Raw genomic sequence first — 56,508 nt, forward strand, 5'->3', positions numbered from 1 at the left:
GACGTGCTCGGCGATCGCGGATCCGTGGTGGCCCGTGTTGCAGACCGCGGCGTCCGCGGGAATCGCGTCCGGGGCGATCCGGTCGATGCCGGCGCCGGTCGCGTGAATGAGCCGCGCCGACGGCGCATCGGGCATGTCCTCCGCGGTGAGCCGCGAGCACACGACGACATCCGCGCCGTCGAGCACCTCTCGCGGGGAGGAGTCGGCCGCGAAGCGCCACTCGTGCTCGCGCGCCGTCAACCGCAGGTGACCTGCGAACCCCGTGATGATGGGATCCGTCACGGCGATGCGCAGCGGGCTCACCATCGCGGCGACGTGTTCGTGAAGGCGGGATCGAACCGCTGCATGTACCCGGTGTCGTCGCGCTCGCGGATGCGGCAGTCGATGTACTGCCGGTGCAGCTTCTGGAGCAGATCCTCGTCGAGCTCGACGCCGAGGCCGGGAGCGGTGGGCACCGCGAGCGATCCGCTCTCGAACTCCAGCGCGCCGGGCGCGATCACGTCTTCGTCCGCGCGCTTCCACGGCCAGTGCGTGTCACAGGCGTAGTCGAGCACGGGCGTCGCGCCGGCGAGGTGGGTCATGGCGGCGAGGCTGATGCCGAGGTGCGAGTTCGAGTGCATCGACAGGCCCCAGCCGAGCGTCTCGGAGATGCCGCCGAGCAGCTTCGACCGCTCGAAGCCGCCCCAGAAGTGGTGGTCGCTCAGCACGATGTCGATCGCGCCGAGGCGGACGGCTTCCTTGATGTGGTCGAACGCGACGACCCACATGTTCGTCGCGAGCGGCAGATCGGTGTGCCGGCGCACCTCGGCCATCTTCTCGAGGCTGTTCGTCGGGTCCTCGAGGTACTCGAGCACGTCCTTCAAAGAGTCGGCGACGCGGATCGACGTCGCGACCGTCCATGCGCCGTTCGGATCGATGCGCAGGGGCATGTCGGGAAACGCCTCGCGCAGCGCGAGGACGGCGGCGATCTCCTGGTCGGGCTCGAACACGCCTCCCTTGAGCTTCAAGGCGCCGAAGCCGTACTCGTCGACGATGCGGCGGGCCTGCTCGACGATGCCCTCGGGGGTGAGCGCCTCGCCCCAGCTGTCGGGCTCATCGCCCGGATGGCCCGCCCACTTATAGAAGAGGTAGCCGCTGAACGGCACCGCATCGCGCACGCGACCGCCGAGCAGCTCGCTCACGGGAACGCCGAGGATCTTGCCGCGGGCGTCGAAGGAGGCCACGTCGAACGGGCTGAGCGCGCGATCGGCGGTGCTCGTCCCCGTCACCATGCCGGACATGCCGTGGCCGCCCGCGGTCGTATCGGCGGTGACGGCCGCCGTCACTCGGGTGCGGAGGTCGTTGGTCGCGAACACGTCGCACCCGAGCACGCGATCGGCCGCCTTCGCGAGGCGGGTGAGGTGCGCCTCGTCGCCGTACGTCTCGCCGAGGCCGGTCACACCGGATGCGGTGTGGATCTGCACGATCGCGCGCAGAGCGAACGGCTCGTGCACGCCAACGGTGTTCAGCAGCGGCGTATCGTGAAACGCGACGGGCGTGATCCGGATCTCGCGGATCGCGTGCTCGGAGACCGCCGTCGCGCTCGGCAGAGACACCAGAATTTCGTCGGACATCGAGCCTCCACATCGTCGTGCACCTCTTTTCCGAACCTATGGTTGTGTTTAATGCCGTGTCAAACCAAAATGAGCACAGATCAATGTCGGGAGTGAATCGATGATTTCGTTGGTACAGCTCGAGTGCTTCATCGCCGTCGCGGAAGAGCTGCACTTCGGCGCAGCCGCCTCGCGGCTCAAGATGACGCAGCCGCCGCTCAGTCGACAGATCCAGCAGCTCGAGCGCGAGCTCGAGACGCAATTGTTCTCGCGCACGAGCCGCCGCGTCGAGCTCACCCAGGCGGGTCGGGCGCTGCTGCCCAGCGCCCGGCGCCTCATCGACCTGGCCGCAAAGGCCGTCGCCGACGTGAAGTCGGTCGGCAAGGGCGCCGCGGGCACCCTGACGATCGCATACACGGCCATGGCGGGGCAGGCCGTGATACCTCGGCTCATGCGGCGCGCGTCGACGGCGCTGCCCGACGTCTCCCTGCTGCTCAGGGAGATGGTCACGCTCGAACAGGTCGACGCGATCGAGAAGGGAACGGTCGATGTCGGGCTAGTGCGCCCCCTGTTGTCGCGCCCGCAGCTCGAGAGCCGCCCCGTCTACCGGGAGAAGCTCGTCGTCGCGGTGCCGTCGGATTCGGTGCTGGCCGAACGGGGAGATCCCGCGCGCCTCATCGATCTCCTGGACGAGCCGCTGCTCATGTACTCCCCGGGCGTCGCGCGCTACTTCCACGACCTCCTACTGTCGATGTTCGTCGCGAGCGGCGTGCATCCGCGCATCTCGCAGTACGCCGGGCAGATCCCGACGCTGCTCGCCCTCGTGAGCGCCGGGCTCGGCGTCGCGCTCGTGCCCGAGTCGGCTTCGCGCATCTGCCCCGACACCGTCGCGCTGCTGCCCGTGAGCGAGAAGGATCCGTCGGATCGGGTCAACCGCGTCGAGCTCGACATCGCGTGGAGCCGCGAGACGCAGAACCCGCTCGTGCCCGCGATCCTGGCGCTGATCGATGAAGAGGGCGGCGACGTCGCCATCGATGCATTGGGTGCATAGTGTCATGCCCAACTAGCTGTTGATCGGAAGGATCGCGCGGCATAGCGTGAGCATCATCGCCCGTGCGCTCAACGAGGAGGACGCCTCATGGTCGAACAGCTCTCCGACGCGATTCTGCGCGTCGAAGGCCTCCGTGTCAGCTACCGCATCGGCGACCGCGAGGTGGAGGCCGTCCGCGGCGTCGATCTCACGGTGCGCCGCGGCGAGGTCGTCGCGATCGTCGGCGAATCGGGATCCGGAAAGAGCACCGTCGCGCAGGCGATCATGAACCTGCTCGCCCCCAATGCCGAGGTCACGGGCGGCGAGACCTCTTTCGATGGACAGAGCCTGCGCGGCCTCAGCGAGGCTCGGTGGCGCGCGATCCGCGGCCGCGTCATGGGTCTCGTGCCGCAGGATCCGTCGCTCAGTCTCAACCCCGTTCGGCGCGTGGGCGCGCAGGTCGCCGAGCCCCTCCTGGTGCACGGGCTCGCGAGCAAGCGACAGGCCGAGGTCAAGGCCGTCGAGCTGCTCGAGATGGCGGGCATCACGTACCCGTCCGAGCGGGCGAAGCAGTACCCTCATCAGTTCTCCGGCGGCATGAAGCAGCGCGCGCTCATCGCCGGGGCGCTTGCGGCCGACCCCGATCTGCTCATCGCCGACGAGCCGACGAGCGCGCTCGATGTGACGGTGCAGAAGCAGATCCTCGATCACCTCGAGAAGCTGTCGGCGGACCTCGGCACGGCGATCCTGCTCATCACGCACGACCTCGGTATGGCCGCCGAGCGGGCGGACACCGTCGTTGTGATGCGCAAGGGCGAGGTCGTCGACTCTGGGCCGGCGGGCGAGGTCATGACGAACCCGAGCCACGAGTACACGCGGGCCCTCATCGCCGCTGCGCCGCGGCTGTCGGCGCACGAGCGGCGCGCGGCGGCGACGAGCGAGCGCATCGTGTTCGGAGGCGAGCCGATCGTCGAGATCCAGAACCTCACGAAGGTCTTCCCCCTGCCGAAGGGGGAGGGCGGCAAGAAATCGCTCACGGCGGTCGACGACGTCACGCTCGAGATCCGCCGCGGCGAGACGCTCGCGGTGGTCGGCGAGTCCGGATCCGGGAAGAGCACGCTTGCGCGCCTGGTGTTGCGGCTCGACGACCCGACCTCCGGATCCATCCGCTTCGAGGGGCAGGACATCACCGACCTCAAGGGCGAGAAGCTGCGCCAGCTGCGCCGCCGATTCCAGATGGTTTACCAGAGCCCGTTCGACTCGCTGAATCCGCGCATGACGATCGAGCAGCTGATCACCGAGCCGCTCCTGTCGTTCGGCGAGGGCGACCGGGCGTCGCGCTCCGCGCGGGCGCGGGACCTCGCCGACCAGACCGCGCTGCCGGGCGGCATGCTCGACCGCTATCCGGACGAGCTGTCGGGCGGACAGCGCCAGCGCGTCGCGATCGCGCGGGCGCTCGCGCTGGATCCGGAGTTCATCGTGCTCGACGAGGCCGTGTCGGCGCTCGACGTCTCGGTGCAGGCCCAGGTGCTGGCCCTGCTCGACGAGCTGCAGCGCGAACGCGAGCTGACCTATATGTTCATCACCCACGACCTCGGCGTGGTCGCCGAGAGCGCCGACCGCGTCGCCGTGCTCAAGAACGGTGTGCTCGTCGAGTGCGATGAGACCGGCAAGCTGTTCACGAACCCGCAGGAGGACTACACGCGCATGCTGATCGACGCGGTGCCCGCTTTCACCGCGTGAGAACGGCCCGTTGGGGCGCTATCACCGCGATCCCGTAACTTGAGTCGGCTCGTATCAAGTCGGACTTGACGCAGCTCGACTCAGGTTCTATGCTTGAGCCATCGCGACTCAAGTCTCGCGAGTGAACTTGTCTCAACGAAACGGAGCTGAACATGGCACGTGCTGTAGGTATCGACCTCGGAACGACGAACTCGGTTGTCTCTGTCCTGGAAGGCGGCGAGCCGAAGGTCATCGCCAACGCCGAGGGCATGCGCACGACCCCGTCGGTCGTCGCATTCGCAAAGGACGGCGAGGTGCTGGTCGGCGAGACCGCGAAGCGCCAGGCGGTCACCAACGTCGACAACACGATCGCGTCGGTCAAGCGCCACATGGGCACCGACTGGTCGTTCGAGGCCGAGGGCAAGAAGTACACGCCGCAGGAGATCTCGGCGCGCATCCTTCAGAAGCTGAAGCGCGACGCCGAGCAGTACCTGGGCGACACCGTGACCGACGCGGTCGTCACGGTTCCCGCGTACTTCAACGACGCCGAGCGCCAGGCCACGAAGGAGGCCGGCGAGATCGCGGGCCTCAACGTGCTGCGCATCATCAACGAGCCGACCGCTGCCGCCCTCGCCTACGGCCTCGACCGCGGCAAGGAGGACGAGCTCATCCTCGTCTTCGACCTCGGTGGCGGAACGTTCGACGTGTCGCTGCTCGAGGTGGGCAAGGACGATGACTTCTCGACCATCCAGGTGCGCTCCACCGCCGGTGATAACCGCCTCGGCGGTGACGACTGGGACCAGCGCCTCGTCGACCACCTGATCAAGCAGTTCAAGGAGACCAGCGGCGTCGACGTCTCGAGTGACAAGATCGCTCTGCAGCGTCTGAAGGAGGCTGCAGAGCAGGCGAAGAAGGAGCTCTCCTCTTCGACCAGCACTTCGATCAACCTGCCGTACCTGTCGCTGACCGAGTCGGGCCCCGTTTCGCTCTCCGAGACGATCACCCGTGCGAAGTTCGAGGACCTCACCAAGGACCTCCTCGACCGCACCAAGAAGCCGTTCGAAGACGTCATTCGCGAGGCGAACGTCAAGGTCGCCGACATCGACCACGTCGTGCTCGTCGGTGGATCGACCCGTATGCCCGCCGTCGCCGAGCTCGTCAAGCGCGAGACCGGCAAGGAAGCGAACAAGGGCGTCAACCCTGACGAGGTCGTCGCCGTCGGTGCTGCCCTGCAGGCTGGTGTCCTCAAGGGTGAGCGCAAGGATGTTCTCCTCATCGACGTCACCCCGCTGAGCCTCGGCATCGAGACCAAGGGTGGCCGGATGACGAAGCTCATCGAGCGCAACACCGCCATCCCGACCAAGCGCAGCGAGACCTTCACCACGGCAGACGACAACCAGCCGTCCGTCGCGATCCAGGTCTTCCAGGGCGAGCGCGAGTTCACCCGCGACAACAAGCCGCTGGGCACCTTCGAGCTCACCGGGATCGCCCCGGCTCCCCGCGGCATGCCGCAGGTCGAGGTCACCTTCGACATCGACGCGAACGGCATCGTGCACGTGTCCGCTAAGGACAAGGGCACGGGCACCGAGCAGTCGATGACCATCACCGGCGGCTCGTCGCTGTCGAAGGAAGACATCGAGCGCATGGTCCGCGAGGCCGAGGAGAACGCCGCTGAAGACAAGAAGCGTGCCGACGCCCTCGAGCAGCGCAACCAGGCCGAGACCCTGTCGTACTCGATCGAGAAGCTGATCAAGGAGAACGAGGACAAGCTCCCCGCCGAGGTCAAGGACGAGGTCCAGGCCGACGTCGACGCTCTGAAGGCGGCCCTGGCCGGCGAGGACGACGACGCCGTCAAGACGGCGCTCGACAAGCTGAACGAGTCGCAGGGCAAGCTCGGCGAAGCGATCTACGCGCAGTCGCAGGCAGATGCCGCATCCGATGCCGGCCCGGCCGAGGGCGAGGCCCCCGCGGGTGACGCTTCCGACGAGGAGGACGTCGTCGACGCCGAGGTCATCGATGACGAGGATGAGAAGAAGTAACCATGACGGACAAGAACTTCGACGCGAACGGCGAAGTTCCTGAGGACGAGGGGTCGGATGCTGCGGCATCCGGCCCCGCGTCGCAGGACACGCCTGACGCGACCCAGAACCCCGATTCCGCTGAGGCGGCCGCGGCCGAAGGGTCGGACGACGACTTGACGATCGACGACATCCTCGGCGCGGAGCAGACCGGCGAGGCAGCGGCAGAGGATGCCGTGCTCGCCGACCTCGAGTCGACGCTGCTCAACGATCTCAAGCGCCTGCAGGCCGAGTACGCCAACTACCGTCGGCGTACAGAGGACCAGCGACAGGTCGAGATCGAGCGCGCGAAGGGCGAGGCGGCCAAGGGTCTGCTGCCCGTGCTCGACGACCTTGACCGTGCCGCCGCGCACGGCGACCTCGTTGAGGGCACGCCGTTCTTCGTGATCGGCGAGAAGGTCCGCGCTGTCGTCGAGCGTCTCGGCGTGGTCGCCTACGGCGCCTCGGGCGAGGATTTCGACCCGCAGCATCACGAGGCGATCTTCCAGCAGCCGACGCCCGGCGCAGAGACGTCCACGATCCTCGAGGTCGTCGAGGTCGGCTATCGCCTGGGCGAGGTCGAACTGCGGCCTGCCAAGGTCGTGGTCGCCGTTCCTGCAGAGTAGGCCGGTAATACATGGCAAGTCAGGATTGGTTCGACAAGGACTTCTACAAGATGCTCGGCGTCGCCAAGGATGTCAGTGACGCGGATCTGAAGAAGACGTACCGCAAGCTGGCGCGCAAATACCACCCGGATTCCAATCAGGGAGATGCCGCGGCTGAGGCGAAGTTCAAGGAGATCAGCGAGGCGTATTCGGTTCTCGCCGATCCGGAGCAGCGCAAGGAGTATGACGAGATCCGAGCCATGGGTTCGGGGGCGCGCTTCACCGCGGGCGGATCCAGCGCGGGCGGTTTCGAGGACGTCTTCAGCCGGTTCGGCCAGGGCGGACGTGGTCAGAGCGCCGACTTCGAGGACATCTTCGCGATGTTCAACCAGGGTGGCCAGGGCGGCACGTTCGGCTCGGGTCGCTTCGGCCAGCCGACCGGCGGGTACCGCGGATTCGGCGGTCCGCAGAAGGGCGCCGATGTCACGGCCCGCACCACGCTCGACTTCGTCACCGCCGTGCAGGGCGAGACCATCACGCTGCAGGGCGAGGATGGCAAGCCCTTCAAGGTGAAGATTCCCGCCGGGGTCGCGAACGGGCAGAAGATTCGCCTGCGCGGCCGTGGTCGCCCGTCGCCCGACGGCGGCGAGAGCGGCGACATCGTGGTGTCGATCACGGTGCGGTCGCACCCGGTCTTCACGCGCGACGGGCTGAACCTGCGCCTCACGGTGCCGGTGACGTTCACGGAGGCGACGCTCGGGGCGACGATCGAGGTGCCGACCCTTGCCGGCGACGTGGTCAAGCTCCGCGTCGCGCCGGGAACGCCCTCCGGGCGCGTGCTGCGCGTCAAGGGGCGCGGCGTGAAGAGCTCGAAGGGCACTGGTGACCTGCTCGCTGAGCTGCAAGTCGCCGTGCCTGCACATCTGGATGACGCCGCGCGTGAAGCGCTGCTCGCCTTCCAGGCGACAGAGCCGAAGGAGAACCCGCGCGCGGAGATGATGGCGAAAGCCCGCGCCTGATCGCGCGGCGGCGTGATTGAGAACTGAGGCGGGTCGTTGAGCGGAGGCGGCTTGATTGAGGACCGATGCGGGTCGTTGAGCGGAGGTGGCCTGATTGGGAGCTGAGGCGGGTCGTTGAGCGGAGGCGGCACAGCCGCCGAAGACGAAACGCGTTGAGCGAGCGCAGCGAGTCGAAGCGATCAGAAACGTAGAGTGAGCAGAAGGAAGGTGATCACGATGGTCGAGGACGAGGATGCCCCGGTCTTCGCGATCACCGTCGCGGCCGAACTCTCGGGTATGCACCCGCAGACGCTGCGTCAATACGACCGAATCGGGCTCGTCGTCCCCGGCCGCACCCGCGGAGGCTCTCGCCGTTACTCCGCGCGGAACATCGAGCAACTGCGTGAGGTGGCCCGCCTCTCGGCAGACGGGATGAGCCTGCCCGCCATCGCCCGGCTGCTCGATCTCGAAGATGAAGTGCGGATGCTGCGCCGCCGCGTCCTCGACCTCGAAGGCGCGCTGCGCGCCGAGCGGGAGAACCGCCCGGGCGTCCGTGTCTTCGCCGCCGGTTCGACGGGGGTTATCCCCGTCACCGGCGGCCGCCGCATCCGCCGTTCGACCGAGGTCGTGCTGTGGCGGCCGGGGAACCGCGGCGACGAGAAGTAGCAGGCGCTGGATGCGACGCGGTAATACGGCTCAGGCGAAGCGGACCCAATTCGCGCCGCGACCGGTCTCGATGCGCTGCAGAAGGTCGAGCTCGTCACCCTTCACCGCATACAGTGAGACGCTCGTCGACCGCTCGCCTGCCGCGATGAGGTAGTGCCCGCCGGGGCTGACGGCGAATCCGCGTGGCTGTGTCTCGGTGACGGTGAAGCGTTCAGGTGCTCGGACCGATCCGTCGGCTGCAACCGACACCGCTCCCAGCGTGCTCTCGGTGCGCTCCGTCACCCAAAGCCGTGCGCCATCGTCGCCGAAGTGGAGGTCGGCGCCCCAGATGTAGTGATTCTCGAGGGGGTCTGCCCCGAACACGCTGTGACCGAGATTCTTCGTGGTGTCGAAGGCCGTCGCAGTGTCCCGCAGCGCGAGCGCACCAGTGGTGGTGTCGCGTTGGTAATGAAGCACCTCACCGGAGAACTCGGTGAGCACATACACGGCAGTCTGCGCCTCGTTCAGCACGAGGTGCCGCGGGCCGCTCCCCGTCGGTGCGGCAACAGTTTCGGGCTGCAGCGGAGCGAGTCGTAGATCGTTGCTGAGTGCATACTGCGCGACGAGGTCGGCACCCAGAGATACGAAGTAGGCGAAGCGCCCGTCTGCGCTCGGCAAGACGGAGTGCAGGTTCGGGAAATGAACCTTCGCCACCGGTTCACCGATGACGCCGTCGGTGATCGGGCAGCTGATGCCGTAGCCGCCGCCGTAGGAAGCCCCCAGCAATCCGGTACCACCGTGGGTGAGGGCGAGGTAGCTCATGCCGCCACCGGGGAGGTCGAGGCGCGACTGGGGTGTAAGTCGTCCCGTCGCGCGATCGAGGGAGAGCGTGAGGATGCCGGCCGGTTCCACCTTCACCGCTGCGTAGACGAGATCGCCCTCTGCGTCGACGGCGAAGGTCGAGCATCCGGTGAGTCCTTCGGTGACGGCCAGGCGTTCGAGCCGTCCGCTCTCAAGGACGAAGGTGCTGATGGAACCATCCGCTGCATTGGCGACCAGCACGTGCATGGAATCAGTCATACCTTGATCGTAGAGGTGGGCGCGAACGGGTAGTGTGGCGTCACGATGAGGATGACGCGTCGCGAGCTGCTGGTGGGCGCCGGAGCGGGGGCGCTCGGGGTGCTCCTCGTGTCGTGCACGCCGGAGCCGCAGCCCACTCCCACGAAGACGCGCACTCCCTCGCCGTTGCCGACCACGGAGGTTCCTGCCCCGGCATCCAGCGCCCGAAGCACCTGGGCGACCGATCCCTATTCCCGCGGCGCCGTCAGTTACAACCGCGTCGGCGTGCAGGCCGACGCGCGCAGCCGTCTGGCAGAACCCGTCGAGGGTCGCGTCTTCTTCGCCGGTGAGGCGACGGATGCCGACAACCCTGCCACCATCCGCGGTGCGATCCACTCCGGGGAGAGCGCGGCGATGCGCATCAGGGCGGCCGCGGCCGCCGGCGAGCGGATCGCCGTGATCGGTGCGGGGCTCGCCGGCGCGACGGTTGCCGCCGGGCTCGCGGATCTCGACCTCGAGGTCACCGTTCTGGAAGCGCGCGACCGCGTGGGCGGACGCACGCACACGCAGCTCAACGACGAGTGGGTGATACCCGTCCAGCTCGGCGGTTGGCTGCTGCCGCCGCTCGCCGAAGGCGAGGAGCCCGCCCGCGAGGAGTCGGGTCTGCCCGAGACGGCAGCCCTGGCATCCGCTCTCTGGCGTGCGCCGGGCCGCGACGTCGACCCGATCAGCAATGACCCGATCGACTCCGCGATCGCTGAGGCGCGGGCGCTTCCGACGGACATCTCCCTCGCCGAGGCGCTCACGGAGACCGGCGCCGACCTTGAGGATCCGAGCATGGTCGCGCTGCTCGCGTATCTCGGTACGACCGCGGGGGCGGATGCTGACCTGCTCTCCTCCTGGTTCCCACCCGCGCTCCCGTCAGCCGACCGAAGAGGTGTGATCGGCGACTTCGACGCGCACATCCACGATCTCCTCGAGTCGGCGCAGCTGACGATGTCGTCACCGGTGACTCGCATCGCCTACGACGACGCCGGGGTCAGCCTGCGCCTGGGCACCGGCGAGTCCACGTCGTACGACCGGGTCGTCGTCACCGTCCCCCTCGGAGTGCTCCAGGGCGATCGCCTCGAGTTCTCGCCGCCGCTGCCCTTCGCACACCGCGGCGCGATCAACGCCCTCGGCATGGGCCACATCGAGACCATCTGGCTGCGTTACGACGAGCCGTTCTGGCAGACCGACGCGACCATCTGGCACGCCATCGGCGGCGACGAGAATCAGCCCGTGCGGACCTGGATCAACCTGCTGCCCGTCACGGGCGAGAGCATCCTCGTCGGGATCGTCGGCGCGGATGCCGCCGAGAGCTTCGCCGAACTCGAGGATCAGGAGGCGCTGCTGGCCGCACTCAGGTCGCTGGCGTCGTTCCTGCCTGCCGAATCGGACTGACCGCCTTCCGGCGTGACGGGCTGATCCGACTGATCAGCGCGAGCACCGCCGCGATCAGAGCGAAGATGGAAAGGGCGATGCCGCTGGTGATGAGGAACTCCCCGATGCCGCTGACCTGCCGCAGATCGAGGAAGTAGTACGGGTACCAACCGATCATCGGACCCCGCCACATCGTCACCCCGCCCCAAACGAGCGGGAACACCAGCGAACCGGGAACGATCCACCACGGCACTGCGCGGTGACCGGGGGTGAGCGTCCACGCGATCGCGGTGAACGCAGGAAGCCAGAAATGCAGCACCTGATCCGACCAGGGAACGTCGACGCGGATGCCGCGGAGCCCGGCCTGCCACACGATGAGGGCGAACGCGAGGCCGGCCGTGGTCGTCCAGGTGAGCACGAGGGAGAGCGCGATGCTGAACCAGCGCGGATCGTCGTCGCGTCGGAACGCCAGCACCCCGCCGACGATGAGCAGCACGACGAGCGCGATGTTCGACTCGACCGTGAGATACGCGAAGAAGTTGCGGCCGGCGATCGTCTGCGAGCTCAGGCCCCAGAACAAACGGTGCACGAGCGCGACGAGGCACACGGCGGCCGTGAAGAGGCGAAGCACGCCGAACGTGTTCCGTGCCTTCACTCTCGCCGGGTCTCCCTCCTGACGCTCGATCACGCCATCCCGCGAGTCTACGGAGAAGCAGCCGTCAGATCCCGAGGATCGCCTTGGCGACGAGGAAGTAGATCACGAGCCCCGTCGCATCCACGAAGGTCGTGATGAACGGGTTCGAGAACACGGCGGGGTCGACGCGGATCATGCGTGCGACGATCGGCATGATCCCGCCGATCGTCGCGGCGACGGCGCACACTGCGACCAGCGTGCAACCGATCACGAGCCCGATCTGCCAGTCGTACACGAGCGCCGTGATCCCGAATCCCAGCAGGCCGAGAAGCACCCCGAGCGACAAGCCCACCCGCAGCTCTCGGGTGAGAACACGCACGAGATCTCGCGGACGCACCTCGCCGAGCGCGAGAGCGCGCGTCACGGTCGTCGCGGCTTGGTTGCCGGTGTTCCCTCCGGTGCCGATCAGCAGCGGAACGAACAGCGCGAGCACCGTCATCTGCTCGAGGGTCGCCTCGAACACCGACAGCACCTTGACGGTGAGCGTCGCGCCGATCGCGAGGACGAACAGCCAGACGATGCGCGAGCGCACGATCCGGCGGATCGGGGTGGACAGGTACGGGCGGCTGAGCGGTTCCACGCCACCCTGGCGCGCAGCATCCTGGTTCTCCTCGCGCTTGAGGATGCGGGCGGCGTCGTCAATCGTGAAGATCCCGACCAAGCGGTCCTCGCTGTCGACCACCGGAACAGCGAGCAGCCCGAGATCGGTGCAGTCGCGGGCGGCGGCCTCGGCGCCCGAGTCGGCCGGAACGGTGTGCGCGTCGTGCATCATCGACTCGACGATCGAGTCATCGTCGGCGGCGAGCAGGTCGCGGAGGCTGACGACGCCCACCACGCGGCGCGCATGATCGGTCACCGGAAGGGTGTAGATCGTCTCGGCATCCGAGAGTCGCGCGCGCACCCGCCGCAGCGTCTCCGCCGCGGTGAGGCCGGGGTGGGTTGCGACGTATTCCGGGCTCATGCGCCGGCCGATCGAGTCCTGCGAGTACCCGAGCACGGACGCGGTGAGCTCGCGGTCCCGCCGCGAGAGTCCGCGCAGCAGCCGCGGCGCGACCGACGCCGGCAGCTCATCCAGCAGCCAGACCCGGTCGTCCGGGTCCATCTCGGCGAACAGGGCGGCGACCTCGGCATCCTGCAGGCCGCGCACGAGCTCGCCCTGCAGCTCCGGCGACAGCGCCTCGAACGCCTCCACGGCGCGCTGCTTCGGCAGCAGCCGGTAGACGACGGCGCAGTCTCGCGGGTTCAGTCGTTCGAGCACCGGCACGACCTGCCTGATCGGCACCGGCGACAGTGCGGCGGATGCTGCGGCGAGATCGCGCCGCGAAAGACTCTGCTCGATCAGGTCGAGAAGGTCATCGGTGTCGACGTTCTGGGTGGGGATCTGCTCCGTGGTCATGGCGTGCTTCTTTCGGGCAGGCCGACAACGAGCGCTCGCAGCGGTGCGCGGGCAGTCGTCGGCTGGATGGTCGTGTCGAAGCCGGACACCCGCGAGGAACGTCAGAGGCTGGATGCCTCGAAGGCGATGGCGGAGTCCGGATGCTGATGGCAACTATCACCACTCATGGGAGTACCACCTCGCTTCGGTCGTCGCAGACCGCCTCAGATGCGGTCGAGCCTCGGCAGGACGATCACCCTGCCTCCGCCAATGTAGTCCATCAGAGTGGACGATGTCTGCGGTGAGATCTGAGGCCCGTCAGGCCGGGTCGATCCGCAGCACCTCGGGCGCCTCGCCGCCCTCCAGATCGTCGGCGATGCGGATGCTGCGCGCAAGATCGTCCAGCGCGGGGATCAGCGTGCCGAAGCGCTCGCGGTTGCCGCCGACCGCCGACAGCGTGATCAGGTGCGAACCGGTGTCCCAGGTGTAGGTCGCGAACGGCGGCTGAGCCGGGTCAGGAGGCAAGGAGATCACGAGCTTCTCGCCGGCGCCGAGCGCCGAGGTGAACGTCTCGGTGTCGTCGTACTCGATGGGCATCATGGCCCGTGCTCGTCGCACGTCGTTGGTCAGCTCCTGCGTCGTGGCCATCGCGACGATGAGCTCGGGGTCCGCCTTCCACGTCCACACCAGCACGCGCCCGTCGGCACGCTTCATCATCGCGGGGGCGAACTGGCTGATGATCCAGGCTCCGGCGCCGGCGCCGCGGGGGAGCGGACTCTGCCCGCGCTGCAAGGCCTGGCCCATCAGCATCCTGATCGCCGCCTTGCGATGGCGGCGTCCCTTCCAGCCGAACGATCCGGTGACGGGGATCCAGAGCTGCGGGTCGGCGGAGCTGACGATGCGCATGCGCCCACGCTACCGCCCGAGCCCGTGAGCTCACCCGTGAGGTCGCCCGTGAGACTGCATTCCGCGGATGAGACCCGCGGGACTCCCGGCCGTCTCATCCGCGGAATGCAGTCTCGCAGCGGGGAAACTGGGGAATCGGGGGCGGCGGGCGAGGCGGACGAGGGCGCGCAGGGCCCTCAGGTAGAGTGGCGTGCGCCCGATCCGGGCTCCCGCGTACCGAAGGCTGCCTATCCGTGACCTCCCCTGACGCCCCGTTGAAGATCCTCATCGGCTGTGACACGTTCGCCCCGGACATCAACGGCGCAGCGCGCTTCGCTGAGCGACTCGCCGCAGGGCTCGTGCAGCGGGGGCACGACGTGCACGTCGTCGCCCCGAACCGCAAGTACCGGCGCGCAGATCCCGCCATCGAGATCATCGAGGGCGAGCCCATGACGCTGCACCGTCTGCCGTCGGTGCGCTGGGCGCCGCACGACTGGCTGCGCTTCGTCTGGCCGTGGCGCTCGAAGCACTACGCGCGCAAAGTGATCGACCACGTCAAGCCCGACGTGGTGCACATCCAATCGCACATCGTGATCGGCCGTGGCCTGTCGCGCATCGCGCATCAGCGCGGCATCCCGGTGATCGCCACCAACCACGTGATGGCCGAGAACATCCTCGATCACACGACGTTCCCGAAGTTCGTCGACGACGCGGTGCTGAAACTCGCCTGGGCAGATGCGAAACGCACCTTCGAGCTCACCCGCGCCATCACCACGCCGACCCGCCGCGCCGCCGACTTCCTCGAGCGCACGGTCGACGTCAGCGGCGTCATTCCCGTCAGCTGCGGCATCGACCGCACGCAGTACGCGCCGGTAGTCGGCCCGCGCGAGAAGAACCGCATGGTGTTCGTCGGGCGCCTCACCGCCGAGAAGCAGGTCGAGGTGATCCTCGAGGCGATGACGAAGCTCGACCCGGCGCTGGATGTGAGCTTCGACATCGTCGGCGGCGGCGACCAACGCAAGAGCCTCGAGCGTCTCACCGGCGAACTCGGTCTTTCTGACCGCGTCACCTTCCACGGGCGCACGACGGATGACGAGCTGCGCGGGCTGCTGTCGCGGGCGAGCCTGTTCGTGATCGCGTCGATCGCCGAACTGCAGTCGATCGCGACCATGGAGGCGATGGCCTCGGCCCTGCCGGTCGTCGCGGCGGATGCTGTTGCCCTCCCGCACCTCGTCCAGGACGGCGAGAACGGGTACCTGTTCGAGCCCGGCAACGCCGATGAGCTCGCCGCGCGTCTCACCGATGTCTTCACCGCGGAGCCCGCCGAGTACGAGCGCATGCAGCAGGCCTCCCTCGAGGGCGTCGTCGTGCACGACATCAACCGCACGCTCGACACGTTCGAGGCGCTGTACCGCGGTCAGCCGCTGCCGGAGTAGTCATGCACATCGTCTTCTTCGGCGATCAGCACCTCGAATCGCTCGGCGGCGCGCAGGTGTCGATGCGGCTGCAGCGGCGGTTCCTCGAGCGGGCCGGTCACACCGTGACGGCGGTCGCGCCGAAGATGCACGCCGGCGCGCACGGGGCGGATGCCGGATACCTCGACCTGCCGTCGATCCCGATCACGCTCGACCGGGAGTACTCGATGTCGTGGCCGGGCCGTCGCACCGATCGATTCCTCGATCGGGCGTTCACCACCCGCCCTCCGGTCGATCTCGTGCATGTGCAGGCCGACTTCTGGGGCGCGTTCATCGGGCACCGGTTCGCGCATCGCCACGGCATTCCGGTCGTCCACACGATGCACAACCGGGTCGACGTCGGCATGGCTGCCGTCACGCCGCTGCACAGGCAGGCGCTCGCGGTGCTGAACATGTGGCGGCGGCAGTCGATGCGCGGGATCGGTGAGGCGGTCTCGGGCCGCGGCGGGTGGGCATTCCTGCGCGGCATCGCCCAGGGCTCGAGTGCCGTCACGGCCCCTTCGGGGCACTTCGCCCGGCGCCTCGAACAGCACGATGTCTTTCCCGAGGTCGACGTCGTCTGGAACGGCATCGATGACGAACTGCTCGCCGCAACGCTCGCCTCGCGCGAACCGCGGACGGATCGGCGCCCCCGGTTCGTCTGGCTCGGACGGATGAGCCCCGAGAAGCGCCTGCTGCCGTTCATCGAGGCTGTCGTCGAGTCGCAGGTGGATGCTGACATCGAGGTCATCGGCGGCGGTGGGCAGCTGCGCGCGGCGGAGAAGATCGCCCGCGGTCACGGTGCCTCTCGGGGGCATGCGGGCATCCGGTTCGTCGGCCGGCTGCCGTATGCCGAGACGCTCGCGCGGATCGCCGCGGCGGATGCCGTCGTGCAGACGTCGATCGGGTTCGAGACGCAGGGGATGACGCCGTTCGAGGCTGCGACGCTGGGAACCCCGACGATCGTCAGCGATCCCGACATCGCCGGTGAGTTGCGTGCGGGCCTGTGGTCCGTGCCCGACGCGTCGGTGGCTGCTCTGGCGCAGACGCTGACGCACGCGGCATCCGACATCCGGGCCGGAACCGCCCCGACGCCTGACGCCGACGTCGCCGAGGCTTTCCGGCAGTCATCGCGCACCGCCGCCATGATCGAGGTCTACGAGCGGGTGCTCGGCGAGGCATGAGTGCTGCCGGCGCGGGCAGCGCCGGTTCAGAAGGTCAGGAACGACCCGAAGAAGCCGACGAAGGTGCTGAAGGCGATGCCGACGACTTGCGCGATGCCGATGCCGACGGCGATGCCTGCGGCGGCGTGCGGAGCGCCCACCCGGCGGATGCCGATGAGGCCGAGGATCAGCGCCGCCAAGGCTGCCGCGAATGTGAGGAAGGTTCCGACTCCGCTCACCAAGCTGAAGCTGTAACCGGAGTACGCCGAGGAGGCGATCAGGACCTGGAGCACGATGTTGTTCACGACGGCGATCGCAATCGCGATCAATCCGAGGATGAGCCCGGCTCTGCCGACCGGATTGATGTTGGAGGTCGGCTGAGTCGCCTGCGGGGGCTGCCCGTTCAGGACGTAGCCCTGAGCTGCGTTCTGGTGCGGCCGCTGCTGAGGTGTCTGCTGCGAGTACGGGGGCTGCTGGGCGGCGTATGGCGGCACGGGAGGCGTGCCCGTAGGCTGCTGATCGCTCATGCTGCTGAGCATATCCAGCGATGCGACCTCAGCGGTAGGAGAGTGTGGGCTCTGCGTCGCGTGGGAGGTCGTGCTCGGCGACGCGTGTCCAGTCGGTTGCCACGGGACGGAAGCCGTCGCGATGAATCTCCACGATGGTGGCCGCGAGTCCGGTGAGCGCGAGCGCCGCGAGAAGGTAAATGATGATCATGGCAGAAACACTACGCTCGCTGTAATTGTGCCACGAGTGGCAGAATCGACATAGTGCATCGAAAAACTGCCACACTGGACAGCCGCGAGAAGGAGCCTCATGAAGACTGTCGCCTGCATCGTTCAAGACGGGTTCGCCCCGTTTGAGTTCGGTGTTGCCTGCGAGGCATTCGGCCTTGATCGCACGGATGACGGGGTGCCCAACTTCGACTTCCGTGTCGTCACGGCCGTGCCGGGCAAGGTGGTCTCGAAGGTCGGCTTCTCCATCAACGTCGACGACGATCTCTCATTCGCTTACGAGGCCGACCTCGTCGTCGTCTGCCCGATCCCGCGCGAATGGTGGGGCGCGACGGACCCGAGAGTTCTCGATGTCGTGCGTGATGCGGCGGCCAGAGGCGCGTGGCTGCTCAGCGTCTGCAGCGGTTCGTTCGTCCTCGCCGAGGCGGGCGTGCTCGACGGTCGCCGTGCGACGACGCACTGGAAGTACGCCGATGAGATGATTGCGATGTTCCCTCGGATCGATGTCGATCCCGAAGTGCTTTTCGTGCAGGACGGTCGGACCATCACTAGTGCGGGTACGGCTGCCGGCCTCGACGCATGCCTGCACTTGCTGCGCCAGGAGATCGGTGCCGAGCTCACCAACCGGGTCGCTCGGCGCATGGTCGTCCCGCCGCAGCGGGACGGCGGTCAGGCGCAGTTCATCGATCGGCCGTTGCCGGTCGCGCAGAGCGATGCGCTCCTCACGGTCACGGAATGGGCGATGGGCAATCTCCGCGACGAACTGACCGTCGATCAGCTGGCATCGCGCGCGCACATGTCGCCACGAACCTTCGCACGTCGGTTCAAAGCCGAGCATGGTGCGACGCCCGCAGCGTGGCTCTCCAGACAGCGCATCGTCCGGGCACAGCGCCTGCTCGAGCGATCTGATCTCGGGCTGGACGAGATCGCAACGGAATGCGGGTTCGGATCCGCCGCGGTGCTGCGGCAGAATTTCGCCCGAGTGCTGGGGACGACGCCGACCGCATATCGTGCGAAATTCGCCTGCGCGCGAAGCGAGTCGTCCGTCTGAACGCGTCAGGCCGAGATAGCTCTGGTCGTCGACCTTTCGATCAGTGAGCAGGGGAGCACGACGTGTTCCGTATCGCGGTCCGGCTCGGAGAGGCGGCTCACGATCAGTTCCACCGCCCCGAGTGACATGGCGCGGATGGGTTGGCGTACGGTCGTGAGCTCGAAGGCGTCCCACGCTGACATCGCGACGTCGTCGAATCCGAGGATCGATACGTCCTCCGGCACGGAGACGCCGAGTGCGTTCGCTGCATTGAACGCCGCGAACGCACTGAGGTCGTTATGGCAGAAGAGTGCGGTCGGGTGAACCGCGCGATTGAGTAGGGCCTCTGCGGATGCGCGAGCACGACCGTAGTCGAGATCCGCGACCTCGAGCAGGTCGGAATCGAACGGCACCTCGCGTTCGTGGAGCTCGTCCAGGAATCCACGGTGGCGGTCGCGTACCGACCCGGCGGTCAGGGGTCCCGCGACGACACCGATCCTGCGATGTCCCAGGTCGAGCAGATGCCGCGCGGCGATGCGGCCTCCGGAGTAGTTGTCCGGTGCGATTGAATCCACATTCTCAGCAGCATCGGGACCCAAGGTTGCTGACGGCACCCCGAGTGAGACTATGCGCGCTTCGTTCTCGGGGGACAGGAGCGTGGTCGCGATGATGACGCCGTCGACGTTGGCCTCCCAGAGCGTCGTCCGCAGGTCTTCGACGCTTCCCGCTCGGTCACTGAGGATGAGTGTCCGGTAGCCAGCGGAGTTGAGCTCGCCGCTCATGGTGTGCAGCAACTCGGCATAGTAACTGTTGGTCAGGTCACCAAGGATGACGCCGATCGTCTGGGTGCGACTGGTCACCAGGCTGCGGGCGCTCAGGTTGGGGCGATAACCGAGTCGGTCGATCGCGTCCGCGACCTTGGCCTGCATCCGTTCGGAGACTCCGGCGTGTCCGTTGAGGATGCGCGAGACTGTCGTCTGCGACACACCGGCGGCCTTTGCGACGTCGATACTCGTCGTACCCCGTGAACGTGGCGGCATGGTCTCACTTCCTCGTACCCGGAATTCATCGTAGCGAAGGTGGATCCCCGCGGCTCAGCGTTACTTGACAAGGATCAATGAATACGTAACCATTATGGAACACGAACCCCCGATGTGACGACGGAGACACGATGACGAGCAATGGAACGAAACGATGAACGGGCCCCTCGACGGGGTGGTGATCGCAGACTTCTCGCAGTTGCTGCAAGGGCCGTTCGCGACGCAGGCGATGGCGGACCTCGGCGCCCGCGTCATCAAGGTCGAGCCTCTCGATGGTGACTGGACCCGCTCCTACGCGATGCTCAATTCCTATCCGGGCGGGGAGTCGGTGAGCTACCTCGCCTTCAACCGGAACAAAGAATCGATCGCGATCGACCTGAAGTCACCCGAGGGTCTGCAAGTCGCTCGCGACATCATCCGCAAGGCCGATGTCGTCGTCGAGAACTTCCGTCCCGGAGTGATGGATCGACTCGGGATCGGGTACGAAGCGTCGAAGGCCGACAACCCCGGGCTCGTCTATGTCGCCTCTTCCGGCTTCGGCGTCGATGGACCGTATGCGAAGCGCCCGGGTCAGGATCTGCTCGCCCAGTCCGTCGCCGGACTGCCCAACCTGCAGGGCGACGCGGATGACCCGCCGGTGCCGGTCGGAGTGAGCGCCGCCGACGTCTCAGCGAGCCTGCACATCATCTACGGCACCCTCGCCGCACTCGTCGAGCGTTCGCGCACCGGCGTGGGTCAGCGCGTGGACGTCTCGCTCCTCAACAGCATCATCGCCTTCCAGACCCAGGAGTTCGTTGCCGCGCTGAGCAGCGGAGTGACGCCTCAGCGCCCAGAAGGCGGTGCGGGCAATGCCTTCACGGGCGCTCCCTATGGCGTGTACCGCACCCGCGACGGCTGGATCGCGATCTCGATGAACCCCGTGAACCTCATCGCGGGCATTCTGGACATTCCTGAGCTCTCCGACGAAGAGGCCAAGAGCGTGTTCGAGAAGCGCGGCGATGTCAAGGCGCTGATCGAGGCGAAGACCTCCGACCGTGACCGCGACGAACTGCTCGAGGAGCTGCTCGCGCACGATGTCTGGTGCGCTCCGGTCAACGAGTTCACCAAGGTGCCGGAAGATCCGCAGGTCGTGCACAACCGCATGTTCCGCACGATCCAGCATCCTGTGGCAGGAGATGTCACCCTCGTCGCACCGCCGATCAGCTTCTCGAACCAGTCGCATGAGCGTTTCGATCCGCCGCCAGCACTCGGCGCGGACAGTCGGCGCGTGGCGGAGGAGTTCGGCTCTCTGGATGCCGCCGCCGTGGATGCCCTGATCGAGAAGGGAGTGCTGCGTGGCTAAAGCAGAGTCCGTGGTCGACATCGACGGTGACGAACCCCTGGTGCGCACGCGCATCGAGGGACGCACCCTTATCATCACGATCGACCGTCCTGAGGTGCGCAACGCCGTCGACCTCCGAGTCGCCCGGAACCTCGCGGACGCCTTCGAGAGCGCCGAGAACGATCCGGATATCTGGACCGTCATCCTCACCGGAGCGGGAGATCGTGCTTTCAGCGCGGGAGCGGATCTGAAGGCGGTCTTCCGTGGCGAGGTGGTGCATGACCCCGATCGTGAGCATCTCGGCTTCGCCGGCATCGTACGATTCGACATCTCCAAGCCCGTCATCGCTGCCGTGAACGGCATGGCGCTCGGCGGCGGTTTTGAGATGGTGCTGCACTGTGACCTCGCCGTCGCGGCTTCTTCCGCCGTCTTCGGGTTCCCCGAGGCACGCGTCGGCAAGATGGCCGCAGCCGGAGGTGCTTTCCGGATCGGTCGGCAGGTGTCCACGAAGATCGCTGCAGAACTGCTCTACACGGCAGAGTCGATCGATGCGGACCGGGCGCTCGAGCTGGGGCTCATCAACGGCGTCGTCGCAGATGGCGAAGCGCTGACGGCGGCCCTCGAGCTCGCCGACAGGATCAACCGCAACTCGCCGCTGTCCGTCCGCGCGAGCAAGCGCACGCTCCTCGGCATCGATCCGGGCGAGACGCGGGACGACCCAGATTGGCAGCGCATCGCCGACGCGGACGCCGAACTGTTGCGTTCGGCCGATGCAGACGAGGGCGTGCGCGCCTTCGTCGAGAAGCGTGAACCCCGCTGGACCGGGAGATAGAGGAGCATCGTGACCACCCTGACCATGACCGAACAGCGCACGCGTGAAGAGATCGCAGCGCATATCCGCCGAACGATCCTTCTCGAGGCTGAGATCGCGGGGAGCGGGCACTACGGACCGAGCTTCTCGTGTGTGGAGCTTCTTGTCGCGCTGTACCACGGCTTCCTGCGCGTCGACGCAGATGACGCCGATCGCCTCGAGCGGGACAGGCTCGTCCTCAGCAAGGGTCACGCCTGTTCCGCCCTGTATGCGGTCCTGGCGGACCTCGGGTTCTTCGCACCGCAGGAACTGCGCACATATACGCGCTTGGGCACCGCTTTCGGTGACCACCCCGATATGAAGAAGGTCTCGGGGATGGACTTCTCGTCCGGAGCGCTGGGGCACGGCCTGTCGATCGCCGCCGGGATGGCGCTGCACGCGCGAATGCGTGGCGACGACGCCCGGTCGGTAGCGATCATCGGCGACGGCGAGTTGAACGAAGGGCAGATCTGGGAGGCCGTCGGGTTCGCCGGCGCCAACAGCCTCTCCGGACTCCTCGCGATCGTCGACGTCAACACCGTGTGCGTCGACGGCACGACCCGCGATGTGCTCGACTACGAGCCGATCGGTGATAAGTGGGGGGCCTTCGGATGGGCGGTGGAGCGCATCGACGGACACGATCTCGAGGCGATCGACGGAGCGCTTGCGCGCTTCGCTCAGCGTCACGCCGAGGGTGGGGCACCGACAGTCATCGTCGCCGACACTGTGGCGGGTAAGGGTGTACCGCCGATCGAGGGCAAGGCCGAATGGCATATCGGATACCTCGGAGGCGCCGACCTCGAGAGTGCCCTCAACACCGTGAGTACGGAAGGCGGAACCCGATGATGCGACCGACGAGACTAGCCACCGAGCTGACGGATCCGTCCTCGTTCGACCACGAGGGCCGGGATGGGTACCCCACCCGCTCCATCGGCATGATCCTCGCCGATCTCGCCGACGAGGACCCGCGCATCTTCGCGGGCAGTGCCGACCTGACCTGGTCGACTTTCATGGCGGACTTTCCGGTGCGGCATCCTGACCGGTTCATCCAGGCGGGGATCGCCGAGCGGAACATGCTGGGGATCGCCGCCGGTCTCGCTTCGTGCGGAGCCATCCCGTATATGTCGACGTTCTCTGCGTTCGCGAGCATGCAGAGCCTGGATGTGATCCGCAACGACCACGCGTACACGAACCTCCCGGTGCGCACGATCGGCACCCACACGGGCATCTCGATGGGGTACTTCGGATCGTCGCACCACGCGATCGAGGACATCGGGGCGCTGAGGTCGATCCCTAACCTGACCGTGGTTTCGCCGACAGATCTCACGGCCACGGAGTCGCTGGTGCGTGCCACCGTCGACGTGCCGGGTCCGGTGTACTTCCGGATGGGGCGCGGGGCCAGCGGCCCGGACGTCTATGACGACACCGCCTCCGTCGTGTTCGGCGAGGCATCGATCCTGCGTCAGGGGTCGGGAGTGCTCGTCATCTCCAGCGGCATCACCGTGCATGCTGCGCGCGATGCCGCCGATGCCCTGCGTGCGGACGGGCGCCTGGAGCCGACCGTGGTCGACTTGCACACCATCCGGCCGTTCCCCCAGGAGCAGATCGCCCGTCTCGCAGCCGACCACGACGTCGTCGTGGTCGTCGAGGATCACATGGTCGACGGCGGAATCGGCACGAGCATCCTCACGACCCTCGCCGATCACGGAGTCGCGACACCGGTGCATCGACACGGTCTTCGCGACTTCTCGATCTTCGGACCACCCACCCACCTCTACCGGTACTACGGCCTGGATGCCGCTGGCATCCGAACCGTCGTCGAACGGGCAGCAGGCCGCCGCGGTGTTGATCGGCGGACCCCCCTGTGGACAGAGGAGGACCGTGCTCACGCGCTCGCCGCTCAGCAGCAGCAGGATGCCGAGCGCAAGCCTGAGGTCGTCTTTGGCTGAGTCGCCGGCTGACGGGTTCCGTCAGGCACGGATCGTGGAGGTAGGGCGCGTCGAGCTGGAGTGCGCGGAGCGCGCGACTCCGGATGCCGGCGAGGTTGTCGTCCGTGTCACGAGCTGCGGCCTGTGCGGATCGGACGCGTCGATGTTGACCGGCCGGCATCCCGTCATCCGGCCACCGATTGTGCCGGGCCACGAAGTCGTCGGGGTAGTCGACCGTGCAGGAGCGGACGCCGCCCACCTCGTCGGCGCACGAGTGGCCATCCTGCCCTTCGTCGGATGCGATGTGTGCATCCAGTGTCGGCGGGGCCAGCCGCGCCTCTGCGCGCAGATGCGCTTGATCGGCGGGCAGATCGACGGCGGCGCCGCGGATGAGGTGCTCGTGCCGGCCGATGCGCTGGTCGTGATCCCAGACGGTGTGCCGGAGGAGATCGCACCGATCGTCGAGCCGCTCGCGGTCGCCTCGCATGCCGTCGACCGAGCATCCGGTGTCGCGGACGGCGATGTGCTCGTCGTCGGCGGCGGACCGATCGGACTGCTGGTGGCGCTCGCGGCCAGAGCGATGGGAGCCGCGTCCGTGACGCTCGTCGAGACCGTCCCCTCGCGTCAGCAGGTCGTCGCGCATTTCGGTCTCACCGTCGTCGCCGAGATACCGCCGACCGAGCATGACGTCGTCTTCGATTGCGTCGGCGGTGGCGAGCTCCCGGCTCGGTTGCTCGGGTCGGTTCTCGCCGGCGGAGCTCTCGTGCTTGTCGGCGTCGCCGCCCCGGAGCTCTCGTTCGACGGCATGCTGCTGCAGAGGCAGGAGCGCGCGATCCTCGGCTCGCACATGTACACCCGTGAGGACTTCGAGCGAGCGCTCGGTCTGCTCGCCGACGGTCTGCTGCCGACGGGCGATGTCACACTCGCCCTGCTCTTCGATCGTCGTCCGCTGGACGACGCCGCTTCGGCTTTCGACGATCTCATCGATCGTCGGTCGACGAGTCTGAAGATCCTGCTCGAGCCGTAACGAACCGGTGACGCACAAGAGGAGGGGCTGCTCTCGAGCAGCCCCTCCTCTTCGCTGTTCTCACACCCGGATCGACTGACCGTCGGCTGCGGCCTCGGCATCCGGCGCTCGACGATTCAAGGTCTCGGGAAGAAGAGCGATTCCGATGAGGCCGACGACGCTCAGCACCGCAAGGTACAGAGCCACGAGCCACGGCGTGCCCCCGCTCGCCGCTACCAGAGCAGTAGCGACCAAGGGCGCTGTACCGCCGACGATGGCCACCGGGATCTCGCGGGAGATCGCTATCCCGCTCCAACGCATCGACGTCGGGAAGAGCTCGGCGAGCATCGCGGCGGAGACGCCGATCGTCGATCCCTGGATCACAGCCAGCCCGATGATCAGGGCGATCGCGACGAGCACCGGATTCTCACTCTGGAACAGGAGGAACATCGGGTAGGCGTACAGGATGCCGAAGATCGCGGCTCCGATAAGCACGGGCTTGCGGCCGATGCGGTCCGCGAGGCGGCCGAACAGAGGAGCTGCCGGCATCGTCAGAACCTGCGCGACGATGAGGCCGACGAGGGCGTGCGTCGGGTCGACGGAGAGCGTTCCGGTCACGTACGACAGGGCGTACGTGCCCACGACGTACGTCCACGGCAGCGCGAACACGAAGATCGCCATTCCGGCGAGCAGAGTGCGCCAGTGGTCGCGCACGGCCTGCACGAGTGGGGCGCGGCGGATCTCGCCCTCTCGCTCGACAGCCTCGAACGCCGCCGTCTCCTTGACCTTGAGGCGGAAGTAGAGTGCGAACGCGACGATGACCACGCTGGCGATGAACGGGATGCGCCACCCCCACGACTGGAACTGCTCCTTGGGCAGCATGCTCACCAGCGCGAACGCCGTCGTGGCGAGAGCCATGCCCAGGTAGACGGCAGCGCCCGGGAAGCCAGCTATGTAGGCGCGGTTGCGCACGGCGGAGGATTCACTCGCCATCGTCATCGCCCCGGCGAACTCGGCGCCTGCACCTGCGCCCTGGAAGATGCGCAGCAGGATCAGCAGGATCGGCGCCCAGACGCCGATGGTATCGGCGGTGGGGAGGAGGCCGATGATCGTCGTAGCCGTGCCCATCATGAGCAGCGTCACCAGTAGCGTCGTCTTGCGGCCGACGCGGTCTCCGTAGTGCGCGAAGATCAGCCCGCCGATCGGGCGGGCGCCGAATCCGACGGCGAAGGTCGCGAATGCTCCGAGCATGCCGGCGAGGTCGCCGCCGCCCGGGAAGAACAGCGGTGCGAAGACGAGGGCCGAGGCAAGTCCATAGAGGGTGAAGTCGTACCACTCGATGATGGTGCCGACCGAACTGCCGATGACTGCTCGGTTGCGCTGCTTCTTCGAGTCGAGCCCGAGCTCGTCGATGTCGGGATGATGGGACATGACACTCCTTCGTGTGGCATCAATGGTTACGTACCCATTTGGTTGCGTAACCATAGTAACCGATGCGATCGGCGATTCGCCAGGTCAGTTGCCCGGGAGCGGCACCTCGTGCACCTCGACACCGGCATGACCGACCTCGGCGAGGCAGCAGAGGAGCGATTGAGTCGGGTAGCCGTGCGGACGGTTGTCGCGGATGATCGCCGCATCATCGGTCGGATCCAGCTCCGTGGACGCCGCGAGCAGGTCGCCCCAGCGCTCCTCCCAGTCGTCCGCATGTGCAGTGCGAGCGCGGAACTCGGGAAGCCAACGGGCGATGCGCGCGGTTGCCGGGTCGTCCAGCCCGTCGTGGGCGATCATGTGCACGCCCTGCGGCACCGGCGTCTCGATCAGCTCGGCGCCATCCCAGGAAAGCACGCGCGCGGCATCCGGTCCGACTTCGAGCAAGTTGAAACCGTGCATCGAAAGGGCGCCGACGGGAGAGCGCCCGACGACGGACTCGAGTGCGAGGCTGCCGCGAGTGTGCACGCGGTCCTCAGGCAGCTCGAGCACATCGGCGCGGTTCAGCAGCACGGCGAGCCGTCGTGTCTCGAGGTCGGCCGCGAGCCAGGCGCCGCCGGCGCGTCGATCCCGGATGCCGACCACGCCCGGATGCGTATCGGGCCACCACGGGCCGAGATGATCCCACTCGCGCTGCGGGTCCTCGTCTCGGACCGCGAGAAGACGGGACGCTCCGCCGTCGCCGACATCGATCACCACCGTGCACACGGACGCCAGTCTATGGGCGCGCGCGGGTGACGCCGCTACTGCTGTTGGAGGTCCGCCTCCGAGCTCGCGGCCGGGGTACCGTCAGCGAAGTCGAGCGAGATGGCGCCGAGCTCGCCGCTGAAGGAGAACGGCGGTGCGTAGGCGTCGCTCACCGCGGACGGCGCACTGTGCCCGACCTGTGTGCTCGCCTGCCCCAGTCCTCCCGGCAGGGTCGCCACTGCGCCCTCCATCACGACGCGCCCGTCGACGAGGAAGCGCGCATTCGCCAGCCAGCGCGACTTCACATCCATCTCCCATTCGAGCAGGAACGGCCCGACTGGCAGCGCCTCCGCCGATTCCAGCTCCGTGCGGAGCCCCGCGCGGTTGTAGTCGAGCCGGAGGCGGTCGTTCAGAGCGAACAGCGCGAACCCCGCCGCCCGCCGCCCGGACGAGATAATGACGCCGTCATCGCCAGGAGCACGGGTGATCCGCGTGGCCAGACGATAGGACCGACCCACCCAGTTCGGGCCGGCGACGGTTGAGAACTGCCGGCTTCCCGGCATCAGTACGAAGTGATCGCGGTGGCCATTCGGCCCACGATCCAGGGCACGCAAGTGCGTACGGTCGTCGAGGGGCAGTACGCTGTAACGCTCCGCGGCATCCCACCACTCGCGGTCGAGTCGCGCGACGATCTCCGGGTGCTGTGCGGCGAGGTCGAACTGTTCGGCGAGATCGGTGGTGACGTCGTACAGCTCCCATTCATGGATGCCGTACTCATCGCCCTCACTGTGCCTGGTGACGATCTTCCATCCGTCGTACCAGAGCCCGCGCTTGCCCGTGATCTCGAAGTACTGCGAGCGTGACGGGGCCGGCCGACGCAGAAGTGACGAGCCGTGGATCGGCAGCTGCTCGACGCCGTCGTAGCTCGTCCGCGGCGTGATCCCGGATGCCTCGAGGATGGTCGGCACGATGTCTACGGCGTGGGCGAAATCAGATCGGTATGTGCCCTGCCCTGCCAGCCCTCCGGGCCATCGTGCCATGCACGGCACCCGCACGCCGCCAGCGTAGGTGTCCCATTTGAAGAACCTCATGGGAGTGTTGCCCGCCTGCGCCCACCCGGCGGGGTAATGATTGTGCGTTTTCGGTCCGCCGATCTCATCGAGCTGTGCGAGGTTCTCTTCGATGGAGTCCTCGATGCCCATGTAGTGCCGGAACTGATTGACGGTGCCGTCGCGCCCGCCCTCCGCGGAAGCTCCGTTGTCGGAGACCACGACGACCAGAGTGTCTTCGCTCAGCCCGTTCGCGTCGAGATGGGCCAGAAGCCTTGCCACCTGGTCGTCGGTGTGCTCGAGGAATCCCGAGAACACCTCCTGCATCCGCGCGTACAGTCGCTTCTCGTCTGCGCTCAGGGAGTCCCACGCGGGGATCTTGTCCGCGGAGGGGGGCAGCTCGGTTCCCTGGGGCACGATGCCGTGCTCGATCTGACGCTGCAGAACTCTCGCGCGCTCCGCATCCCACCCGTGGTCGAATCGTCCTTTGTACTTCTCGATGTACGAGGCCGGAGCCTGATGAGGGGCGTGCATCGCGCCGAAGGCGAGGTAGAGGAAGAACGGCCGGTCCTGGCCGGCGCTGATGTGCTCGGAGATCATGCCGATGCTCTGGTCGACCAGATCTTCGGAGAGGTGATAATCCTGGTCCTTCGGCGGGTCGGCGAAGTGGTTGTCGACCCAGAGCTGCGGGGAGAACTGGTCATCCTCACCGCCGACGAACCCGTAGTGACGGTCGAATCCCTTCGCTAGTGGCCAGTGGTCGAAGGGGCCGTCGCCGCCGAGATCGCTCGGCGGAACCAGATGCCATTTGCCCACGGCGTATGTCGAGTAGCCTTCGTCGCGCAGCATCCGTGCGACCGTCGCGGCGTTGGGTTCGACTCGTCCCCGGTAGGAGGGGTAACCGGTGTCGTAGCCGGCCAGATAGCCCATGCCCACCGAATGATGGTTGCGTCCCGTAAGCAGGGAGGCGCGCGATGGTGAGCACAGTGGTGTCATATGGAAGTTCGTGAAGGTGACGCCCTCTGCGCCGATAGAGTCCATCGCGGGAGTATCGGTGGCGCCTCCGAACCGGCCGAGCTGCCCGAATCCGGTGTCGTCCAGGACGATCACCACGAAGTTCGGGGCTCCGACGGGCGGGCGGCGGAAGTCTTCCCAATCGGGCGTTGAGTCGGCGGTCGTCGTACCGATCCGGCCGCCGAACGTTCCGGGTGAGCTCATCGCCTGCTCTCTTCGTCGTGGAGGCATTCCTTTGATGGTTACGTATTCAACACCTATCTGTCAACGCGGCGCCCCGATGCCGTCGATGCGTGAATCCTGTCGATGCCATGCTGCTTCGGCATATCTTCGACCAAGCGACCCCGATTAGCCGAGCAGTGGGCGCATTCCGGTCGAGAGGGCGCGCAGCGCGGTCGCCGCGTAGTGATCCTGTTCCCAGGCAGCGAACAGCGGCAAGTGCAGAGGTGCCCTCGATCGGAGGGGGAGCTCGACGAGGCCCGCGGCGCGTGGCCGTTCGGTGGTGAGGGCCACCCCCTGGCCGGCGGCGACGAGCGAGAACAGCGTTCCGCCGTCATCCGATTCCAGGATGCTGGCGGGGTGGATCTTCTCGTGACGGAACGCGTCATCGACGACAGCCCTCGTGGCGCTGCGGGAAGTGGGGAGCAAGAGCCTGCGCGTAGCGAGCTTGCGGAGCGATATCTCGGAGAGCCCCGCCCACGGGTCATCGCGGCGCACCTGAGCGCGGACGGTGATCTCACCGAGGTACAGGTGCGCGAAGATCGGCGGCGGGGTGAAGGGCATGATGGCGAGATCCGCACCCTCGGCGAACGCGCGTTCGATGGTGTCCGGTGCGTATTCGACGGTGAGGACGGCAGGGTCCGGGGGAGACGTCTGGGCGATGAATCTCTCGAGCATCCCTCTGATCGTGGCGCGGGTGGCGGCGACCGTCACGTGGGTCAATCGCCCCAGGCGGAGGTCGTCAGCGGATCGCTGAGCCTGTTCGTGGGCGTTGAGGAGCGACCGGGCGATGGGTACGAAGGACTGGCCGGCGGCCGTGAGAACGAGTCGGCCGTGCGAGGTGCGGAACAGGGTGAGGCGGGTCTCGGCCTCCAGTGCGCGCAGCCGCCGACTCAGCGCCGGCTGCGCGACGTAGAGCGTCCGCGCGGCTGCCGAGACGGTGCCGAGCTCGACGACGGCGAGAAAGGTGCGAAGTCGTTCGGGGGTCACAGTGAATCCTCCTCGATGGTGATCACATCGACGAACCCTTCCCTTGATCCGTCCGAACGCAGCAGCGCTCCGTCGCGCTTGTAGAAGCGTGTGGTGCTCCATCGATCGGCCACGCGCACCTGCGGGAAGCTCGTCGTGATCATCTCCTCCATCACCTCGATCGCCCAGTGTTCGCGCGACCAGATGCTCACGGCGAGATTTGCCTGTCCGAACAGCGCGAGCGCGGTGCGGACGTGTCCCGGGTAGCGCCACAGCGCCGCACCGATCTCAGCGAGCTGCGCGCGGGGCGCCTGGAGGAGGATCGTGCCCATCGTCGTCCACCCCAGGTGCTCCGCGGCGAAATCGACGTGGAACTCCGCGATCCCGCTACCGTGCACGGCCCGGGGAATCGCGGAGTTCACCGCAGACAGTGAGTAGCCGATGCGTCTGGCGATGTCGGCGGCGGACCGGCGGCCGTCAGCGCCCAGTTCGCGCAGCACCCGCAGCTCGAGCACGGTGGGGTGCCGGGTGACGGTGCGTCCCGCGTCGATTCGTGACAGCTCGACCGCGGCGTGGTGCTGTGGCGCCGGCAGTTTTCCGGTCCGCCATGCCGCAGGCGACACGATCATCTCGCGTACCGGCGTCTGCCGGGCGGCGATGATCCCCGGTATCGAGCCCAGCACCGATTCGACGTACTCGTCCTGCTCGCGAGGAGTCCGGAATCGTGCGTGCAGCACGAGCCCTCTTTGACCGGTTGTCGCCTCGATCGTCGCGATTCGCGCGTCGTGCGCGACGCGAGCGGCGACGGCATCCCGACCCCCCGGTGCGACTTCGAGCTCAATGAGCACGGTGGCGCCGAACGGTGGAAACGAGAACCAGTCCTTGGTTCGGGATGGGAGGCACGTCACCCAGGCGAGGCCACTGTCGTGCAACCGCCTCCAGCGTCGGGACAGCGTTGAAGCGTCCACGTCGAGGATCGGCGCGAGATGGGACCAGCTTGCCCGGGGGTGGAGCTGCAGGGCTCCGATCAACGCCTCAGTCAAAGCATCGAGCGGCAGAGATTCATGCATTCATGGTGCTCTCCACTGTTGAATCATGCACCCAGTGTAGGTGTGGCGCGCATCGTGCTCAAATGGCGGATCACGCAACGAGGCGTCCCGAAAGCACCGCGAAAGGCATCAATCGTGAGTTTCCACAGCAGACGAGTCCGATTCGCCGCACTCGGCGTCGCCCTTGTCCTGGCATCCACCGCTGGCTGCGCTACGACCGGGGGAGGCGAGGGGGTCGACACTATCCGCGGCACGTGGACGAGTGACCCCACGACGTTCGATCCCGCTCTGGTCACCGGTGTCGACGATTACCGGATGGCGCAGATCGGCTACGACACCGTGCTGCGCCGCGACGACGACGGCATCATCGCCGGTATCGCCACGGACTACGAGCAGACCGACAGTGGCGTCATTCTGGAGATCGGCGACGCGGGCACGTGCGGAGACGGCACGGTGATCACCCCGACCATCGTCGCCGATTCCCTGCAGCGCCTCGCCGCCCCCGAGACCGGCTCCGCCATTGCGCCTCTGATCTTCGGCGGTGAAGGGGTGGCGGTCCTCGCCGACGACGAGGCGGGCACCGTCGAGATTCAGCTCGATGCGCCGTACTCGGAACTCGTGGTCGGGCTCACCGTCCCGGCGGCGGGGATCGTGTGTCCGGCTGGCCTCGATGACCCCGAGGGGCTCGCTGCCGGAACCGTCGATGGCGCCTGGAGCGGCCCGTACGCGTTGAGCAAGGCGACACCCGGCGTCGACTACCGCTTCACCCTGCGCGAGGACTACGACAACTGGGCCGACTACGCCGAACCGCTCGTGGGTCGCCCGGCGGAGAACCTCGCCTTCAGCGTCGGTGCGGACGACGCGGTGCCGAACCAGCTCTCAACGGGTGAACTGGACGTTGCGATCGTGCCGCATCAGGATCTGCCACGCTTCGAAGGGGACGACTACACGACCGAGTTCGGCGTGCTCGGAGATTACTTCCTGATCTTCAATCAGAGCGAGTCCAGCCCGTTCGCGGACGAGAAGGTCCGCCGCGCCGCCGCCCAGGTGGTCGACCAAGCGGCTTTCCGCGAGGCCGTCAACCCGCTCGGCGAACTGCTCCAATCCGCCGGCGATCCGCAGTTGCAGTGTGTGAACGAGGACGCATCGCTCCTCGTCCCACAGGATGAGGAAGCGGCATCACCGGTGCTCGAGGGCGTGACGATCCGCCTCATCGGACCGACAGCGATCGGTGTGAACGGCGCTGGCGTGACCTACATCGCTGAGCGGCTCCGGGCCGCTGGCGCGACGGTCGAGTCGGATGTGACCGACACCGGCACGTGGATCAGCACGGTCCTCAGCCCCGCGCAGTCCGGAGAATGGGACGCCACGGTCTTCGCGAGCATCAACAATGTGGGAACACTCGTGACCGGCATGAGCCGTCTGCTCGGACCGACCGCCGCCGACGGCGGACGCAACCTTGCGTACGCGCAGAACCCTGTCGCAGACGAGGCGTACGCGGCGGCGATGGCGGCGACGGATGACGAAGCTAAGTGCGCCGCGTACGCCGACGCGCAGGCGGCCGTCCTGGATTCCGTCGCCTTCGTGCCGCTCTCCACGAACGTGACCACCTATGTCGCTCGTGACGGGTTCTCCGTCAGGCACCCCGCCGGCCGCGAGAACCTCTCGACGCTGCGCATCACGGAATGAGCATGACGGGCACGCAGGCAGCGAAGACGAGCATGACGGCTCGTGGGGCGTCGGGGTGGGGGCGCTTCCTCAGACAGAAGGCGATCGAACTGGCAGTCGCGCTAGCAGCGCTGATCCTGCTGACTTTCGTGCTCGTCCTCCTCGTGCCCGGTGATCCCGCCCGTATCGCAGCCGGTATCGATGCGAGCCCTGAGCAGGTCGAGGCCGCGCGCATCGCGCTCGGCCTCGACCAGCCGATCCCTGTGCAGTTCCTGCAGTACGTCACAGGGATCTTCACCGGCGATCTCGGGCAGTCGTTCCGCACCGGTCAGGACGTCACGACGATCATCGCCGTGCGACTGCCGTACACCCTGACGATCGCGCTGGTGGCGATCGCGCTCACCCTGGTGATCTCGGTCGCGATCGGCATCGGGGTCGCCGGACTCACGCGGGGCAACCGCAACCGCTGGCTCGACGTCGGCTTCAGCTGGGTCACCGCCACGCTGCAGACGCTGCCCGTCTACGTCTTCGGGGCGATCCTCGTCATCGTATTCGCGGTCACTCTCGGTGTGCTCCCGGCTGCGGGCGCGACGAGCCCCGCCTCCTATGTGCTGCCCGCCGTCGCCCTCACCCTCGCACCGACGTGCTCGATCAGCAGGATCGTGCGCCGGGAGGCCTCGGCAGTGCTCGAGCAGGACTACATGCGCACCGCACGCGGATGGCGCATCGGCCGTGTGAAACAGCACATGAAGTACGCCCTCCCGAATCTGCTCGCCTCCACGCTGACGCTCTCGGGCCTGATCCTCGGAAACATGCTCGGCGGGGCCGTGATCGTGGAGCGGGTGTTCGCATGGCCAGGGCTGGGCAACGGGGTGGTCGAGGCGATTCTCGAACGCGACTACCCGTTGATCCGCGGAATCATCCTCACGATCGGGGTGCTCGCCATCATCATCAACCTGACGATCGACATCGTCCTCGCCATCGTCGATCCTCGTGTGCTGCGCTCCGGAAAGGCTTTCGCATGACCGCTGCGACCCCACCTGACACCGTCGCCGTCGCAACGGGCGCGACCGAGTCGCACCGCTGGCGCCTGCACCCGATCCTGCTGAGTGGACTGATCCTGCTCGTGCTCATCGCGCTCGTCGCGGTATTGGCGCCGATGTTCCTGACCACGGACGCGAATGCGCTGACCGACCAGACGCGGCTGTCACCGTCGCCGGAGCATCCGCTCGGCACCGACGAGTTCGGCCGCGATCTGCTCGCGAGATCGCTCGTCGCCACCCGACTGACTCTGCTTCTGACCATCAGTGCCTCGGCGATCTCCGTCATCGTCGGCGTGATCATCGGTCTCGCCGTCTGGCTGCTTCCCGTGCGGGTCAGGCGCTTCATCATCGGCGTCAACTCCGTCGCCGTCGCTTTCCCGAGCCTTGTGCTCGCCCTTGTGATCGCTGCGATCCTCGGCCCTGGTGCCTGGACTGCCGCACTAGCAGTCGGCATCTCCAGCATCCCCGCGTTCGTGAGGCTCACGGTGAACATGGCGGCCCCCGTGCTGGAGCGTGAGTACGTTTCGACCGCACGCCTGCTGCATGTATCCCGGCCGCTCGTGATGACCCGGCACGTGCTCCCGAACATGGCCGAGCCGTTGCTCGTGCTCGCGGCGAGCAACTTCGCCGTCACGCTCGTCGAGCTTTCCGGTCTGTCGTTCATCGGTCTGGGAGTGCAGTCGCCGGAGTACGATTTCGGGCTCCTCCTCAGTGATGCACTCGCCGCGATCTACACGCAGCCGTCGCAGGTGGTCGGACCCAGCGTGATGATCATGCTGACGGGGCTCGCCGCCATGCTCATCGGCGATGGGCTCGCCGCGAGCAGCAATCCGCGCACCCGTGGTGCGCGCCGGGCGACACGAACCGGCATGCTGCACGGCGAGGGCACCTCCGCACCCCAGGATTCCGAGGCGAATTCGGGATCGGATGGTGATGCGAACGCCGTACGCGTGCGTGATCTCAAGGTCACAACAGGCAGTGGCATCGATCTCGTCAAGGGCATCTCCTTCGAGGTGGCTCCGGGTGAGATCGTCGGGCTCGTCGGCGAATCTGGATCGGGGAAGTCGTTGACCGCGATGACTCTCGCGGGCCTCGTGCCCGAAGGGGTCAACGCCACGGCATCCGCCATCGTCGCGGCGGGCAATGACATGCTGAGCGACGTGCCGCCGAAGACGCTCGCGCAGGACATCGCCCTGATCTATCAGGATCCGATGTCGACGTTCAACCCGGCACTTCGCATCGAGACGCAACTCACCGAGGTCGCGCGCACGCATCTCGGTCTCAGCAGAGGGGCTGCGCGCCGCGCACTGTTGGAGCGGTTCGAGCAGCTGCGCATCAGTCGTCCGGCGCGGCGCCTGCGGCAGCATCCGCATGAGTTGTCCGGCGGCATGCTCCAGCGCGCGATGATTGCCTCGTCCCTCATCGCGGATTCGAAGCTGATCATCGCCGACGAGCCGACCACGGCGTTGGACGTCACTGTGCAGGCGGCTGTGCTGCGGCAGTTCGTCGCCGCGGCGCGTGAGCTCGGCGCATCCGTTCTGTTCATCTCGCATGATCTCGGTGTTGTCGAAGCACTCTGCGATCGCGTGATGGTGATGCATCGCGGCGAGATCGTCGAGGAGATGACGGCCGACCGTCTTGCCCGTCGTGACGTCACCCACCCGTATACGCAGAAGCTGCTCGACGCGGCCGAGTACGTCGAAGCGCTGTGAGTTCCGAAATGGAGACGAGACGGAACATGCCGAAGGACCACGCCGCAGCGGGCGCACCGCTGGTGAGCGTCGAAGGACTCGATGTGACCTTCGGCGCGGGGGCCGACGCGACGCGAGCGTTGAGAGACGTGTCGCTGCGGATTATGCCAGGGGAATCCCTGGGCCTGGTCGGTGAGTCCGGGTCGGGCAAATCGACACTCGCGAAGGCTCTGGTGGGGATCAACCCCGTCAGCGCGGGACGGATCGTCATCGCGGGGGAGCAAGTTGGAATGCGCCGGCGCGGAACCCGAGCGGACCGGACGCTGCTGCAGCTGATTCCGCAGGACCCGTACTCCTCGTTGAGCCCGAGGCGCACCGCCGGGCAGGCCATCGCCGAGGCTCTTGATCCGCAGCGGGCGGATGTGCGGAGACAGCGCGAGACGATCATCGAATGGCTCGAACGCGTCGAACTGGATGCCGGTGCCGTCGACAAGTACCCCTATGAGTTCTCCGGTGGTCAGCGCCAGCGGATCGCGATCGCGCGGGCGCTCTGCATCAGGCCGAGGCTCGTGATCGCGGATGAGATCACCTCAGCCCTCGACCTCTCCGTTCAGGCGGAGGTACTGCGCCTGCTCGCGACACTGCGCGCCGAACTCGATCTGACGATGCTCTTCATCTCGCACAATCTCGCCGTGGTCAGGCATGTCAGCGACCGGGTCGCGGTGCTCTTCCAGGGTGAGCTCGTCGAGGAGGGCGACGTCGAGCAGGTCTTCCGTGCACCGCGCGCCGAGTACACCCGCAGCCTTCTCGATTCCGTCCCGGGTCGTCCCGGATTCCGGCTGCGTGACGATCGCGCCGTCGACCACAGCAAGGGAACACCATGAGGATCGACACGATCATTGAGAACGCGCGGATCCGAACCATGGATCCGCGCCGACCCGCGGCATCGAGGATCGGCATCCTGAGCGGGCGCGTCGTCGGTCTGGACGAGGCGCTTGATGGTGTGCAGGCCGATCGCGTCGTCGACCTCGCGGGCGCTGCTGTCCTGCCGGGATTCCACGATGCGCACTTCCATCTGATGCTCACCGGGTTCCGCCTCGCGGCCGTCGATGTGCGGCCGTCGGTCGCATCGACGATGGATGCCGTCCTCGACGCTGTGCGTGCGGGGGCAGCCGGTCTCCCGGAGGGGGAGGTCCTGCACGCCACCGGCTACGACCAAAACATCATCGGCGCGCACCCGACTGCTCGCCAGCTCGATGAGGCGTCCGGAGGTCGCGCCGTGGTGATGGAGCACGTGTCGGCGCACATGACCACGGTCAGCACCGCCGTGTTCGATCTGATCGGGTATCCCGGGGGCGCGGGCGTTCCGGACATCCCCGGCGGGTATGTCGAGCGGGATGTCGAGGGCAGGGCCACCGGTCTTCTCCAGGAGAACGCGCAGAACCTCATCGAGCGCCTGCGAGAGCCGGGGACACAGGAGCAGGTCGCGCGGTACATCGATCTCGCCTCGCGTTACGCACTCGAGTATGGGTTGACGTCGATCTCGGAACCGGGCGCCCGGTACGCGTTCACGGCGTACCAGACCGCACGCGAGCGCGGCGTGCTGATGCCGCGGATTGTCTATATGCCATTCGTATCGCGACTGCGCAGCATCCAGGTGTTCGACGACGGCGACGGGTGGCTCGGCTTCGACGACGGCATCCGGACAGGGCTCGGCGATGATCGGCTCATGCTCGGACCCATGAAGATCGTCACGGACGGCTCGCTCATCGGAAGATCCGCGGCGATGCACGTCTGCTATCACGGCGAGTCCGACAACGCCGGGTTCCTGCGATACGACGCCGAGGAGCTGCAGGCGGCCATCGTCGCGGGGCATCGTGCGGGCTGGACCATAGCCGCGCACGCCATCGGCGATGCCGCGATCGATCATGTGCTGGACGGTTTCGAAGAGGCGCAGCGTGTCCTTCCCCGCCCCGGTGTCCGCCATCGGATCGAGCACTTCGCGGTGGCCGATGATGCGCAGATCGCGCGCGCCGCGGCGCTCGGTGTCATCCCGGTCCCGCAGGGGCGCTTCATCTCGGAGTTCGGTGACGGCATGGCGAAGGCGCTCGGCGCCGATCGCGCACAGCACTGCTACCGGATGCGTTCCCTGCTGGATGCGGGGATCGTGCTACCGGGCTCGACGGACGCGCCGATCGCCGATGCGAATCCCTTGCGTTCGATCCACGACATGGTGAATAGGCAGACGGCGTCTGGAGCGGTGTTGGCGCCGGACGAACGGATCAGTGCGTATGAGGCCGTGCACGCGTATACGGTCGGTTCGAGCTATGCCGTGGGGCAGGAGCACGAGCGCGGAACGTTGATCCCGGGGATGCTCGCTGACCTCGTGGTGCTCTCCGACGATGTGCTCGCCGTCGAACCGGCGGAGATCGGCGGGGTGTCGGTGCGCGCGACGATGATCGGCGGGGAGTTCGTCTTCAACACCGGAGTGTGAGGCGCGGCACTCGTCAGGCAGAATCGAGTCATGAACATCGTCGTCGGAGTCACGGGCGGCATCGCCGCGTACAAGACGGTGCAGCTCGTGCGGCTGCTCATCAAGTCCGGGCATGAGGTGACGGTCATCCCGACCGAAGATGCGCTGCGCTTCGTCGGCACGCCGACTTGGGAGGCGATCAGCCGGAACACCGTCACGACCAGCGTGCACGACGACGTCGCCCGCGTGCGGCACGTGGCGCTCGGGCAGGCGGCCGAGCTCGTCATCGTCGCCCCCGCGACCGCGAACACCATCGCGAAGATGACGGCGGGCCTGGCCGATGACCTGCTCGGCACGACCCTGCTCGCCACGACCGCACCGGTCGCGATCGCCCCGGCGATGCACACCGAGATGTGGCGGCATCCGTCTACGCAGGCGAACATCACAACGCTCCGCGAGCGGGGCGTGCACGTCCTCGGCCCCGCCGACGGCGAGCTCACCGGCGGCGACTCCGGGCCGGGGCGGATGCTGGAACCGGAGGCGATCTTCGCCGACGCCCTCGCCCTCCTCGCCCCGCAGGACCTCACCGGCACGCGTGTCGCGATCTCAGCGGGAGGTACGCGCGAGCCCATCGACCCGGTGCGCTTCCTCGGCAACCGCTCCAGCGGTCGACAGGGCGTCGCGCTCGCCGCTGAGGCCGCCGCCCGTGGCGCGCAGGTCACGCTGGTCTCCGCGAACATTTCCGCGGACGTGCTCGCCGCGGCGAAGCATCCACTCGTCGACATCCACGTGGTCGGCACGGCCGCCGAGCTCGGTGCGGCAATGCAGGATGCTGCGGCCTCTGCCGACGTCGTCATCATGGCGGCTGCGGTCGCCGACTATCGCCCGGCGACGGCATCCGATCAGAAGCTCACCAAAGAGGAGGGCGTTCTCGACCGCATCGACCTCGCCGTGAACGACGACATCGTCGCGGGGCTCGCCGCTTCTCGTCCGGACGGGCAGACGATCGTCGCGTTCGCCGCCGAGACGCTCGCAGACCCGGCCGCCCGTCGCGAGCGCGCGGCAGGCAAGCGCGAGCGCAAGGGCGTCGACCTGCTCGCGGTCAACCTCGCCGACGCCGACCACGGGTTCGAGAATCCGGACAACGCCGTCGAGGTCATCGGCGCGGGCGGTGCCGTCGTGGCATCCGCCGAGGGGCCCAAGCGCGGCGTCGCCGCCGCGATCTGGGATGCGGTCGTCACCCTGCGCGGGTGACCGTCAGGCCTGCTTCTTCGCGAACGTGTGGAGTACTGCCTCGATCTCGTCGACGGCGCCGCGGATCGAAGCGTTCGCGGCCTCGATCGATGCGCGCATCGCGGCCTGCGCGTCGGCATTCTCGGGTGTCACCTCAGCCTCGAGCACAGCATCCCGCGCGGCATCCAGCCGCAGCGCGAGAGCAGCGATGTGATCCATGATGCCCTGCACATCTGCGCTCGCCGCGAGAAAGCCGGCCCATCGGACGAGCACCTGGGTGATCGTGCGACGCTCGCTGTGGATCGCCTCCAGAACCTGCGCGTGATCGCCGGCGTCGTCGATCGCACGCGCCACGATGACCCCGCGGCTGAGCTGGCTGCGCTCTTCGTCGCCCAGCGTATGCAGCAGATCGGTCAGAGCGAGATGGGTGACCGGGTACCAGCGCCGATGGTCTGCGCCGCTCATCCAGCGCTCGAAGAACAGAGCCGTCAGCAGGAAGGTGAGCACGCCCGCCGCGATGCCCGAGAGGATCACCGCCTGCTGCCAGACACCCGTGGTCAAGTCGATCCAGATGACGATGACGAAAACGAGCACGAGAGCGGCGGATCCCGCGATGCGCAACAGTTTTCGTCGCGTGCGCGACGGGTGGCCCTGCATGCGAGCTCCTTCCCTCAGGCCACACCATAGCCGGGAATCACTCCCTCGTCCTCTTCCGCAGATGACGCTGATCTGCTAAAGTTGAGTCAACAACACTCAACTTTGCGAGGAGTCCCAGGAGGAGACAGATGACCACGCCCGCACAAGACGACCAGCAGTCCGCCCTCGAGCAGTTCGGCATCAACCTGACCGACCGCGCCCGCCAGGGCAAGCTCGACCCGGTGATCGGCCGTGACAGCGAGATCCGTCGCGTCAGCCAGGTGCTCACCCGCCGCACGAAGAACAACCCCGTGCTCATCGGCGAGCCCGGCGTCGGTAAGACTGCTGTCGTAGAAGGGCTGGCGCAGCGCATCGTTGCGGGCGACGTCGCCGAATCTCTGAAGGACAAAGACCTCATCACCCTCGACATCTCGGCCCTCGTCGCCGGAGCCATGTACCGCGGGCAGTTCGAAGAGCGCCTGAAGCAGGTCCTGAAGGAGATTACCGAGTCCGACGGCCAGGTCATCACCTTCATCGACGAGCTGCACACGCTCATGGGTGCTGGCGGCGGCGAGGGGTCGGTTGCGGCATCCAACATGCTCAAGCCCATGCTCGCCCGCGGTGAGCTGCACCTGATCGGTGCCACGACGCTGAACGAGTACCGCGAGTACATCGAGAAGGATGCCGCTCTCGAGCGCCGCTTCCAGCAGGTGTACGTCGGCGAGCCGACCGTCGAAGATACGATTGCGATCCTGCGCGGGCTCAAGGGCCGCTACGAGGCGCACCACGGCGTGACGATCTCGGACGGCGCGCTCGTCGCCGCTGCCGCCCTGTCGAACCGGTATCTGCCCGCGCGGCAGCTGCCGGACAAGGCCATCGACCTGATTGACGAGGCGATGTCGCGGTTGAAGATGGAGATCGACTCGTCTCCCGTCGAGATCGATCAGCTCAAGCGCCAGGTCGATCGGATGAAGCTCGAAGAGCTCGCCCTGAAGCGCGAGAAAGATGCCGCGTCGAAGGAGCGCCTGGCCGCGCTGCGCGAGCAGCTCACCGAGCAGGAGCGTGAGCTCGCCGGTCTCGAAGAGCGCTGGGACCGTGAACGCCAGGGGCTCAACCGCGTGGGCGATCTGAAGAAGCAGCTCGACGACGCGGTCACCCAGCGCGACCTCGCGATGCGCAATGCCGACTACACGAAGGCATCCAAGCTCGAGTACGAGACGATCAAGCGCCTCGAGCGCGACATCGCCGAGGCCGAGCACGCCGAGGCCGCATCGGCGGAGTCGGGCGAAGCGCGCATGGTCAACGAGCAGGTCACCGACGAAGACATCGCGGGCGTCATCGCCGCATGGACCGGCATCCCCGTCGGCCGCCTGCTGCAGGGCGAGAGCGAGAGGCTGCTGCATCTCGAGAACGAACTCGGCAGGCGCCTGATCGGACAGAAGGATGCCGTGCGGGCGGTGTCGGATGCCGTCCGCCGCTCGCGCGCGGGCATCAGTGACCCCGGCCGCCCGACCGGATCGTTCCTGTTCCTCGGCCCGACCGGTGTCGGCAAGACCGAGTTGGCCAAGGCGCTCGCCGAGTTCCTGTTCGACGACGAGCACGCGATGGTGCGCATCGACATGTCCGAGTACGGCGAGAAGCACTCCGTGTCACGACTCGTCGGCGCCCCTCCGGGGTACGTCGGCTACGAGCAAGGCGGCCAGCTCACCGAGGCCGTTCGTCGTCGCCCGTACTCGGTCGTGCTGCTCGACGAGGTCGAGAAGGCGCATCCCGAGGTGTTCGACGTGCTGCTGCAGGTGCTCGACGACGGGCGCCTGACCGACGGACAGGGACGCACGGTCGACTTCTCGAACGTCATCCTGATCCTCACCTCGAACATCGGCTCGCCGATCCTCATCGACCCGGTGATGTCTGTTGAGGACAAGCGGGACGCCGTGATGGCGCTGGTGCGGCAGTCGTTCCGGCCCGAGTTCCTCAACCGGCTCGACGACATCGTGATGTTCCAGTCGCTGACCGAGGACGACCTCGCTCAGATCGTCGAGCTCACGGTCGACCAGTTGCAGCAGCGACTGCACGAGCGGCGGCTCGCGCTCGCGGTCACTCCAGACGCGCGGTCGTGGCTCGCCGAACGCGGATACGACCCGGTGTACGGCGCGCGCCCGCTGCGCCGGCTCATCACGACCGAGGTGCAGAACAGGCTCGCCACCGCGCTGCTCTCGGGCGGCGTGCGCGACGGCGACACGGTGCGGGTGGACGTCGCGGCAGACGGGACGGGGCTGGTGCTGACCTCGGCCTGAGTCGCCCCCGCGACACCTGTCAGTCGCGATCACGGATGCATGGACGCATCCGTCATTTCGCCTGACGCCTGTGAAATGGGCTGGCAAGTGTGGGGCTGTGTGATTCTGTAAAGAATCCAGATTCTTTCTGCACCGCCGGGCGGAATATTGCCTTGCGCTTCGGTTCGTCGTCGATAGAGTCTCGTCTCATGTGTGTCGAAGATGGGCAATGCCGTCTGTCATCGACGAGAGACAGGAGTTGTGGATGACGCGTATCGGCATCGTGCAGGAACAGGGCGGTGAGACGCGGGTCGCCGCGACGCCGCAGACCGTGGGCGCTCTGCGCAAGATCGGGTACGACATCGTCGTCGAGAGCGGGGCGGGCGTCGCATCCGCCTATCCGGATGCTGCGTATGCTGCCGCTGGCGCCGAGATCGTCGCCGCCGACGTGGCGTGGGGGTCGCCGATCCTGTTGAAGGTGAATGCACCGACGGATGCGGAGATCGCCAGGATCGCGGATGGCGCGACGCTCATCGCGCAGCTCGCCCCGAACCTGCGGCCCGAGCTGCGTCAGGCGCTGGCGACGCGCGGGATCACGGCGCTCGCCCTGGATGCTGTGCCGCGGATCTCCCGCGCGCAGTCGATGGATGTCCTGAGCTCCATGTCGAACATCTCCGGCTACCGCGCCGTCGTCGAGGCGGCGAACGAGTTCGGTCGCTTCTTCACCGGGCAGGTGACCGCGGCCGGCAAGGTTCCCCCGGCGAAGGTGCTCGTCGCCGGGGCCGGTGTCGCTGGGCTCGCGGCGATCGGCGCAGCATCCAGCCTCGGCGCGATCGTGCGCGCGACCGATCCGCGGCCCGAGGTCGCCGATCAGGTGAAGTCCATCGGCGGCGAGTACCTCGAGGTGATCGTTGCGGAGGAGCAGAAGGAGGTCTCCAGCGACGGGTACGCCAAGGCGACCAGCGAGGCGTATGACCGCCGCGCCGCCGAGCTCTACTCGGAGCAGGCCGCCGACGTCGACATCATCATCACCACGGCGCTGATCCCGGGGCGCGCAGCCCCCGTGCTGATCACGGCGGCGGATGTTGCGAGCATGAAGCCCGGCAGCGTCATCGTCGACATGGCGGCAGCTCTCGGCGGAAACGTCGAGGGCTCGGTCGCCGGAGAGCGCGTCGTCACCGAGAACGGCGTCGTCATTCTCGGCTACACCGACCTCGCCGGGCGCCTGCCCACCCAGGCGTCGCAGCTGTACGGCACGAACCTCGTGAACCTGCTGAAGCTCCTCACCCCCGAGAAGGACGGCCAGCTCGTCCTCGACTTCGACGATGTCGTGCAGCGGGCGGTGACGGTCGTGCGCGACGGCGAAGAGACGTGGCCGCCACCGCCGGTGCAGGTCTCTGCCGCCCCGGCACCGGCGAAGGCCGCGGATGCTGCGCCTGCAGCACCCGCGAAGAAGGGCCTCTCCGGGGGAGCGAAGGTCGCGCTGGTCGCCGTCGGTATCGCGGCGCTCTTCCTCGTCAACGCGGTCGCCCCCGCGCCGCTGCCGCAGCACTTCACCGTGCTGATGCTGTCGGTCGTCGTCGGCTTCTACGTGATCGGCAAGGTTTCGCACGCGCTGCACACCCCGCTGATGAGCGTCACGAACGCCATCTCGGGCATCATCATCGTCGGCGCGATCGTGCAGATCACGACGCCGAACCTCGTGGTGCAGATTCTCTCCGCGGTCGCTGTGCTCGTGGCATCCATCAACATCTTCGGAGGGTTCGCGGTCACGCGCCGAATGCTGAAGATGTTCTCGAAGGGAGCCAGCAAGTGAGCGCCATCGAACTCTCCGCATCGGTCGCGGGAGCGGCGTACATCGTCGCAGCCCTGCTGTTCATCATGAGCCTCGCCGGCCTCAGCCGCCACGAGTCCTCGCGCGCCGGCGTCACGTACGGCATGGTCGGCATGGCGATCGCGCTCGTGGCCACGATCTGGGTCACCTTCCAGGGGGCCTGGGGTCAGCCGCAGGCTGTCATCGGGCTCGTGCTGCTTCTGGTCGCGATGCTCGTGGGCGCCGTGATCGGGCTCTGGCGAGCCCGCAGTGTCGAGATGACCGGCATGCCCGAGCTCATCGCCCTGCTGCACAGCTTCGTGGGGTTGGCCGCCGTGCTCGTCGGCTGGAACGGTCACCTGCACAGCCCGGGCCTCACCGGGGCGCTCGCCGATATCCACCACGCCGAGGTCTTCATCGGCATCTTTATCGGCGGGGTGACCTTCACCGGCTCGATCGTCGCTTTCCTGAAGCTCTCGGGGCGCATCTCGTCGAAGCCGCTCATGCTGCCCGGCAAGAACGTGCTGAACCTCGGTGCGATCGTCGTGTTCATCGGCCTCACGGTCTGGTACGTGATCACCCCGACTCTCGTGCTACTCATCGTCGTGACCGTCCTGGCGCTCGCGCTCGGCTGGCACCTCGTGGCATCCATCGGCGGCGGCGACATGCCCGTGGTCGTCTCGATGCTCAACAGCTACTCGGGCTGGGCCGCGGCCGCCGCCGGATTCCTGCTGAACAACGACCTGCTGATCGTCACCGGCGCCCTGGTCGGATCGTCGGGTGCGTACCTGTCGTACATCATGTGCAAGGCGATGAACCGCTCGTTCATCTCGGTGATCGCCGGCGGGTTCGGGATTGCCGCGCCCGCGAAGGATGACATCGACCACGGCGAGCACCGCGAGATCGATGCGGAATCGGTCGCCGACATGCTCGGCAGCGCCTCGACCGTCGTGATCACCCCCGGCTACGGGATGGCTGTCGCACAGGCGCAGTACCCGGTCGCCGAGCTCACCCAGAAACTCCGCGATCGCGGGGTGGACGTGCGCTTCGGCATCCACCCCGTGGCGGGGCGTCTGCCCGGCCACATGAACGTGCTGCTCGCCGAGGCCAAGGTGCCCTACGACATCGTGCTCGAGATGGACGAAGTGAACGATGACCTGGCATCGACCGCCGTCGTCCTCGTCATCGGTGCGAACGACACCGTGAACCCGGCCGCCGCCGAAGACCCGGGCAGCCCCATCGCTGGGATGCCGGTGCTGCGCGTCTGGGAGGCCGAGAACGTCATCGTGTTCAAGCGCTCGATGGCCTCGGGATACGCCGGAGTGCAGAACCCGCTGTTCTTCCGCGAGAACGCCCAGATGCTGTTCGGCGACGCCAAGGAGCGCGTCGACGACATCCTCCGGGCCCTGTAGCCCCGCGTTCAGGTCGCACTTTCTGCCGTTCTGGCGCTCTGTGAACGGCAGAAGGTGCGACCCGAAGATAGCGTTGGGGCATGAGACTCTCCGGCACCCGTTTCGTTCGCATCTTCCAGTGGATCGCACCGGTGCTGTTGACGTTCCTCGTCGTGTTCGGGCGGGGCTTCTTCGGTGCTCCGATGGGGTGGATGGCGCTCATCGGGCTGTTCGTCGGCCCGGTCGTCGCCCTCGCGATGTACATTCCGCCGATCATCGTCGTCTTCGACCGCGATGCGAAGGCCGCGCGCAGCACCCGACTGTTCTACGACATCGCCAACTGGCTGACCTGGGCGGCGCTGCTGGTGCTGATGTTCACACTCGAAGACGGTGGAGATTCGCCGCCTTTCGGATCGGTGGTCTCGACGTGGGGAATGATGAGCAGCGACGCGGCCGGGTCGGTCTTCGCCGTCGCGCTGATCGTCGCTTTCCTCGGCTGGCTGGGAACCATCGCTAGCGCGATCGTCGGCGTCGTCGACTCGCGCAGCACGCGGCTCTGAGCCAGCTGGTCAGTTGCCGGGCGACTCCGGCTGCAATCGCATCAGGCGCTCGGCCATGGTGTTCGGATCCCAGGAGTGGTCAGAGCCGAGCAGCTGCTCGGCCGTGCCGTGCGCTGCGGCCTCGGCGAGTTCCGACGCGGTCTCCGCCATGCCGGGGAAGGCCTCGGTGGCGGTGAGGGCGAGCACAGGTGCCGAGGTCGTGGACAGCACGTCGCGGTACCCGCGCTGTTCGACGAGCGTCAGCGCCTCGCCATCCGGAATCCAGCTGAGGACGAGCTCCGGGTAGGAGGGGGACGTCTTGAGCTCCTCGATCCACTCCGGCGGCATACCGTCCATGTACCGCTCGACGGCGGTCTCGAGCGCGCCGTCGTCGATCGCGGCGCGAACGTGCGCCCACCAGGCCGGGGCACCCTGCGGGAACAGGCCCAGCGGCGCTTCCCAGAGCACGAGTCCGGCGAGTTCAGAGATGCGGGATGCTGCGAGCATCGCGATCGGGCACCCGGACGAGTGCCCGACGAGAGTGACCGGCGCCTGCGTGCTTGCGGCGAGCTCGGCGATCGCATCCACCTGTGCGTCGAGCCCGATCGCGCCGGATGCGGTGCTCTCGCCGCGGCCCAACCGGTCGGCATACAGGGAACGGATGCCCTGTTCAGCGAGGCGCTCCGCGGTCTCGTGCGTGTCGGTATCTCCGGCGCGCGTGTCGCCGGCGCCGGAGATGAAGAGCACGCTCGGCGCGCCCGCAGGGCCGAAGTCGTCGTACGCGACGTGGTCGCCTCGATTGGTAGCGAGCCAGGTCACGATGCCGCCTCGATTCGGACGGTGACGTGGTCGCCGGCGTCCTTCCCGAGCTGTTTGCGGGTGGCGGCCTTGACCGGGCCGAGATGGAAGCCGCGCCCCGACGGCATCAGAGTGAGTGCGACGGGGATCTCGTCGAGCGTGCCGACGACGCGAACCGGGTTGCCGGTGCCGAACGCCTCGTTCGACCCTGGCGCTTCGAAGACGGTCCAGCCGCCGGTCTCGTCGGCGTGGACGAGCTCGGCTTCGAACTGCATGGTGGGACTCTTCATGGTCGATTTCGCTTTCAAGACTGGCGAGTATGGTTTCTCCAAACTAGACTTATCAGTATGAAAACGTCAAGGGGCGGTCGAACGGAGCGGCCGAGCTCGATAGCGAAACGAGAAGCGATTCTCGAGGCCGCACAGGCCGCGTTCCTCGCGAACGCGTACGAGGCCGTGACGATGGATGCGATCTCCCACGACGCCGACGTCGCCAAGCAGACCCTGTACGGCCACTTCGGCAGCAAGGAATCACTGTTTCTCGAGCTCGTCCGTTCGCAGACACGAGCGGCGAGTGAACGGGTGCACAGTGCTCCACAGGCCATCGCGCCAGGAGACGACGCCCGCACTGTGCTTGGGCCGGTGTTGAATGAGCAACTCGCAACGGTGCTCGCTCCGAATCTGCTGGCGCTGCGCCGACTCGTCATCGGACTTCTTCCGCAGTTCCCCGACCTCGCCAGGGAGCTCTACGAGCACGGCGCCGAGCGTGCGATTCGGGCGCTCGCCGCGCTGATCCGGCTTCTGGTCGCCGCCGATCTTCTCGCTGTGACCGCGGTGGAACGCGCCGCCATTCAACTCAACTGGCTGGTGATGGGCGAGCCGGTCAACCGTGCCATGCTGCTGGGAGACCGCGCGGCGCGTGATGGGCTCGATATCGCTGCTCATGTCGATGCGGCGTTGGATGTGTTCCTTGCCACCTATGGGGCTGAAAGCTGAGTCTGCGGCGGCCGGTGCAACCGGTCAGCGTCCGGTGAACTCGGGTTTCCGCTTCTGCTGGAACGCGGCGAACCCTTCGCGGTAGTCGGCGGTGTCGCGCAGCGCAGTCTGGTTCGCGTTCTCGGCGGCAACGGCATCCCACAGGGCTAAGCGCTCGTCGCGCAGGCGGGCGACGAGGCGCTTGCTCGCGAGGAACGCCTGGGTCGCGCCTCCGGCGGCGCGGGATGCTGCGGCCTCCGTCGCTGCGCGCACCTCATCCTCCGGCAGCACCTGCGAGAACAACCCGGACTGCACCGCCTCGGCGCCGGTCATGAGTCGCCCGGTGTAGATGAGATCGAGGGTCTTGTGCGCGCCGAGCCGATCGAAGAACAGCGCGTGCCCGCCAGAGTCGAGCGTCGCACCGAGCGCGGCGAACGGCGAGCCGATCTTGGCAGTGTCGGCCACATAGACGACATCGGTAGCGATGAGCAGTCCCAGCCCAACGCCCAGGCACGCCCCGTGCGCTGCGGCGAACGTCGGCGCGGGGAACGCCGACATCTTCTTCAGCAACGGTGTCACGAGCCCGTCGAGGTAGCCGGTCACGTCGTCTGTGGCAGGGTCGACACCGCCGATGTCGCGACCCGCGCAGAACGCCGGACCCTCTCCGCGCAGCACCAGTGCGCGCACGCCCGCAGCCTCTGCCTCGTCGTAGGCGGCGCTGAGCTCTGCGAGCGCCTGCGGGTCGAGCGCGTTGCGCTTCTTCGGTGCGTTCAGAACGACGTGGGCGACATCATCGCCGGTGATGGTCAGATCGATCATGGTGCTCCTCCTTCGGGCGGTCACGCGTCGTAATCGACGACGACCCTCTCGGTCGTCGGGTGGGACTGGCAGGTGAGCACGTATCCGCGCTCGAGCTCATCGGGCTCCAGGGCGAAGTTCTGCGTCGTCCGCACGTCGCCTTCGATCAGACGCGCGCGGCACGTGCCGCACACTCCTCCGGCGCACGCGAACGGTACGTCGCCGCGCACCCGCAGCGCAGCATCCAGAATCGCCTCGTTCGCCGGAACGGGAGAGTCCACCGTCGACGACAGGCCATCGAGTGTGAACTCGATCCGGCGCACCTCGTCGCCGGTGTCGATGATGACCGGGCGGCCGCGGTCGACGCGCGGGCCGTCGGCGTCGCTCGTGAACAGTTCGAAGCGGATGCTGTCAGTTGCCACTCCGCGCCCCTCGAGCGTCTCGCGGCACAGGGCGACGAGGTCGAACGGCCCGCATAGGAACCACTCGGTCACAGTCTCAGGCGGAACCAGCCCGTCGAGGATCGCGTTCAGCTTGTCGGCGTCGATGCGCCCCGACAGCAGGGGAGCGGTGCGCTGCTCGCGCGAGAGCACGTGATGGAGGGCGAGGCGGGAGGGGTAGCGATCCTTCAGATCGGCGAGATCGTCGAGGAACATGACGTCCTGCGTGGCGCGGTTCGTGTAGACGAGGCTGAACTGCGCCGTCGGCGACGAGGCCAGCACGTGCGCGGCCAGCGCCATCATCGGCGTGACGCCCGAGCCCGCGGCGATGCCCGCGATGTGCGCGTGATCCAGGTCGGGAAGGTTCGTGGTGAACCGACCCTCCGGGCTCATCACCTCGATGCGGTCGCCGGGCTTCAGATTCTCGTGGGCCCACACGGAGAACAGCCCGCCGAGGTCGCGCTTGATGCCGACAGAGATTCGGCCGGGGGTCGGCGGCCGGCAGATCGAGTAACTGCGCCTGACCTCGTGCCCGTCGACGTGGGCACGCAGCGCCACGTACTGACCGGGGAGGTACTGGTAGTCGGCCTCAAGGTCCGGCGGCACGGCGAAGGTGACCTCGATGCTCTCCGCGGTCAGCGGTCTGACCTCTGCGACCTCGAGCTCGTGGAAGCGGCCGCGCCGCCGGGTGACCGTACTCATATCGCTTTGAAATGATCGAAGGGCTCGAGGCAGGCGCGGCACTCGTAGAGCGCCTTGCACGACGTCGAGCCGAAGCGGGCGACCTCGCGGGTGTCGAGCGATTCGCAGCGCGGGCACTTCACCGCCAGGCGCAGCCGGATCGGGCCCTGGCCCAGCGCGGCCCGGCCGGATGGCGGAGCGATTCCGAATTCGGTGAGCTTGCGCTTTCCGGCATCCGTCATCCAATCGGTCGTCCACGCGGGGGTGAGCGTCGTCTGCACCTCGACGTCGTCGAAGCCCGCCACGGTGAGCGCGAGGATGACGTCGTCGCGCATGGTGTCCAGCGCCGGGCATCCACTGTAGGTCGGGGTGAGCGTGACGGTGACGCGCTCACCGTCGCCCGCTCTGTTGACGGTGACGTCGCGCAGCACGCCGAGGTCTTCGATCGTGAGGACGGGAACCTCCGGGTCGGTCACGGTCGCGGCGATGCGCCAGGCTTCCTGCTGGCGAGTGGTGGTCACCATGTCGCCCCAGGATGCTGTCTGGCGAGAACCTGCATCTCAGCGAGGATGCGCGAAAGAGCAGGGAAATGGATGCCGCGGCGCCCGCCGCCGGACGACGGCTGGCCTTCCGGCCGCTCGAGTTCTGCTTCGGCGAAGACGGCGTCGATGGCCGCGTCGAACCTGTCGCGCAGGGCGGACGGGCGTACGGCGATGCCGTCGAGTTCGTCGATCAGCGGTTCGTCGCGGAAGAGCTCGTCGACGTACGGCCAGACGTCAGTCACGGCGCGGATCATGCGGCAACGGGACTCATCGGTGCCGCCGGCGAGACGCAGCGTCCACTGCACGGCGTGGTCGCGGTGGTAGTCGACCTCCTTGAGCGATTTCTCGGCGATCGCGGCGAGAACGGGGTCTTCTGAGAAGCGGAGCGCCGAGTAGAGCTCGAACATGTACGCGGATGCCGCGAGCTGCCGCGCGATCGTCTGCGCGAAGTCTCCGTTCGGCTGCTCGAACAGCCAGGCGCTGCGGAACTCCGGCTCGTCGCGGAAGTAGGCGAGGTCGTCTTCGGAGCGTCCGTCGGCCGTGCCCGCGTAGCGGAGGAACGAGCGGGCATGGCCCAACAGGTCGAGGGCGATGTTGCCGAGCGCGACGTCCTCTTCGAGCTCGGGGGCGCGGGTGATCCAGGCGCCGAGCTGCTGCGAGAGGATCAGCGCGTCATCGCCGAGCCACAGTGTGTACGTGGCGACGGCTTTCGTCGCCACGGCTTCGCTGTTACCGGAGAGCTCGGTGGCGAGGTCGAGTGCGTCGACGGTGACGTGGGCGGCCGTTTCGACTCCTCGCTGCGCTCGTCGCTCAACGCGTTTCGTCTCGCTCCGACCCGCACTGAGCGAGCGCGAGCGAGTCGAAGTGTCGCTCAACGACCCGCGGACAGAGCTGTCCGCAGCACTCGCGGGGCGTTGAGCGGAGGCGGCGGAGCCGCCGGAGACGAAACGGGTTGAGCGAGCGGAGCGAGTCGAAGCCACCCTTTCGCCCGCACCAGTCGAAGCCTCCCCACCGGAATCAACCTCACCGAATCCGTTCACAGGTGCGGCACCCCCTCGGACGCGGTGTAGTACACCGCGTGGCGGTAGTTCTTGCCGGCCGGGCTCTCGAAGAACGAGCCTTTGGCATCCGGGTCGCTCGCGGTGAGGGCATCCGACGGCACGACCCAGATCGACGTCCCCTCGCCGCGGCGCGTGTACAGGTCGCGGGCATTGCGCACGGCGAGCTCAGCATCCGGAGCGTGCAGCGACCCGGCGTGCACATGGCTCATGCCGCGGTTCGCGCGGACGAACACCTCCCACAGCGGCCAGCTCTCGCTCATGCCGCCACCTCCTCGGGCCGGGCCACCTGCTTGCGCGCATACGCTGCCGCAGCCTCGCGCACCCACGCGCCCTCTTCATGCGCCTCGCGCCGTGCCCGGACGCGCTCGGCGTTCATCGGGCCGCGCCCGGCGAGCACTTCGAAGAACTCGGTCCAGTCGATCTCGCCGCCGACGTACTCGCCGCGCTCCTCATCGAAGTGCAGCGCCGGGTCCGGGAGCGTGATGCCGAGCACCTCGGCCTGCGGCACCAGCATCCCGATGAAGCGCTGACGCAGCTCATCGTTCGAGAACCGTTTGATGTTCCAGGCCATCGACTGCGCGGAGTTCGGGGAGTCGCCGTCGGGTGGCCCGAACATCATCAGGCTCGGCCAGTACCAGCGGTTCACAGCATCCTGCGCCATCTGGCGCTGCGCCTCCGTTCCCTGCATGAGGGTGAGGAGGATCTCGAAACCTTGCCGCTGGTGGAACGACTCCTCCTTGCAGACCCGCACCATCGCGCGACCGTACGGGCCGTACGACGCCCGGCACAGCGGTACCTGGTTGCAGATCGCGGCGCCGTCGACGAGCCAGCCGATCGCGCCCATGTCTGCCCAGGTCGGGGTGGGGTAGTTGAAGATCGACGAGTACTTGGCCGTGCCGGTGATCAGCTGGTCCATCATCTCGTCGCGCGTGATGCCGAGGGTCTGGGCCGCCGAGTAGAGGTACAGCCCGTGCCCGGCCTCGTCCTGCACCTTCGCCATGAGGATCGCCTTGCGCTTCAGGCTCGGGGCGCGGGTGATCCAGTTTCCCTCCGGCTGCATGCCGATGATCTCGGAGTGCGCGTGCTGACTGATCTGCCGGATGAGTGTCTTGCGGTAGGCATCCGGCATCCAATCGCGCGGCTCGATGCGCGAGTCCGCGGCGATGATCTCGTCGAAGCGGCGCTGCTCGGCGCTCGTGGCGTCTTCGGTCATGGCGACTCCTTCGTCTTTACTGACCGTACGTTCAGTAATTATCGCATATGTTCGGGGTTGGTTGGCGGTGCTGTATGACTTCTGCCGGGGATCGGCGCGGTTAACCAACACAAGTCCTCTCGCCTGCGCGCCGGCTGGCCCTACTCCTTCGCGACCAGGGTCAGTACGTCGTAGGTCGCGACCACCTCGTCACGCTGGTTCTGAATCAGCGCATCCCAGCGAACCTCGCCGTACTCGTCGGTCTCGCGCGGCGTGATCTGCTTCGCGGTCAGTTCGACGCGGATGCTGTCGCCCGGCGACACCGGAGTGATGAAGCGCAGGTCTTCCAGCCCGTAGTTGGCGAGCACCGGCCCGGGCTCGGGATCGACGAAGAGCCCGGCGGCCCAGGAGACGAGCAGGTAGCCGTGCGCGACGCGTCCGGGGAAGAACGGGTTCGCGGCGGCCGCCTCTTCGTCCATGTGCGCGTAGAAGGTGTCGCCGGTGAAGTGCGCGAACGTCTCGATGTCGTCGAGCGTGACCTCGCGGGTGCGCGAGGCGATCCGATCTCCGATCCGCAGCTGCGCGAGCGGTTTGCGGAACGGATGGATGCCGTCATCGTGCGCCGCAGAACCCGCATGCCACACGCCGGTGATCGCCGTGAGCATCTCGGGCGATCCCTGCACGGCCGTCCGCTGCATGTGGTGCAGCACTGCGCGAATGCCGCCCAGCTCTTCGCCGCCGCCGGCCCGACCGGGCCCGCCGTGCACGAGACCCGGCATCGGCGACCCGTGACCGGTCGAGGCGCGGGCGTCATCGCGGTCGAGGAAGAGCACGCGCCCGTTCGACGCGGCGATGCCGGCCATGATCTCGGCGGCGAACGACGGGTCGTGCGTGGCGACGCTGGTCACCAGGGAACCGCCCCCGCGAGCGACGATGTCGGATGCCTCTGCCACGGTGTCGTATGTGATCAACGACGACACCGGGCCGAATGCCTCCACCGTGTGGACGGCCTCGGCGTGCGCGTCATCGAAGCGCAGCAGCACCGGCGAGACGAAGGCCCCCGCTGGTTCGGCGGACTCGGCGGAGCCGACGACGAATCGTCCACCGCCGTCGACGAGGGCGCCGATTTGGCGCAGCACCTCGTCGCGCTGCTCGATCGACACGAGAGGCCCCATCGTCACGCCCTCGGCTCGCGGGTCGCCGAGCACGACCTTGTCGATGATCCGCGCGCGAACCGCGTCGATCACGGCATCGGCCTGACCGGTCGGAACGATCGCGCGGCGGATCGCCGTGCACTTTTGGCCGGCCTTCGTGGTCATCTCGACGACGAGCTGGCGGATGTACGCGTCGAACTCCGGTGTGCCGGCGACGGCATCCGGGCCGAGCACCGACGCGTTGATCGAATCGGTCTCAGCGGTGAATCGCACGCCGGACGGCGTCTGCGCGCGCAGCGCTGCGGCCGTCGATGCGCTGCCGGTGAACCCGACGGTGTCGCCGACGCGCAGTGCGTCGAAGAGCGTCGGCACACTGCCGCTGACGAGTTGCAGCGACCCGGCGGGCAGCAGGTCTGCCTCCACGAGGATCCGCACCATCGCCTCGGTCACATAGCCGGTGGGGGTGGCGGGCTTGATCATCGACGGCATCCCGGCGAGGAATGCGGGAGCCAGCTTCTCCAATGGGCCCCATACCGGAAAGTTGAACGCGTTGATCTGCACGGCCACACCGGGCAGCCGCGTGTAGATGTGCCGACCGAGGAAGCTGCCGTCCTTGGAGAGCGGTTCGACCGGTCCGTCGACGTACACCTGGGCATTCGGCAACTCGCGACGACCCTTGCCCGAGTAGGCGAACAGCACGCCGATGCCGCCGTCGATGTCGACCCACGAGTCGGCCTTCGTCGCACCGGCGCGCGCCGAGAGTTCGTACAGCTCGTCTTTGCGCTCGGTCAGCGCGAGCGCGAACTGCTTCAGCAGCAGGGCGCGCTGGTGGAAGGTCAGCGCGCCGAGCGATGCCTGACCGACCGTGCGGGCATGATCAAGGGCGGCGGCGAGGTCGAGTCCTTCGGTGCTGACCTGGGCGATCTGCTCCCCGGTCGAGGCGTCGCGGACGACCGTGGTTTCTCCGACGGGGTCCGGCGTCCACCACGCATCCTGCAGGTAGCTCGGTACGATCTCGGGCGATGACGTCATGGTGTCTCCTGTCCTGGTCGCTCCCACGTGTAGAAGCCTTCGCCGCTCTTGCGGCCGAGCTTGCCCTCGGCGACGAGCCGGCGCAGCAGAGCGGGTGGGGCGAAGCGCTCGCCGAGGCTCGCCTGGAGTTCTTCGGCGATGCCGAGTCGTACGTCGAGCCCGACGATGTCGGTTGTGCGCAGCGGGCCCATCGGATGCCGGTAGCCGAGTTCCATCGCCCGGTCGATGTCCTCCGCCGAGGCGACTCCGGACTCCAGCATCCGGATCGCCTCCAGCGCCAGCGCCACCCCGAGCCGGCTGGAGGCGAAGCCGGGGGAGTCGCGGACGACGATCGGTGTCTTGCCGAGCATCTCGACCCAGCCCCGCGCCCGGTCGACCACCGCGGGAGCCGTCGCCGCGCCGACGACGACCTCGACCATCGTCGAGGCCGGCACCGGGTTGAAGAAGTGCAGCCCCAGGAACCGATCCGGGCGGGCGAGGGGGGCTGCCAGGTCGTCGATCGAGATGGCGGACGTATTCGATGCGACAGCGGCATCCGGCGCTGTGCGTTCGATTCGGGACAGTGCTTCGGCCTTCATCGCGCGGTCCTCTGGCACCGCCTCGATCACGAGGTCACAGGTTGCGAATGCCGCGGCATCGTGCCCGACGGATAGGGCGGCATTCAGTTCGTCGGCGCCGCGATCGGTCGTTCCTCGATCGATCGATCGCGCGATGATGTCGCGGATGCGGTGCGCCGCAGCATCCGCCGACGCATTGTCGCGCTCGACGATCGCGGCCTCGCAGCCGGCCAGCAGAAACGCGTGCGCGATGCCCGCGCCCATGCGTCCGCCGCCGAGCACTCCGACTTTCATCGGCGCCCCTTCCGTTCGAGGAACTCCGTCATCCGCCGCATCTTCTCCGGGCTCTCGAACAGCTCTGCCTGCAGTTCGCCGTCGATGGCGGGGTGGGCGTCGCGCGGCGTGCGCAGGGCGGTCTTCGTGTGCCGGATCGCGAGCGGGTCCGCGGCGGCGATCCGGTCCGCGATCGCGTGCGCCGCCGTCAGCAGATCGCCGGCCGGGTGGATGCCCGACACCAAGCCGGCGGCGAGCGCTTCATCGGCCGTCAGGGTGCGCCCGGTGAGCAGCATCTCGGTCGCGAGGCCGTCGCCGACGATCTCGCGGAGGCGCCACGAGGCTCCTGCCGCGGCGATGATGCCGAGGTTCGGTTCGGGGTTGCCGATCTTCAGACGTGGGGTGGCGATGCGGATGTCGGCGGCGTACGCGAGCTCAGCGCCGCCGCCGAGCGCGTAGCCGTCGAGCGCGGCGATGACCGGCATAGGCAGGGCGCTGATGCGGATGAACGCCATCGCGTTGATGCCGCGGTGTGCATCGGCGGCGCGGCGGGCGCGCAGTTGGGCGATGTCGGCTCCAGCGGCGAAGTCGTCACCGCTGCTCGCGAGGATGAGTGTGCGCGGCTCGACCTCGAGGTCCGCACACAGTGCATGGAGCTCGTCGATCATCTCGCGATCGATGGCGTTGCGCTTGTCCGGGCGGTTCAGATGCGCGATGACGCGGTCGGGGCGTCGATCGACGAGAAGTGCCTCGCTCATCTGCCCACCTGACTGCGTCGTCGGAGTAACGTAATTTCTGACCGTTCGTTCAGTAATCAAGTATGGCAAGGATGCCGGGGCTCGGCAATCACGGATGTCGCGCGTGCCGCGCGTGCCAGACTGGGGATTGTGCCAGACCCTGATCAGACGCCCGCGCGTCGAGGACGCCCCGGCTATGACCGGGATCAGATCCTCGAGATCGCCGTGCAGATGTTCATCGAGCAGGGGTACGAGGCGACCTCGGTCGCGTCGCTGGCCGCTCGACTGGGCCTGTCGAAGTCGGCGCTGTACCACCACTTCGTCTCGAAGGAAGCGCTGCTCGAGGTCGCGCTCGACGAGGCGCTGGGCGGCCTCGAAGGGGTGCTGAAGGATGCCGGCGACGGGTCAGCCCGCGACCGGC

The 56,508-nt window shown here is 67.5% G+C and carries 52 protein-coding genes and 1 pseudogene (1 of these 53 only partly in view); 27 read left to right on the forward strand and 26 right to left on the reverse strand.

The annotated features are described in order from the left end of the window. Both ACTICP_RS04285 and ACTICP_RS04290 read right to left on the reverse strand, forming a co-directional pair. A pseudogene (locus ACTICP_RS04285) lies at window positions 1-282 on the reverse strand (2-hydroxyacid dehydrogenase); the annotation flags it as partial. Between the two features lie 17 nt (window positions 283-299). Continuing rightward, window positions 300-1,613, reverse strand: a complete 1,314-nt coding sequence (locus ACTICP_RS04290; protein ID WP_441889850.1) for a glucarate dehydratase family protein — start codon at window positions 1,611-1,613, stop codon at window positions 300-302. 100 nt (window positions 1,614-1,713) lie between these two features. Here ACTICP_RS04290 and ACTICP_RS04295 point away from each other — a divergent pair, with 100 nt between their 5' ends. From ACTICP_RS04295 to ACTICP_RS04320, 6 genes are all read left to right on the forward strand, one after another. Next, the gene (locus ACTICP_RS04295) at window positions 1,714-2,643 is read left to right on the forward strand and encodes a LysR family transcriptional regulator (RefSeq protein ID WP_036323592.1); all 930 of its coding nucleotides are present in this window, start codon (window positions 1,714-1,716) and stop codon (window positions 2,641-2,643) included. 87 nt (window positions 2,644-2,730) lie between these two features. Next, on the forward strand, window positions 2,731-4,365 hold the full coding sequence (locus tag ACTICP_RS04300; RefSeq protein WP_441889852.1) for a dipeptide ABC transporter ATP-binding protein: 1,635 nt from the start codon (window positions 2,731-2,733) through the stop codon (window positions 4,363-4,365). A 152-nt stretch (window positions 4,366-4,517) separates the two neighbouring features. Next, on the forward strand, window positions 4,518-6,383 hold the full coding sequence (gene dnaK / locus ACTICP_RS04305) for a molecular chaperone DnaK (protein WP_441889854.1): 1,866 nt from the start codon (window positions 4,518-4,520) through the stop codon (window positions 6,381-6,383). 2 nt (window positions 6,384-6,385) lie between these two features. Then, window positions 6,386-7,027, forward strand: a complete 642-nt coding sequence (locus ACTICP_RS04310) for a nucleotide exchange factor GrpE (protein ID WP_441889856.1) — start codon at window positions 6,386-6,388, stop codon at window positions 7,025-7,027. 11 nt (window positions 7,028-7,038) lie between these two features. Then, window positions 7,039-8,025, forward strand: coding sequence for a DnaJ C-terminal domain-containing protein (locus ACTICP_RS04315; RefSeq protein WP_441889858.1), 987 nt, complete (start codon window positions 7,039-7,041; stop codon window positions 8,023-8,025). A 216-nt stretch (window positions 8,026-8,241) separates the two neighbouring features. Further along, the gene (locus ACTICP_RS04320; protein ID WP_441889985.1) at window positions 8,242-8,670 is read left to right on the forward strand and encodes a heat shock protein transcriptional repressor HspR; all 429 of its coding nucleotides are present in this window, start codon (window positions 8,242-8,244) and stop codon (window positions 8,668-8,670) included. Between the two features lie 30 nt (window positions 8,671-8,700). Here the strand turns inward: ACTICP_RS04320 and ACTICP_RS04325 are convergent, their stop codons facing one another. Continuing rightward, window positions 8,701-9,729 (reverse strand): lactonase family protein, encoded by a 1,029-nt coding sequence (locus tag ACTICP_RS04325; RefSeq protein WP_441889860.1) that lies wholly within the window; start codon window positions 9,727-9,729, stop codon window positions 8,701-8,703. A 51-nt stretch (window positions 9,730-9,780) separates the two neighbouring features. Between ACTICP_RS04325 and ACTICP_RS04330 the strand changes: the two genes are divergently transcribed. Further along, on the forward strand, window positions 9,781-11,151 hold the full coding sequence (locus ACTICP_RS04330) for an FAD-dependent oxidoreductase (protein ID WP_441889862.1): 1,371 nt from the start codon (window positions 9,781-9,783) through the stop codon (window positions 11,149-11,151). Here the strand turns inward: ACTICP_RS04330 and ACTICP_RS04335 are convergent. The 3 genes from ACTICP_RS04335 to ACTICP_RS04345 all read right to left on the reverse strand — a co-directional run bounded on the left by ACTICP_RS04335 (window position 11,111) and on the right by ACTICP_RS04345 (window position 14,105). Continuing rightward, on the reverse strand, window positions 11,111-11,818 hold the full coding sequence (locus ACTICP_RS04335; protein WP_441889864.1) for a Pr6Pr family membrane protein: 708 nt from the start codon (window positions 11,816-11,818) through the stop codon (window positions 11,111-11,113). The genes ACTICP_RS04330 and ACTICP_RS04335 overlap by 41 nt on opposite strands. 31 nt (window positions 11,819-11,849) lie before the next feature. Continuing rightward, window positions 11,850-13,220, reverse strand: coding sequence for a magnesium transporter (gene mgtE, locus ACTICP_RS04340; protein WP_441889866.1), 1,371 nt, complete (start codon window positions 13,218-13,220; stop codon window positions 11,850-11,852). Between the two features lie 297 nt (window positions 13,221-13,517). After that, a complete protein-coding gene (locus ACTICP_RS04345) occupies window positions 13,518-14,105 on the reverse strand; it encodes a hypothetical protein (protein WP_441889868.1) in 588 nt (195 codons plus the stop codon). A gap of 233 nt (window positions 14,106-14,338) precedes the next feature. Here ACTICP_RS04345 and ACTICP_RS04350 point away from each other — a divergent pair, with 233 nt between their 5' ends. Beyond that, entirely contained in the window at window positions 14,339-15,520 is a 1,182-nt protein-coding gene (locus ACTICP_RS04350; RefSeq protein ID WP_441889870.1) for a glycosyltransferase, read from the forward strand. Window positions 15,521-15,522: 2 nt separating this feature from the next. Beyond that, entirely contained in the window at window positions 15,523-16,722 is a 1,200-nt protein-coding gene (locus ACTICP_RS04355; RefSeq protein ID WP_441889872.1) for a glycosyltransferase family 4 protein, read from the forward strand. Between the two features lie 26 nt (window positions 16,723-16,748). On the opposite strand, the gene ACTICP_RS04360 is transcribed toward ACTICP_RS04355, so the two are convergent. Further along, window positions 16,749-17,228, reverse strand: coding sequence for a hypothetical protein (locus tag ACTICP_RS04360; RefSeq protein WP_441889874.1), 480 nt, complete (start codon window positions 17,226-17,228; stop codon window positions 16,749-16,751). Window positions 17,229-17,256: 28 nt separating this feature from the next. Further along, window positions 17,257-17,418, reverse strand: coding sequence for a hypothetical protein (locus ACTICP_RS04365; protein ID WP_441889876.1), 162 nt, complete (start codon window positions 17,416-17,418; stop codon window positions 17,257-17,259). 99 nt (window positions 17,419-17,517) lie between these two features. Here ACTICP_RS04365 and ACTICP_RS04370 point away from each other — a divergent pair, with 99 nt between their 5' ends. After that, complete coding sequence (locus ACTICP_RS04370; RefSeq protein ID WP_441889878.1) at window positions 17,518-18,486, forward strand: GlxA family transcriptional regulator; 969 nt, start codon at window positions 17,518-17,520, stop codon at window positions 18,484-18,486. Between the two features lie 5 nt (window positions 18,487-18,491). Here ACTICP_RS04370 and ACTICP_RS04375 read toward each other — a convergent pair whose 3' ends face one another. Continuing rightward, window positions 18,492-19,505 carry a LacI family DNA-binding transcriptional regulator gene (locus ACTICP_RS04375; RefSeq protein ID WP_441889880.1) on the reverse strand — a complete coding sequence of 338 codons (1,014 nt, stop codon included), beginning with the start codon at window positions 19,503-19,505 and terminating at the stop codon, window positions 18,492-18,494. A gap of 154 nt (window positions 19,506-19,659) precedes the next feature. Between ACTICP_RS04375 and ACTICP_RS04380 the strand changes: the two genes are divergently transcribed. The 5 genes from ACTICP_RS04380 to ACTICP_RS04400 are packed head-to-tail and all read left to right on the forward strand — an operon-like array spanning window position 19,660 to window position 24,631. Beyond that, entirely contained in the window at window positions 19,660-20,847 is a 1,188-nt protein-coding gene (locus ACTICP_RS04380) for a CaiB/BaiF CoA transferase family protein (protein WP_441889882.1), read from the forward strand. After that, entirely contained in the window at window positions 20,840-21,658 is an 819-nt protein-coding gene (locus ACTICP_RS04385; protein ID WP_441889884.1) for an enoyl-CoA hydratase-related protein, read from the forward strand. The genes ACTICP_RS04380 and ACTICP_RS04385 overlap by 8 nt, the downstream gene beginning before the upstream one ends. Window positions 21,659-21,667: 9 nt before the next feature. Further along, entirely contained in the window at window positions 21,668-22,522 is an 855-nt protein-coding gene (locus tag ACTICP_RS04390) for a transketolase (RefSeq protein ID WP_441889886.1), read from the forward strand. Next, window positions 22,519-23,625, forward strand: a complete 1,107-nt coding sequence (locus tag ACTICP_RS04395; protein ID WP_441889888.1) for a transketolase family protein — start codon at window positions 22,519-22,521, stop codon at window positions 23,623-23,625. Before ACTICP_RS04390 ends, ACTICP_RS04395 begins: the two co-directional genes overlap by 4 nt. Beyond that, window positions 23,618-24,631, forward strand: coding sequence for a zinc-dependent alcohol dehydrogenase (locus ACTICP_RS04400; protein WP_441889890.1), 1,014 nt, complete (start codon window positions 23,618-23,620; stop codon window positions 24,629-24,631). Before ACTICP_RS04395 ends, ACTICP_RS04400 begins: the two co-directional genes overlap by 8 nt. A gap of 60 nt (window positions 24,632-24,691) precedes the next feature. Here ACTICP_RS04400 and ACTICP_RS04405 read toward each other — a convergent pair whose 3' ends face one another. The 5 genes from ACTICP_RS04405 to ACTICP_RS04425 all read right to left on the reverse strand — a co-directional run bounded on the left by ACTICP_RS04405 (window position 24,692) and on the right by ACTICP_RS04425 (window position 30,884). Continuing rightward, complete coding sequence (locus ACTICP_RS04405) at window positions 24,692-26,041, reverse strand: MFS transporter (RefSeq protein ID WP_441889892.1); 1,350 nt, start codon at window positions 26,039-26,041, stop codon at window positions 24,692-24,694. Between the two features lie 84 nt (window positions 26,042-26,125). Next, window positions 26,126-26,806 carry an NRDE family protein gene (locus tag ACTICP_RS04410; RefSeq protein WP_441889894.1) on the reverse strand — a complete coding sequence of 227 codons (681 nt, stop codon included), beginning with the start codon at window positions 26,804-26,806 and terminating at the stop codon, window positions 26,126-26,128. A gap of 35 nt (window positions 26,807-26,841) precedes the next feature. After that, complete coding sequence (locus tag ACTICP_RS04415) at window positions 26,842-29,052, reverse strand: arylsulfatase (RefSeq protein WP_441889896.1); 2,211 nt, start codon at window positions 29,050-29,052, stop codon at window positions 26,842-26,844. Window positions 29,053-29,196: 144 nt separating this feature from the next. After that, window positions 29,197-30,057 (reverse strand): LysR family transcriptional regulator, encoded by an 861-nt coding sequence (locus ACTICP_RS04420; RefSeq protein WP_441889898.1) that lies wholly within the window; start codon window positions 30,055-30,057, stop codon window positions 29,197-29,199. Next, window positions 30,054-30,884, reverse strand: coding sequence for an Lrp/AsnC family transcriptional regulator (locus ACTICP_RS04425; protein WP_441889900.1), 831 nt, complete (start codon window positions 30,882-30,884; stop codon window positions 30,054-30,056). Before ACTICP_RS04425 ends, ACTICP_RS04420 begins: the two co-directional genes overlap by 4 nt. A 336-nt stretch (window positions 30,885-31,220) precedes the next feature. Between ACTICP_RS04425 and ACTICP_RS04430 the strand changes: the two genes are divergently transcribed. From ACTICP_RS04430 to coaBC, 6 genes are read left to right on the forward strand one after another with little or no spacing between them, the layout of a single operon-like run. Then, window positions 31,221-32,774 (forward strand): ABC transporter substrate-binding protein, encoded by a 1,554-nt coding sequence (locus ACTICP_RS04430; protein ID WP_441889902.1) that lies wholly within the window; start codon window positions 31,221-31,223, stop codon window positions 32,772-32,774. Between the two features lie 2 nt (window positions 32,775-32,776). Next, window positions 32,777-33,778, forward strand: coding sequence for an ABC transporter permease (locus tag ACTICP_RS04435; protein WP_441889904.1), 1,002 nt, complete (start codon window positions 32,777-32,779; stop codon window positions 33,776-33,778). Next, window positions 33,775-35,508, forward strand: coding sequence for a dipeptide/oligopeptide/nickel ABC transporter permease/ATP-binding protein (locus ACTICP_RS04440; RefSeq protein ID WP_441889906.1), 1,734 nt, complete (start codon window positions 33,775-33,777; stop codon window positions 35,506-35,508). Before ACTICP_RS04435 ends, ACTICP_RS04440 begins: the two co-directional genes overlap by 4 nt. Before the next feature lie 26 nt (window positions 35,509-35,534). Beyond that, window positions 35,535-36,371, forward strand: coding sequence for an ABC transporter ATP-binding protein (locus ACTICP_RS04445; protein ID WP_441889907.1), 837 nt, complete (start codon window positions 35,535-35,537; stop codon window positions 36,369-36,371). Further along, window positions 36,368-37,981, forward strand: coding sequence for an amidohydrolase (locus tag ACTICP_RS04450; RefSeq protein ID WP_441889909.1), 1,614 nt, complete (start codon window positions 36,368-36,370; stop codon window positions 37,979-37,981). Before ACTICP_RS04445 ends, ACTICP_RS04450 begins: the two co-directional genes overlap by 4 nt. 30 nt (window positions 37,982-38,011) lie before the next feature. Beyond that, window positions 38,012-39,214, forward strand: a complete 1,203-nt coding sequence (coaBC, locus tag ACTICP_RS04455; protein WP_441889911.1) for a bifunctional phosphopantothenoylcysteine decarboxylase/phosphopantothenate--cysteine ligase CoaBC — start codon at window positions 38,012-38,014, stop codon at window positions 39,212-39,214. A gap of 3 nt (window positions 39,215-39,217) precedes the next feature. On the opposite strand, the gene ACTICP_RS04460 is transcribed toward coaBC, so the two are convergent. Continuing rightward, window positions 39,218-39,850: a hypothetical protein gene (locus ACTICP_RS04460; RefSeq protein ID WP_441889913.1), complete on the reverse strand. Its 633-nt coding sequence runs from the start codon at window positions 39,848-39,850 to the stop codon at window positions 39,218-39,220. 128 nt (window positions 39,851-39,978) lie between these two features. On the opposite strand from ACTICP_RS04460, the gene ACTICP_RS04465 reads away from it, so the two are divergent. The 4 genes from ACTICP_RS04465 (at window position 39,979) to ACTICP_RS04480 (ending at window position 45,869) form a co-directional block, all read left to right on the forward strand. Then, entirely contained in the window at window positions 39,979-42,126 is a 2,148-nt protein-coding gene (locus ACTICP_RS04465) for an ATP-dependent Clp protease ATP-binding subunit (protein ID WP_441889915.1), read from the forward strand. 244 nt (window positions 42,127-42,370) lie between these two features. Then, window positions 42,371-43,921 (forward strand): Re/Si-specific NAD(P)(+) transhydrogenase subunit alpha, encoded by a 1,551-nt coding sequence (locus ACTICP_RS04470; protein WP_441889917.1) that lies wholly within the window; start codon window positions 42,371-42,373, stop codon window positions 43,919-43,921. Beyond that, window positions 43,918-45,330, forward strand: a complete 1,413-nt coding sequence (pntB, locus tag ACTICP_RS04475) for a Re/Si-specific NAD(P)(+) transhydrogenase subunit beta (protein WP_441889919.1) — start codon at window positions 43,918-43,920, stop codon at window positions 45,328-45,330. The genes ACTICP_RS04470 and pntB overlap by 4 nt, the downstream gene beginning before the upstream one ends. An 80-nt stretch (window positions 45,331-45,410) precedes the next feature. After that, window positions 45,411-45,869 (forward strand): hypothetical protein, encoded by a 459-nt coding sequence (locus ACTICP_RS04480; protein ID WP_441889921.1) that lies wholly within the window; start codon window positions 45,411-45,413, stop codon window positions 45,867-45,869. 9 nt (window positions 45,870-45,878) lie between these two features. Here ACTICP_RS04480 and ACTICP_RS04485 read toward each other — a convergent pair whose 3' ends face one another. Together ACTICP_RS04485 and ACTICP_RS04490 are read right to left on the reverse strand one after the other, a co-directional pair. Next, window positions 45,879-46,667 carry an alpha/beta fold hydrolase gene (locus ACTICP_RS04485; RefSeq protein ID WP_441889923.1) on the reverse strand — a complete coding sequence of 263 codons (789 nt, stop codon included), beginning with the start codon at window positions 46,665-46,667 and terminating at the stop codon, window positions 45,879-45,881. Beyond that, a complete protein-coding gene (locus ACTICP_RS04490; protein WP_441889925.1) occupies window positions 46,664-46,921 on the reverse strand; it encodes a DUF1905 domain-containing protein in 258 nt (85 codons plus the stop codon). Before ACTICP_RS04490 ends, ACTICP_RS04485 begins: the two co-directional genes overlap by 4 nt. Between ACTICP_RS04490 and ACTICP_RS04495 the strand changes: the two genes are divergently transcribed. Next, a complete protein-coding gene (locus ACTICP_RS04495) occupies window positions 46,895-47,641 on the forward strand; it encodes a TetR/AcrR family transcriptional regulator (RefSeq protein WP_441889927.1) in 747 nt (248 codons plus the stop codon). The two genes, ACTICP_RS04490 and ACTICP_RS04495, sit on opposite strands and share 27 nt — an antisense overlap. Before the next feature lie 24 nt (window positions 47,642-47,665). On the opposite strand, the gene ACTICP_RS04500 is transcribed toward ACTICP_RS04495, so the two are convergent. From ACTICP_RS04500 to ACTICP_RS04540, 9 genes are all read right to left on the reverse strand, one after another. After that, window positions 47,666-48,439, reverse strand: a complete 774-nt coding sequence (locus ACTICP_RS04500) for an enoyl-CoA hydratase/isomerase family protein (protein WP_441889929.1) — start codon at window positions 48,437-48,439, stop codon at window positions 47,666-47,668. Window positions 48,440-48,459: 20 nt separating this feature from the next. Further along, entirely contained in the window at window positions 48,460-49,560 is a 1,101-nt protein-coding gene (gene paaE / locus ACTICP_RS04505) for a 1,2-phenylacetyl-CoA epoxidase subunit PaaE (RefSeq protein ID WP_441889931.1), read from the reverse strand. Further along, window positions 49,557-50,063 (reverse strand): 1,2-phenylacetyl-CoA epoxidase subunit PaaD, encoded by a 507-nt coding sequence (paaD, locus tag ACTICP_RS04510; RefSeq protein ID WP_441889933.1) that lies wholly within the window; start codon window positions 50,061-50,063, stop codon window positions 49,557-49,559. The genes paaE and paaD overlap by 4 nt, the downstream gene beginning before the upstream one ends. Continuing rightward, a complete protein-coding gene (gene paaC / locus ACTICP_RS04515; RefSeq protein ID WP_441889935.1) occupies window positions 50,057-50,956 on the reverse strand; it encodes a 1,2-phenylacetyl-CoA epoxidase subunit PaaC in 900 nt (299 codons plus the stop codon). Before paaC ends, paaD begins: the two co-directional genes overlap by 7 nt. Before the next feature lie 161 nt (window positions 50,957-51,117). Beyond that, window positions 51,118-51,402, reverse strand: coding sequence for a 1,2-phenylacetyl-CoA epoxidase subunit PaaB (gene paaB, locus ACTICP_RS04520; RefSeq protein ID WP_441889937.1), 285 nt, complete (start codon window positions 51,400-51,402; stop codon window positions 51,118-51,120). Further along, window positions 51,399-52,355: a 1,2-phenylacetyl-CoA epoxidase subunit PaaA gene (paaA, locus tag ACTICP_RS04525; protein ID WP_441889939.1), complete on the reverse strand. Its 957-nt coding sequence runs from the start codon at window positions 52,353-52,355 to the stop codon at window positions 51,399-51,401. Before paaA ends, paaB begins: the two co-directional genes overlap by 4 nt. Window positions 52,356-52,495: 140 nt before the next feature. After that, window positions 52,496-54,520 (reverse strand): phenylacetic acid degradation bifunctional protein PaaZ, encoded by a 2,025-nt coding sequence (paaZ, locus tag ACTICP_RS04530; protein WP_441889941.1) that lies wholly within the window; start codon window positions 54,518-54,520, stop codon window positions 52,496-52,498. Continuing rightward, on the reverse strand, window positions 54,517-55,371 hold the full coding sequence (locus tag ACTICP_RS04535) for a 3-hydroxyacyl-CoA dehydrogenase family protein (RefSeq protein ID WP_441889943.1): 855 nt from the start codon (window positions 55,369-55,371) through the stop codon (window positions 54,517-54,519). Before ACTICP_RS04535 ends, paaZ begins: the two co-directional genes overlap by 4 nt. Beyond that, window positions 55,368-56,108 (reverse strand): enoyl-CoA hydratase/isomerase family protein, encoded by a 741-nt coding sequence (locus ACTICP_RS04540; protein ID WP_441889945.1) that lies wholly within the window; start codon window positions 56,106-56,108, stop codon window positions 55,368-55,370. Before ACTICP_RS04540 ends, ACTICP_RS04535 begins: the two co-directional genes overlap by 4 nt. Before the next feature lie 129 nt (window positions 56,109-56,237). Between ACTICP_RS04540 and ACTICP_RS04545 the strand changes: the two genes are divergently transcribed. Next, window positions 56,238-56,508, forward strand: the 5' portion of a protein-coding gene (locus ACTICP_RS04545) for a TetR/AcrR family transcriptional regulator (RefSeq protein WP_441889947.1). Its footprint extends 335 nt past the window's final position; only the first 271 of its 606 coding nucleotides appear in the window; its start codon is at window positions 56,238-56,240; its stop codon lies off the right edge, out of view.

It is taken from the genome of Microbacterium sp., from assembly GCF_052102115.1.
GTDB lineage: Bacteria > Actinomycetota > Actinomycetes > Actinomycetales > Microbacteriaceae > Microbacterium.

Excerpts from the sequence above, each read along its gene's own strand:
- ACTICP_RS04320 (WP_441889985.1), top strand. The coding sequence starts at position 8,242 with ATGGTCGAGGACGAGGATGCCCCGGTCTTCGCGATCACCGTCGCGGCC.
- paaB (WP_441889937.1), bottom strand. The coding sequence starts at position 51,402 with ATGAGCGAGAGCTGGCCGCTGTGGGAGGTGTTCGTCCGCGCGAACCGC.
- ACTICP_RS04450 (WP_441889909.1), top strand. The coding sequence starts at position 36,368 with ATGAGGATCGACACGATCATTGAGAACGCGCGGATCCGAACCATGGAT.
- ACTICP_RS04470 (WP_441889917.1), top strand. The coding sequence starts at position 42,371 with ATGACGCGTATCGGCATCGTGCAGGAACAGGGCGGTGAGACGCGGGTC.
- ACTICP_RS04365 (WP_441889876.1), bottom strand. The coding sequence starts at position 17,418 with ATGATCATCATTTACCTTCTCGCGGCGCTCGCGCTCACCGGACTCGCG.
- ACTICP_RS04355 (WP_441889872.1), top strand. The coding sequence starts at position 15,523 with ATGCACATCGTCTTCTTCGGCGATCAGCACCTCGAATCGCTCGGCGGC.
- ACTICP_RS04375 (WP_441889880.1), bottom strand. The coding sequence starts at position 19,505 with ATGCCGCCACGTTCACGGGGTACGACGAGTATCGACGTCGCAAAGGCC.
- ACTICP_RS04395 (WP_441889888.1), top strand. The coding sequence starts at position 22,519 with ATGATGCGACCGACGAGACTAGCCACCGAGCTGACGGATCCGTCCTCG.
- ACTICP_RS04535 (WP_441889943.1), bottom strand. The coding sequence starts at position 55,371 with ATGAAAGTCGGAGTGCTCGGCGGCGGACGCATGGGCGCGGGCATCGCG.
- ACTICP_RS04465 (WP_441889915.1), top strand. The coding sequence starts at position 39,979 with ATGACCACGCCCGCACAAGACGACCAGCAGTCCGCCCTCGAGCAGTTC.
- ACTICP_RS04370 (WP_441889878.1), top strand. The coding sequence starts at position 17,518 with ATGAAGACTGTCGCCTGCATCGTTCAAGACGGGTTCGCCCCGTTTGAG.
- ACTICP_RS04345 (WP_441889868.1), bottom strand. The coding sequence starts at position 14,105 with ATGCGCATCGTCAGCTCCGCCGACCCGCAGCTCTGGATCCCCGTCACC.
- ACTICP_RS04300 (WP_441889852.1), top strand. The coding sequence starts at position 2,731 with ATGGTCGAACAGCTCTCCGACGCGATTCTGCGCGTCGAAGGCCTCCGT.
- mgtE (WP_441889866.1), bottom strand. The coding sequence starts at position 13,220 with ATGACCACGGAGCAGATCCCCACCCAGAACGTCGACACCGATGACCTT.
- ACTICP_RS04480 (WP_441889921.1), top strand. The coding sequence starts at position 45,411 with ATGAGACTCTCCGGCACCCGTTTCGTTCGCATCTTCCAGTGGATCGCA.
- ACTICP_RS04380 (WP_441889882.1), top strand. The coding sequence starts at position 19,660 with ATGAACGGGCCCCTCGACGGGGTGGTGATCGCAGACTTCTCGCAGTTG.
- paaA (WP_441889939.1), bottom strand. The coding sequence starts at position 52,355 with ATGACCGAAGACGCCACGAGCGCCGAGCAGCGCCGCTTCGACGAGATC.
- ACTICP_RS04415 (WP_441889896.1), bottom strand. The coding sequence starts at position 29,052 with ATGAGCTCACCCGGAACGTTCGGCGGCCGGATCGGTACGACGACCGCC.
- paaD (WP_441889933.1), bottom strand. The coding sequence starts at position 50,063 with ATGGTGACCACCACTCGCCAGCAGGAAGCCTGGCGCATCGCCGCGACC.
- ACTICP_RS04325 (WP_441889860.1), bottom strand. The coding sequence starts at position 9,729 with ATGACTGATTCCATGCACGTGCTGGTCGCCAATGCAGCGGATGGTTCC.
- ACTICP_RS04330 (WP_441889862.1), top strand. The coding sequence starts at position 9,781 with ATGACGCGTCGCGAGCTGCTGGTGGGCGCCGGAGCGGGGGCGCTCGGG.
- ACTICP_RS04315 (WP_441889858.1), top strand. The coding sequence starts at position 7,039 with ATGGCAAGTCAGGATTGGTTCGACAAGGACTTCTACAAGATGCTCGGC.
- ACTICP_RS04440 (WP_441889906.1), top strand. The coding sequence starts at position 33,775 with ATGACCGCTGCGACCCCACCTGACACCGTCGCCGTCGCAACGGGCGCG.
- ACTICP_RS04405 (WP_441889892.1), bottom strand. The coding sequence starts at position 26,041 with ATGTCCCATCATCCCGACATCGACGAGCTCGGGCTCGACTCGAAGAAG.
- paaE (WP_441889931.1), bottom strand. The coding sequence starts at position 49,560 with ATGAGTACGGTCACCCGGCGGCGCGGCCGCTTCCACGAGCTCGAGGTC.
- ACTICP_RS04295 (WP_036323592.1), top strand. The coding sequence starts at position 1,714 with ATGATTTCGTTGGTACAGCTCGAGTGCTTCATCGCCGTCGCGGAAGAG.
- ACTICP_RS04500 (WP_441889929.1), bottom strand. The coding sequence starts at position 48,439 with ATGATCGATCTGACCATCACCGGCGATGATGTCGCCCACGTCGTTCTG.
- ACTICP_RS04360 (WP_441889874.1), bottom strand. The coding sequence starts at position 17,228 with ATGAGCGATCAGCAGCCTACGGGCACGCCTCCCGTGCCGCCATACGCC.
- ACTICP_RS04290 (WP_441889850.1), bottom strand. The coding sequence starts at position 1,613 with ATGTCCGACGAAATTCTGGTGTCTCTGCCGAGCGCGACGGCGGTCTCC.
- ACTICP_RS04490 (WP_441889925.1), bottom strand. The coding sequence starts at position 46,921 with ATGCAGTTCGAAGCCGAGCTCGTCCACGCCGACGAGACCGGCGGCTGG.
- coaBC (WP_441889911.1), top strand. The coding sequence starts at position 38,012 with ATGAACATCGTCGTCGGAGTCACGGGCGGCATCGCCGCGTACAAGACG.
- ACTICP_RS04310 (WP_441889856.1), top strand. The coding sequence starts at position 6,386 with ATGACGGACAAGAACTTCGACGCGAACGGCGAAGTTCCTGAGGACGAG.
- ACTICP_RS04435 (WP_441889904.1), top strand. The coding sequence starts at position 32,777 with ATGACGGGCACGCAGGCAGCGAAGACGAGCATGACGGCTCGTGGGGCG.
- ACTICP_RS04445 (WP_441889907.1), top strand. The coding sequence starts at position 35,535 with ATGCCGAAGGACCACGCCGCAGCGGGCGCACCGCTGGTGAGCGTCGAA.
- ACTICP_RS04540 (WP_441889945.1), bottom strand. The coding sequence starts at position 56,108 with ATGAGCGAGGCACTTCTCGTCGATCGACGCCCCGACCGCGTCATCGCG.
- dnaK (WP_441889854.1), top strand. The coding sequence starts at position 4,518 with ATGGCACGTGCTGTAGGTATCGACCTCGGAACGACGAACTCGGTTGTC.
- paaZ (WP_441889941.1), bottom strand. The coding sequence starts at position 54,520 with ATGACGTCATCGCCCGAGATCGTACCGAGCTACCTGCAGGATGCGTGG.
- ACTICP_RS04460 (WP_441889913.1), bottom strand. The coding sequence starts at position 39,850 with ATGCAGGGCCACCCGTCGCGCACGCGACGAAAACTGTTGCGCATCGCG.